At 57.0% G+C, this 55239-nt stretch carries 59 protein-coding genes, 3 tRNA genes and 2 riboswitches (2 of these 64 running past the window's edge); of the genes, 32 read left to right on the top strand and 30 right to left on the bottom strand.

Going from position 1 to position 55239, the window contains the following annotated elements:
- Both clpB and ABLN94_RS15730 read right to left on the bottom strand, forming a co-directional pair.
- Positions 1-1237: the beginning of an ATP-dependent chaperone ClpB gene (gene clpB / locus ABLN94_RS15735; protein ID WP_352993925.1), read on the bottom strand. The gene continues 1382 nt to the left of window position 1, outside the view; the window shows 1237 of its 2619 coding nt (coding positions 1-1237); it begins with the start codon at positions 1235-1237; its stop codon lies beyond the left edge, outside the window.
- A 126-nt stretch (positions 1238-1363) separates the two neighbouring features.
- Positions 1364-1684: a hypothetical protein gene (locus ABLN94_RS15730; RefSeq protein WP_352993922.1), complete on the bottom strand. Its 321-nt coding sequence runs from the start codon at positions 1682-1684 to the stop codon at positions 1364-1366.
- A gap of 151 nt (positions 1685-1835) precedes the next feature.
- On the opposite strand from ABLN94_RS15730, the gene pyrF reads away from it, so the two are divergent.
- Both pyrF and ABLN94_RS15720 read left to right on the top strand, forming a co-directional pair.
- Positions 1836-2540 (top strand): orotidine-5'-phosphate decarboxylase, encoded by a 705-nt coding sequence (gene pyrF, locus ABLN94_RS15725; protein WP_170490997.1) that lies wholly within the window; start codon positions 1836-1838, stop codon positions 2538-2540.
- A 347-nt stretch (positions 2541-2887) separates the two neighbouring features.
- Positions 2888-4141, top strand: coding sequence for a DNA polymerase IV (locus ABLN94_RS15720; protein ID WP_352993919.1), 1254 nt, complete (start codon positions 2888-2890; stop codon positions 4139-4141).
- Between the two features lie 2 nt (positions 4142-4143).
- Here the strand turns inward: ABLN94_RS15720 and ABLN94_RS15715 are convergent, their stop codons facing one another.
- A complete protein-coding gene (locus ABLN94_RS15715) occupies positions 4144-5004 on the bottom strand; it encodes an N-formylglutamate amidohydrolase (protein ID WP_352993916.1) in 861 nt (286 codons plus the stop codon).
- 149 nt (positions 5005-5153) lie between these two features.
- On the opposite strand from ABLN94_RS15715, the gene ABLN94_RS15710 reads away from it, so the two are divergent.
- Together ABLN94_RS15710 and ykgO are read left to right on the top strand one after the other, a co-directional pair.
- Positions 5154-5228, top strand: a tRNA-Val gene (locus ABLN94_RS15710).
- Positions 5229-5318: 90 nt separating this feature from the next.
- Positions 5319-5444 (top strand): type B 50S ribosomal protein L36, encoded by a 126-nt coding sequence (ykgO, locus tag ABLN94_RS15705; protein ID WP_008755722.1) that lies wholly within the window; start codon positions 5319-5321, stop codon positions 5442-5444.
- A gap of 132 nt (positions 5445-5576) precedes the next feature.
- On the opposite strand, the gene ABLN94_RS15700 is transcribed toward ykgO, so the two are convergent.
- Together ABLN94_RS15700 and ABLN94_RS15695 are read right to left on the bottom strand one after the other, a co-directional pair.
- Complete coding sequence (locus tag ABLN94_RS15700) at positions 5577-6350, bottom strand: PA2778 family cysteine peptidase (RefSeq protein WP_352993913.1); 774 nt, start codon at positions 6348-6350, stop codon at positions 5577-5579.
- 80 nt (positions 6351-6430) lie between these two features.
- Positions 6431-6838: a PA2779 family protein gene (locus ABLN94_RS15695; protein ID WP_352993910.1), complete on the bottom strand. Its 408-nt coding sequence runs from the start codon at positions 6836-6838 to the stop codon at positions 6431-6433.
- Between the two features lie 361 nt (positions 6839-7199).
- On the opposite strand from ABLN94_RS15695, the gene ABLN94_RS15690 reads away from it, so the two are divergent.
- The 3 genes from ABLN94_RS15690 to ABLN94_RS15680 all read left to right on the top strand — a co-directional run bounded on the left by ABLN94_RS15690 (position 7200) and on the right by ABLN94_RS15680 (position 9441).
- Positions 7200-8216, top strand: coding sequence for a Fe(3+) ABC transporter substrate-binding protein (locus ABLN94_RS15690; RefSeq protein ID WP_352993908.1), 1017 nt, complete (start codon positions 7200-7202; stop codon positions 8214-8216).
- 119 nt (positions 8217-8335) lie between these two features.
- Positions 8336-8890, top strand: a complete 555-nt coding sequence (locus ABLN94_RS15685) for a helix-turn-helix domain-containing protein (protein WP_352993905.1) — start codon at positions 8336-8338, stop codon at positions 8888-8890.
- A complete protein-coding gene (locus ABLN94_RS15680) occupies positions 8887-9441 on the top strand; it encodes a GNAT family N-acetyltransferase (protein WP_352993902.1) in 555 nt (184 codons plus the stop codon). Before ABLN94_RS15685 ends, ABLN94_RS15680 begins: the two co-directional genes overlap by 4 nt.
- Here the strand turns inward: ABLN94_RS15680 and ABLN94_RS15675 are convergent.
- The 15 genes from ABLN94_RS15675 to ABLN94_RS15605 form a co-directional block, all read right to left on the bottom strand.
- Positions 9402-10127: a response regulator gene (locus tag ABLN94_RS15675; RefSeq protein WP_352993899.1), complete on the bottom strand. Its 726-nt coding sequence runs from the start codon at positions 10125-10127 to the stop codon at positions 9402-9404. The two genes, ABLN94_RS15680 and ABLN94_RS15675, sit on opposite strands and share 40 nt — an antisense overlap.
- 95 nt (positions 10128-10222) lie before the next feature.
- Positions 10223-11467 (bottom strand): gephyrin-like molybdotransferase Glp, encoded by a 1245-nt coding sequence (gene glp, locus ABLN94_RS15670; protein ID WP_352993897.1) that lies wholly within the window; start codon positions 11465-11467, stop codon positions 10223-10225.
- On the bottom strand, positions 11460-11945 hold the full coding sequence (locus ABLN94_RS15665; protein WP_352993895.1) for a hypothetical protein: 486 nt from the start codon (positions 11943-11945) through the stop codon (positions 11460-11462). Before ABLN94_RS15665 ends, glp begins: the two co-directional genes overlap by 8 nt.
- Positions 11946-11959: 14 nt before the next feature.
- Positions 11960-14161, bottom strand: coding sequence for a HEAT repeat domain-containing protein (locus ABLN94_RS15660; protein ID WP_352993892.1), 2202 nt, complete (start codon positions 14159-14161; stop codon positions 11960-11962).
- Positions 14162-14306: 145 nt separating this feature from the next.
- Positions 14307-16988 carry an arsenate reductase (azurin) large subunit gene (locus ABLN94_RS15655; RefSeq protein ID WP_352993890.1) on the bottom strand — a complete coding sequence of 894 codons (2682 nt, stop codon included), beginning with the start codon at positions 16986-16988 and terminating at the stop codon, positions 14307-14309.
- A gap of 14 nt (positions 16989-17002) precedes the next feature.
- Positions 17003-17572 (bottom strand): arsenate reductase (azurin) small subunit, encoded by a 570-nt coding sequence (locus ABLN94_RS15650; protein WP_352993888.1) that lies wholly within the window; start codon positions 17570-17572, stop codon positions 17003-17005.
- Positions 17573-17577: 5 nt separating this feature from the next.
- Positions 17578-18765: a cytochrome-c peroxidase gene (locus ABLN94_RS15645; RefSeq protein ID WP_352993885.1), complete on the bottom strand. Its 1188-nt coding sequence runs from the start codon at positions 18763-18765 to the stop codon at positions 17578-17580.
- Positions 18766-18776: 11 nt separating this feature from the next.
- Positions 18777-19883, bottom strand: a complete 1107-nt coding sequence (locus ABLN94_RS15640) for a cytochrome-c peroxidase (protein WP_352993882.1) — start codon at positions 19881-19883, stop codon at positions 18777-18779.
- A gap of 128 nt (positions 19884-20011) precedes the next feature.
- Positions 20012-22234, bottom strand: a complete 2223-nt coding sequence (locus ABLN94_RS15635; protein ID WP_352993879.1) for a hybrid sensor histidine kinase/response regulator — start codon at positions 22232-22234, stop codon at positions 20012-20014.
- A gap of 85 nt (positions 22235-22319) precedes the next feature.
- A complete protein-coding gene (nadC, locus tag ABLN94_RS15630; protein WP_352993876.1) occupies positions 22320-23168 on the bottom strand; it encodes a carboxylating nicotinate-nucleotide diphosphorylase in 849 nt (282 codons plus the stop codon).
- Positions 23165-24730: an L-aspartate oxidase gene (locus tag ABLN94_RS15625; RefSeq protein ID WP_352993873.1), complete on the bottom strand. Its 1566-nt coding sequence runs from the start codon at positions 24728-24730 to the stop codon at positions 23165-23167. Before ABLN94_RS15625 ends, nadC begins: the two co-directional genes overlap by 4 nt.
- 8 nt (positions 24731-24738) lie before the next feature.
- A complete protein-coding gene (nadA, locus tag ABLN94_RS15620) occupies positions 24739-25791 on the bottom strand; it encodes a quinolinate synthase NadA (RefSeq protein ID WP_352993871.1) in 1053 nt (350 codons plus the stop codon).
- 126 nt (positions 25792-25917) lie between these two features.
- Positions 25918-26724: an SDR family NAD(P)-dependent oxidoreductase gene (locus ABLN94_RS15615; protein ID WP_352993868.1), complete on the bottom strand. Its 807-nt coding sequence runs from the start codon at positions 26722-26724 to the stop codon at positions 25918-25920.
- A 35-nt stretch (positions 26725-26759) separates the two neighbouring features.
- Positions 26760-27062, bottom strand: coding sequence for a DUF1330 domain-containing protein (locus ABLN94_RS15610; protein ID WP_352993865.1), 303 nt, complete (start codon positions 27060-27062; stop codon positions 26760-26762).
- A 23-nt stretch (positions 27063-27085) separates the two neighbouring features.
- Positions 27086-28090: a zinc-binding alcohol dehydrogenase family protein gene (locus tag ABLN94_RS15605; protein WP_352993862.1), complete on the bottom strand. Its 1005-nt coding sequence runs from the start codon at positions 28088-28090 to the stop codon at positions 27086-27088.
- Positions 28091-28198: 108 nt separating this feature from the next.
- On the opposite strand from ABLN94_RS15605, the gene ABLN94_RS15600 reads away from it, so the two are divergent.
- Positions 28199-29086, top strand: coding sequence for a LysR family transcriptional regulator (locus ABLN94_RS15600; protein ID WP_352993859.1), 888 nt, complete (start codon positions 28199-28201; stop codon positions 29084-29086).
- Between the two features lie 248 nt (positions 29087-29334).
- On the opposite strand, the gene ABLN94_RS15595 is transcribed toward ABLN94_RS15600, so the two are convergent.
- From ABLN94_RS15595 to ABLN94_RS15580, 4 genes are read right to left on the bottom strand one after another with little or no spacing between them, the layout of a single operon-like run.
- On the bottom strand, positions 29335-30234 hold the full coding sequence (locus ABLN94_RS15595; RefSeq protein WP_352993857.1) for a metal ABC transporter solute-binding protein, Zn/Mn family: 900 nt from the start codon (positions 30232-30234) through the stop codon (positions 29335-29337).
- Positions 30231-31133, bottom strand: a complete 903-nt coding sequence (locus ABLN94_RS15590; RefSeq protein WP_352993854.1) for a metal ABC transporter permease — start codon at positions 31131-31133, stop codon at positions 30231-30233. Before ABLN94_RS15590 ends, ABLN94_RS15595 begins: the two co-directional genes overlap by 4 nt.
- Positions 31126-31884: a metal ABC transporter ATP-binding protein gene (locus ABLN94_RS15585; protein WP_352993851.1), complete on the bottom strand. Its 759-nt coding sequence runs from the start codon at positions 31882-31884 to the stop codon at positions 31126-31128. The genes ABLN94_RS15590 and ABLN94_RS15585 overlap by 8 nt, the downstream gene beginning before the upstream one ends.
- Positions 31884-32021 carry a hypothetical protein gene (locus tag ABLN94_RS15580; protein WP_352993848.1) on the bottom strand — a complete coding sequence of 46 codons (138 nt, stop codon included), beginning with the start codon at positions 32019-32021 and terminating at the stop codon, positions 31884-31886. The genes ABLN94_RS15585 and ABLN94_RS15580 overlap by 1 nt, the downstream gene beginning before the upstream one ends.
- Before the next feature lie 212 nt (positions 32022-32233).
- Positions 32234-32445: riboswitch (cobalamin riboswitch) on the bottom strand.
- A 135-nt stretch (positions 32446-32580) separates the two neighbouring features.
- Positions 32581-32763: riboswitch (cobalamin riboswitch) on the top strand.
- An 81-nt stretch (positions 32764-32844) separates the two neighbouring features.
- Between ABLN94_RS15580 and ABLN94_RS15575 the strand changes: the two genes are divergently transcribed.
- From ABLN94_RS15575 to ABLN94_RS15560, 4 genes are all read left to right on the top strand, one after another.
- Complete coding sequence (locus ABLN94_RS15575; protein ID WP_352993845.1) at positions 32845-33066, top strand: glutaredoxin domain-containing protein; 222 nt, start codon at positions 32845-32847, stop codon at positions 33064-33066.
- Positions 33063-33539: a class Ib ribonucleoside-diphosphate reductase assembly flavoprotein NrdI gene (nrdI, locus tag ABLN94_RS15570; protein ID WP_352993950.1), complete on the top strand. Its 477-nt coding sequence runs from the start codon at positions 33063-33065 to the stop codon at positions 33537-33539. Before ABLN94_RS15575 ends, nrdI begins: the two co-directional genes overlap by 4 nt.
- On the top strand, positions 33475-33900 hold the full coding sequence (locus ABLN94_RS15565; RefSeq protein ID WP_352993842.1) for an AraC family transcriptional regulator ligand-binding domain-containing protein: 426 nt from the start codon (positions 33475-33477) through the stop codon (positions 33898-33900). The genes nrdI and ABLN94_RS15565 overlap by 65 nt, the downstream gene beginning before the upstream one ends.
- 285 nt (positions 33901-34185) lie before the next feature.
- A complete protein-coding gene (locus tag ABLN94_RS15560) occupies positions 34186-34446 on the top strand; it encodes a hypothetical protein (protein WP_352993839.1) in 261 nt (86 codons plus the stop codon).
- Between the two features lie 285 nt (positions 34447-34731).
- On the opposite strand, the gene ABLN94_RS15555 is transcribed toward ABLN94_RS15560, so the two are convergent.
- Positions 34732-35745, bottom strand: coding sequence for an AraC family transcriptional regulator (locus ABLN94_RS15555; protein WP_352993836.1), 1014 nt, complete (start codon positions 35743-35745; stop codon positions 34732-34734).
- A 112-nt stretch (positions 35746-35857) separates the two neighbouring features.
- Here ABLN94_RS15555 and ABLN94_RS15550 point away from each other — a divergent pair, with 112 nt between their 5' ends.
- The 5 genes from ABLN94_RS15550 (at position 35858) to ABLN94_RS15530 (ending at position 42240) form a co-directional block, all read left to right on the top strand.
- Positions 35858-37621, top strand: a complete 1764-nt coding sequence (locus tag ABLN94_RS15550) for an acyl-CoA dehydrogenase (protein WP_352993833.1) — start codon at positions 35858-35860, stop codon at positions 37619-37621.
- Positions 37622-37642: 21 nt separating this feature from the next.
- Positions 37643-38452 carry a methylthioacryloyl-CoA hydratase gene (gene dmdD / locus ABLN94_RS15545; protein WP_352993830.1) on the top strand — a complete coding sequence of 270 codons (810 nt, stop codon included), beginning with the start codon at positions 37643-37645 and terminating at the stop codon, positions 38450-38452.
- Positions 38453-38468: 16 nt separating this feature from the next.
- The gene (locus tag ABLN94_RS15540) at positions 38469-40082 is read left to right on the top strand and encodes an AMP-binding protein (RefSeq protein ID WP_352993828.1); all 1614 of its coding nucleotides are present in this window, start codon (positions 38469-38471) and stop codon (positions 40080-40082) included.
- Position 40083: 1 nt separating this feature from the next.
- A complete protein-coding gene (locus ABLN94_RS15535; protein ID WP_352993825.1) occupies positions 40084-41187 on the top strand; it encodes a dimethylsulfoniopropionate demethylase in 1104 nt (367 codons plus the stop codon).
- Positions 41188-42146: 959 nt separating this feature from the next.
- Positions 42147-42240 (top strand) — tRNA-Ile (locus tag ABLN94_RS15530).
- A gap of 504 nt (positions 42241-42744) precedes the next feature.
- Here the strand turns inward: ABLN94_RS15530 and ABLN94_RS15525 are convergent.
- Positions 42745-43032 carry a class II aldolase/adducin family protein gene (locus ABLN94_RS15525; protein WP_352993822.1) on the bottom strand — a complete coding sequence of 96 codons (288 nt, stop codon included), beginning with the start codon at positions 43030-43032 and terminating at the stop codon, positions 42745-42747.
- Between the two features lie 616 nt (positions 43033-43648).
- Here ABLN94_RS15525 and ABLN94_RS15520 point away from each other — a divergent pair.
- From ABLN94_RS15520 to ABLN94_RS15475, 10 genes are all read left to right on the top strand, one after another.
- Positions 43649-43906: a YjhX family toxin gene (locus ABLN94_RS15520; RefSeq protein WP_352993819.1), complete on the top strand. Its 258-nt coding sequence runs from the start codon at positions 43649-43651 to the stop codon at positions 43904-43906.
- Positions 43907-43915: 9 nt separating this feature from the next.
- Positions 43916-44437 (top strand): GNAT family N-acetyltransferase, encoded by a 522-nt coding sequence (locus tag ABLN94_RS15515; RefSeq protein WP_352993816.1) that lies wholly within the window; start codon positions 43916-43918, stop codon positions 44435-44437.
- A gap of 206 nt (positions 44438-44643) precedes the next feature.
- A complete protein-coding gene (locus ABLN94_RS15510) occupies positions 44644-44874 on the top strand; it encodes a hypothetical protein (protein WP_352993814.1) in 231 nt (76 codons plus the stop codon).
- Between the two features lie 211 nt (positions 44875-45085).
- Complete coding sequence (locus ABLN94_RS15505; RefSeq protein ID WP_352993811.1) at positions 45086-45601, top strand: hypothetical protein; 516 nt, start codon at positions 45086-45088, stop codon at positions 45599-45601.
- 390 nt (positions 45602-45991) lie between these two features.
- A tRNA-Ile gene (locus ABLN94_RS15500) sits at positions 45992-46085 on the top strand.
- A gap of 17 nt (positions 46086-46102) precedes the next feature.
- A complete protein-coding gene (locus ABLN94_RS15495) occupies positions 46103-46525 on the top strand; it encodes a hypothetical protein (protein ID WP_352993809.1) in 423 nt (140 codons plus the stop codon).
- Positions 46518-47015 (top strand): hypothetical protein, encoded by a 498-nt coding sequence (locus ABLN94_RS15490; protein ID WP_352993807.1) that lies wholly within the window; start codon positions 46518-46520, stop codon positions 47013-47015. Before ABLN94_RS15495 ends, ABLN94_RS15490 begins: the two co-directional genes overlap by 8 nt.
- A 4-nt stretch (positions 47016-47019) precedes the next feature.
- On the top strand, positions 47020-48309 hold the full coding sequence (locus ABLN94_RS15485; protein WP_352993804.1) for an AAA family ATPase: 1290 nt from the start codon (positions 47020-47022) through the stop codon (positions 48307-48309).
- A gap of 115 nt (positions 48310-48424) precedes the next feature.
- Positions 48425-48658: a hypothetical protein gene (locus ABLN94_RS15480; protein WP_352993802.1), complete on the top strand. Its 234-nt coding sequence runs from the start codon at positions 48425-48427 to the stop codon at positions 48656-48658.
- 194 nt (positions 48659-48852) lie between these two features.
- Positions 48853-49029 (top strand): hypothetical protein, encoded by a 177-nt coding sequence (locus ABLN94_RS15475; RefSeq protein WP_352993799.1) that lies wholly within the window; start codon positions 48853-48855, stop codon positions 49027-49029.
- A 131-nt stretch (positions 49030-49160) separates the two neighbouring features.
- On the opposite strand, the gene ABLN94_RS15470 is transcribed toward ABLN94_RS15475, so the two are convergent.
- The 3 genes from ABLN94_RS15470 to ABLN94_RS15460 form a co-directional block, all read right to left on the bottom strand.
- Positions 49161-49565 carry a lipocalin-like domain-containing protein gene (locus ABLN94_RS15470; RefSeq protein ID WP_352993796.1) on the bottom strand — a complete coding sequence of 135 codons (405 nt, stop codon included), beginning with the start codon at positions 49563-49565 and terminating at the stop codon, positions 49161-49163.
- Between the two features lie 165 nt (positions 49566-49730).
- On the bottom strand, positions 49731-50543 hold the full coding sequence (locus tag ABLN94_RS15465) for a hypothetical protein (protein ID WP_352993793.1): 813 nt from the start codon (positions 50541-50543) through the stop codon (positions 49731-49733).
- A 188-nt stretch (positions 50544-50731) separates the two neighbouring features.
- Entirely contained in the window at positions 50732-51430 is a 699-nt protein-coding gene (locus tag ABLN94_RS15460; RefSeq protein ID WP_352993790.1) for a hypothetical protein, read from the bottom strand.
- A 344-nt stretch (positions 51431-51774) separates the two neighbouring features.
- Between ABLN94_RS15460 and ABLN94_RS15455 the strand changes: the two genes are divergently transcribed.
- The 4 genes from ABLN94_RS15455 (at position 51775) to ABLN94_RS15440 (ending at position 53768) form a co-directional block, all read left to right on the top strand.
- Positions 51775-52197: a nuclear transport factor 2 family protein gene (locus ABLN94_RS15455; protein WP_352993787.1), complete on the top strand. Its 423-nt coding sequence runs from the start codon at positions 51775-51777 to the stop codon at positions 52195-52197.
- Positions 52198-52447: 250 nt separating this feature from the next.
- Positions 52448-52642 (top strand): hypothetical protein, encoded by a 195-nt coding sequence (locus tag ABLN94_RS15450; RefSeq protein ID WP_352993785.1) that lies wholly within the window; start codon positions 52448-52450, stop codon positions 52640-52642.
- A gap of 326 nt (positions 52643-52968) precedes the next feature.
- Positions 52969-53466, top strand: coding sequence for a DUF6714 family protein (locus ABLN94_RS15445; RefSeq protein ID WP_352993783.1), 498 nt, complete (start codon positions 52969-52971; stop codon positions 53464-53466).
- The gene (locus ABLN94_RS15440; protein ID WP_352993780.1) at positions 53463-53768 is read left to right on the top strand and encodes a hypothetical protein; all 306 of its coding nucleotides are present in this window, start codon (positions 53463-53465) and stop codon (positions 53766-53768) included. The genes ABLN94_RS15445 and ABLN94_RS15440 overlap by 4 nt, the downstream gene beginning before the upstream one ends.
- A 453-nt stretch (positions 53769-54221) precedes the next feature.
- Here ABLN94_RS15440 and ABLN94_RS15435 read toward each other — a convergent pair whose 3' ends face one another.
- Positions 54222-55103, bottom strand: a complete 882-nt coding sequence (locus tag ABLN94_RS15435) for a LysR family transcriptional regulator (RefSeq protein WP_352993778.1) — start codon at positions 55101-55103, stop codon at positions 54222-54224.
- A 109-nt stretch (positions 55104-55212) separates the two neighbouring features.
- On the opposite strand from ABLN94_RS15435, the gene ABLN94_RS15430 reads away from it, so the two are divergent.
- A protein-coding gene (locus tag ABLN94_RS15430; protein WP_352993775.1) for a TAXI family TRAP transporter solute-binding subunit crosses the window boundary here: on the top strand, positions 55213-55239 show its beginning. The gene runs 960 nt beyond the window's last position; the window shows 27 of its 987 coding nt (coding positions 1-27); its start codon is at positions 55213-55215; the stop codon falls past the right edge of the window.

Below are 55239 nucleotides of genomic sequence, written 5' to 3'. Positions count from 1 at the left end.
CGAGTTCCTCGGGCTTGGAGTCCACCTCCATCCGCAACCGCGAGGCAGCCTCATCAACAAGGTCGATGGCTTTGTCGGGCAGGAACCGGTCTGTGATATAGCGATGCGACAGGGTCGCAGCCGATACCAACGCCGAATCCGAGATGCGCACACCGTGGTGCAGCTCATACTTTTCCTTGATGCCTCGCAGGATGCTGATCGTGTCCTCAACCGTCGGCTCGGTGACCATCACAGGCTGGAACCGACGCGCAAGGGCCGCGTCTTTTTCGACGTATTTGCGGTACTCGTCCAGCGTGGTCGCGCCGATACAATGCAGCTCACCCCGGGCAAGCGCAGGCTTGATCAGGTTGGCGGCATCCATTGCGCCGTCAGATTTACCGGCTCCGACCAACGTGTGCATCTCATCGATGAACAGGATGATCTCACCGGCAGCCTCGGTTACTTCGGTCAGAACGGCCTTGAGGCGTTCTTCGAACTCACCACGGTATTTCGCACCGGCGATCAGCGCGCCCATGTCGAGCGCGAGCAATTTTTTGTCCTTCAGCGATTCCGGCACGTCACCATTGACGATGCGCAGGGCCATGCCCTCGGCAATTGCGGTTTTACCAACGCCGGGCTCCCCGATCAGAACCGGGTTATTCTTGGTGCGGCGCGACAGAACCTGCATCGAGCGACGGATTTCTTCATCACGTCCGATAATCGGGTCGATCTTGCCCTCAGCCGCGGCCTCGGTCAGGTCGCGCGCGTATTTCTTGAGCGCATCATAGCCTTCTTCCGCCGATGCGGTGTCAGCGGTGCGACCCTTGCGGATATCGTTGATCGCTTCGTTCAGTTTTTGCGCGGATACAGCACCGGCTTCCAACGCCTCTTTGGCTTTGGATTTCACCATGCACAGCGCCATCAACACGCGCTCGACCGGGACAAAACTGTCGCCAGCCTTGGTGGCGATCTTTTGCGCCTCGTCCAATACCTTGGCGGTCTGACCATCCATGTAAATCTGGCTTGCATCGCCGCTGACCTTCGGGATTTTCCCCATGGCCGCGTCCAACGCCTCAACCACGCGGTTCGGCGCGCCGCCCGCGCGTGTGATCAGATTGCTGGCCAACCCCTGATCGTCATCCATCAATGCTTTCAATATATGTGTGGGCTCCAGCCTTTGGTGCCCCTCGCGCAGCGCAATCGTCTGCGCCGCCTGCACGAACCCCCGTGCCCGCTCGGTGAACTTGTTCAAGTCCATATTATTCTCCTTTTCTAAGCGCCCTTAATGTGATGCGCCCGCTTGGCAGCACGCGTCGGTCTGGGCCTCACATTCCATTTGGGAAATATCTTTGTCCGTTCAAGAGGCTAAACCACAGATTCACTGTTATCGGCGCGGCACGGAATAGACAGTATAGCCACCAGTTTCCGCCACCTCTCGGGCTGCATACATCTCAACCAGTGATTGCGCCGCATCGCTGCCCGTCGGGCAAGAGACCAAATCCGCCGCATCGTCCAAAAAATTGACAGTAAACGAGGTTTCACCGGTCAGTTGGCAATCGTCATCAGTGGACCGATATCCACGCACAAGGCGTAGATCCTGATTGGTAGGGGATCTGATCACCGTATCCGCAGCTTCGGGCTGCAACGGCCTTTGCTGGCATCCCGCTACGACCACTAAAATCCCAATACACAGTGCTGATTTCATAATCCCCCCATCGAAAACGCGCGTGTGAATGTCGGCTACCATAGCACAATCATCACCTGATCGCTTGATTTGGATCAGCCACTCGTCGTGCATGGACAGACCGCGCGGAACCCGCTAGGACGCAGACGTTTGCCAAAAAGGAGCTTGCCCCATGTCCGATGACCGTCTGATCGTTGCCCTTGATGTTCCAAACGCCCTGCAGGGGCTGGCTATGGCCGAGCGGCTGGGCGACGCAGTGTCCTTCTACAAAATCGGGTTGGGTATGCTGACTGGCGGCGGGCTGGCCTTGGCCAATGAGCTGAAACAGGATCACGGCAAGCGCATCTTTCTGGACATGAAACTGTTCGACATCGGCAACACGGTGGAAAACGCCGTCCGTGGGCTGGCCCAGTTTGATCTGGACTTCCTGACCGTACATGGCGACCCGCATGTGGTGCGCGCCGCGAAAGAGGGCGCCTCGGGCAAAGACCTGAAGATTCTGGCTGTGACCATCCTGACTTCGCTGAACCGCGATGACCTGGACGCCAGCCTTCTGAAAGAAGGCGACGTGCAAGAGTTGGTGGTGGAGCGTGCGGCCCGCGCACTGGAGGCCGGGGCCGACGGCGTTATTGCCAGCCCGCAAGAGGCTGCCTTGATACGTGCGCTTCCTCAGGCCGAAGGACGCCTGATCGTCACCCCCGGCGTCCGACCAACAGGCGCGGCCCTAGGTGATCAGAAGCGCGTTGCCACCCCGGCGAGCGCCATCGGCGACGGGGCTGACCACATCGTTGTCGGGCGCCCGATCTATCAGGCAGAAGACCCGAAGGCAGCGGCAGAGGCGGTTCTTGCCGAGTTAAATTCCTTGACACAGCACTAAACGAACCACCAGATAAGCGGATTTTTGCGCAAGTTTGGCGCGCAAGCAGTTGACCTAACGTCACTTTCTGGCCTTGCCGCGCCAAATCGTCCCTGTGCCCCAAAACACACATGCAAAACACGAGTTTTGTTTGAGTGATCTAGGTCCTATCGAAATCCGCGTTTTTAAGAGATTCTGGTGCCGTGATACTCCCCGCGGACCGTCTCTTCCTGAGGTCCGTCACCTCCCCCCGCCACTTCGCGGGGGGTCTTCTTTCAAAGCATAACCTGCATGGAATCTCCGACCGGCCTTTGCGCGGAGGCTGGGGCTGATATAAGAAAACCCCTGAACAAATCGGGAAGATTTGCATGCCCGGTCTCTGCCGAGATTGCCTAACCACATTGACTGACGAACGGCGCTGCCCGGCCTGTGGCAGCCCGCGGGTCAAGGCGCATCCGGAACTGTTCGACCTGTCCATCGCGCATATGGATTGCGACGCTTTCTACGCCTCGGTCGAAAAGCGCGACAATCCGGAACTGGCGGACAAACCCGTGATCATCGGCGGCGGCAAACGCGGAGTGGTGTCGACCGCCTGCTATGTTGCGCGCATTCGCGGCGTACGATCAGCCATGCCGATGTTCAAAGCCCTGCAACTTTGCCCTGATGCGGTGGTAATCAAGCCGCGCATGTCCGCCTATGCCGAAGTATCGCGCGAGATCCGCAAGATGATGGACGAGCTGACCCCCGTGGTCGAGCCGCTCTCACTGGACGAAGCCTTCATGGACCTGTCCGGGACACAGCGTCTGCATGGCGCACCGCCCGCCGTGATGCTGGCCCGGCTGGTGAAACGTATGAAGGACGAACTGGGCGTGACCGGCTCAATCGGTCTGTCGCATAATAAGTTTCTGGCCAAGGTCGCCTCGGACCTGGACAAGCCACGCGGGTTCTCGGTGATCGGCAAGGCGGAAACGGCTGAGTTCCTGCATGACAAACCGGTTCGCATGATCTGGGGCATAGGCCCCGCCGCACAGGAAGCACTGGACCGCGCGGGCATACGCAGTTTTTCGGACCTACTGCGCTGGGATCAGGAGGCGCTGACCGCTCGCTTTGGCTCAATGGGCTATCGGCTCTGGCATCTGGCGCGAGGCCAGGACAAACGACGCGTCTCGGCGCATGAGCCGATGAAGTCCATCAGCAACGAGACCACGTTTTTCGAGGACACCGCCAGTCTGGACATTTTGGACGGTCATCTATGGCGTATGTCTGAAAAGGTGGCTGATCGCGCCAAAGCCAAAGGACTGGCCGGGCGGGTTGTCACGCTGAAGCTGAAGAAAGCCAATCACAAGATCATCACACGACGCGTTTCGTTGCGGGACGCGACACAGATCGCCGACCGCCTTTATCGTACGGCGCGGGGATTGTTCGATCAGGTTGGAGATCAGGGTCCCTATCGCCTGCTGGGCGTCGGCCTGTCTGACCTGTGCCCCGAGTCGCAAGCCGATATCTCGGGCGACCTGCTGGACCCCGGCGCCGCTCAGAGATCGCAGGCCGAACGCGCTACCGATGAGATACGCCGCCGCTTTGGCAGTGATGCAATCGTGAAAGGCCGTGCCCTGCGCTGAGGTTACTCGGCCGCCAAAGGCAGTCGCTCATCTCCGATACCAGCGATGTCTTGGATCACATCGCGCAGTATTGCCTGAAACGCGCTGAAATTCTCATTTGGCTCGATCCGGGCTTCGTCCATATACAGCGCCCGGTCGACTTCAACCTGAACCGCGTGCTGTTGGCGCGCGGGACGACCGTAGGTCTGGGTCACATAGGCTCCGGCAAAGGGGGCGTTGCGTGCCACGTTCAATCCTGCCGCGGAAAAGGCCGCTTCGATCTGATCCACGACCTCGCTCGAAGCAGATGCGCCGAACCTGTCACCCAACACAACATCCGGCCGTCTGGATTTCGAGTTTCTTGCCATTGCTACAGCTTCACGCGGCATTGAGTGGCAATCAATCAGGATCGCCTGCCCAAAGGCACTGTGTGATTCTTTCAGCAAGGACTTGATACGGGCATGATACGGTCGCCAGCAGGTGTCGATGCGCAGGCGCGCCTCATCCATCGTCAGTTTGCCGCGATAGATTGCGCGCCCATTGGCCACCACGCGGGGAATCACCCCCAACCCCGAAGCCACACGAGGGTTGTGTCCTGATCTTCGCGCACCCTGAATCAACGCGGGGTCTAGTTCCTCGGCACTGCGGTTCAGGTCCAGATAGGCGCGCGGCATCACCGCCGAAATTATCGGAGCGCCATAATCGACGGCCGCTGAAAACAACTGATCCACAAAGGCATCTTCCGAGGAGCGAATCACATTTTCGCTCAATACCGTGCGACTTAGCAGCGTTTCGGGGTAGTTCCGGCCACTATGAGGGGAAGAAAATACCACGCAAGACGTTCGACTGGCGGGCATATCCAATACATAGGGCGTATTCTTCATGGTGACTCCTTGTTCGCTTTGAACATAGACCGGAAAATAGTTCTACCAAACCCCTTGAACCCCTTTGCGACTCCTTTTATAGACCCCGCTACCGGCGCGGGGTTCCGCGCCCCATTTCGTTATGGGGCAAGACAACGCGAAGGTTAAGTGGGCGGTTAGCTCAGCGGTAGAGCACTTCGTTGACATCGAAGGGGTCACAAGTTCGATCCTTGTACCGCCCACCATCGTTTCACTGTTCCGGGTTTCCGGGGCACCCGCTAACCCAGGCGCTGGCCACGTCCTTGATAAAGGCGCCGCAGATTGGAGACAGACCAATGAAGGTCAAGAACTCGCTCCGCTCGCTCAAGAACCGGCACCGCGACTGCCGGATTGTGCGTCGCAAAGGCCGCGTCTACGTGATCAACAAGACGCAGCGCAAGTTCAAAGCTCGCCAGGGCTAAGAGCTGCACATACCGTTTATAAGAACCGCGCCTTTGGGCGCGGTTTTTTGATTCCTTGGATCTTCTACATGGAAAATCTTGTGGTCACTGACCAAACATATCGCCCGGACAGCAACCAGTTCTGATACTTTTTTAATTCGAGCCGCCATCTGCTTGGGACATTTCCTCGACGACCTGTTTCAGGTTGTGATGGATTTCCGGAGGCGTAGGATCAATTTTTTTGGCTCTTACAAACGCCTTCTTCGCACCTTCTAGATCACCTTTCTGGTATAGAGCGTTGCCTAGGCCGTATGCCCAAATCCAATTATCCGGCCAGCGGGTTCCACCGCTGACATAGATCTTTTCTGCAGCGTCGGTATGGCCCAGTTGTTCAAGTGCTGCCGCCGCACGAAGGGTAGCCCATTGGTCTTCGCTCATCGGCAACTGGCCTGGCGGCAAAACGGCCAGTGCCCAATACTCTCCCCGCCGCCATGTCCTTAGGAACAGCTGTAGATCCATCGTCATGCGCTCATGTTCGCCGGAATGAAGGATGATTTTATCGCTGTTCAAATCGTACCCGACCACGACCGCATAGTGCCATCGCGGTGCCCATTTGAATCCGAGATTCTGAAATATGATGACCGGGTGTCCCGCCGCAACTTCATCCAGCAATTCTTCCATTGACGAAAGACGGACGGCCAGCATCTCTTGCCGTCGGGCAGCACCGATCATATCGGCGAGAAATGTTCCCTTTGCACCGGGCGTAAAGGATTGGGTTGCGACCTCAACTTGGGTGACTTCCAACCCGGACCACTGAAAAACCATTGCGAGAGATGCAGGCCCGCAATGGAATTCGTTTTGCTTGATGACCGGAACCCCCTTAACCGCAGCGCGCGCTGGAACATCTAACCCGGACGTAATCGGCATCTGCTTTTGCGTGCACGCAACAAGCAAAACCTTCAGCAGGATAACAATCCAAGTCTGGAAACGAAGACGGGGAAAACTGATCAGCGGCCCGCACACCGGGTAAAGGGAAACACTTTCGTTAGACACAGCAGATCCGTTACCAACAGTATTATGAACACCGTAAGCAATGCGCCGACGACACCGTTGCCTCCGGCAGTTTCGTTTTCCATTTGCGTCAGAACAGAAGCTATTTCTTCGTTCGATAGTGCCTTCAAGCGCGTTTCGGCCTCTTTAGGATCCACGCCCATCGCAATAAGCTCGTCACGAACTTCTTGCTTGTCGAGTTCATTTAGCAAAAAAACGCGGTTGGCGTAGGTTTCATATCTTGAGATTACTTCGCCAGTACTGAGCATTTCGGCCTGCGCCATTGTGCTTAGTTGTGTCGCCAACAGCATTTGCAGGGCTACAAATGTCACCACACTGCCCCGCGCAATCTTTTGAAAGCCCATCTTTTGGCAACCTCCCGATATCTGCCTCGCTCGAGAACGCTTTGTAAGCATCATCATCGGCTATTGTTTAGCAGGCGACAGTTGAATGCAACCTTCCTGGAACCAAGCTCTGCTACCGGACAACGTATTGCATCTAGTTTTCGCTAAACCCGACCGCGACTCACCGAAGAGGTCTAAATTCTCTCTCGAAACCCAAGCAGCTAATTTTCGTTCAAATGATGCGGTGCAATTCTGGGGCCGAACAGCAGCGACCTTTTGCCCAAGTATTTCTGTCGGATTTTCTTGCATCCCCCCGAGAATCGTTTAATTGACCATTTCAGTCGGGTTTACCCCGCCAAGATTATCAATGTTGGGACACATGATGCTGAAATCCTCTACCTGCGTTGCCGCCGCCCTGACGGCTCTGATTGCAACCTCTGCTGCCGCCGAAGGTGAACTGAACCTCTATTCCTCACGCCACTACGACACCGACGAGCGCCTCTACACCGATTTCGAAGAGGCCACCGGCATCACCATCAACCGCATCGAAGGCAAGGCTGATGAACTGATCGCACGGATGGAAGCCGAGGGGGCGAACTCGCCTGCTGACGTTTTGCTGACCGTCGACACCTCGCGTCTGGCTCGCGCCAAGAACGCGGGTATTCTGCAACCGATCGACAGCGCCGTTCTGGAAGAGCGTATCCCGGCCAACCTGCAAGACAGCGATAACGAATGGTTCGGCTTCTCGCAGCGAGGCCGTATCATCTTTTTCGACAAGGAAAACGTGACCAACCCGCCGGCCACATATGCCGATCTGGCAAAGCCCGAATACAAGGGGCTGGTCTGCATCCGGTCGTCCAGCAACACCTATAACCAAACGCTGCTGGCCTCGATCATCACCCATGAAGGCCCTGAGGCCGCCAAGGCCTGGGCCGAAGGCGTCGTCGCTAACATGGCGCGCGACCCGCAGGGTGGTGACACCGACCAGCTGCGCGGTATCGTTTCGGGCGAGTGCGACATCGCCGTGTCGAACACCTACTACTTTGGCCGCGCCATCCGCAAAGACGTCCAAGGCGTGTCCGCCGATATCGACTCGATCGGGTGGGTCTTCCCCAATCAGGACAGCACCGGCGCGCATATGAACCTGTCCGGCGCTGGCGTTGCAGCGAGCGCGCCCAACAAGGACAACGCGATCCTGTTCCTGGAGTACCTCGCCAGCGACTCGGCCCAGCAATACTTCTCGGCCGGCAATGACGAATACCCGGCAGTCGAAGGCGTCGTGCTTGCGGATTCAGTCAAGGCCCTGGGCGACTTCAAAGCGGATGAGGTGAACCTGTCGGAAGTCGCCAAAAACCTCCCCGAGGCACAGAAAATCTTCAACGAGGTTGGCTGGAAGTAAGCCAGACCAAACCCTTGAGCAGTCTGAAGGGCGCGGATATTTCTGCGCCCTTTCCTGTTGTAATTGTATTAATTTTATCTGATTATTCCAGAAGTGGTCACAATTCTCATATTTGAAACATGCTGGATGATCTCTCAAACCGCCTCGCCACCCGTCTTAGCGAACTGCGTCGCAGCCAGGGCTGGTCGCTGGATCAACTGACTGAACTCAGCGGTATCAGTCGGGCCACCCTTTCGCGGATGGAGAAAGGCGATGTCAGCCCCACCGCAGAAACGCTGGGGCGTCTCTGCGCGGCCTACGGCCTGCCAATGTCGCGCTTGCTGATGATGGTCGAGGATAGTTTCGACCCTCGTGTACCATTTGAAAGGCAGCCGGAATGGCGTGACCCGGAAACCGGGTTTACTCGCCGCTCGGTGTCTCCTCCGGCCATCGGCCTCAGCGGTGAGGTGCTTGAAGGCCACCTGCCCCCCGACACGGTGATAACCTATGACACGCCGCCGAAACCCGGGCAGGAGCATCACCTGATCATGCTGGATGGCGCATTGACACTCACGGTGGATGGGGTCGCCCACGAACTGAATGGTGGTGATTGCCTGCGCTATCACCTTTCGGGGCAGACGCGGTTTGAAACATCGCCCGCGCGTGGCGCGCGCTACTTGTTGGTGCTGATATGATCTCATGCTTGGATGAAACCGGCTTTGACGCCGCCCTGGACGATCTGACCGACATCTTGCACGCCTGTGTACATGACGGTGCGAGTATTGGCTTCATCCTGCCCTTCGCGCCCGATCAGGCCCAAGCGTATTGGCAGAACCGCGTCCGCCCGGACCTGCTGACCGGCGCGCTGGACCTGTTCGTTGCCCGCGACAACGGCCGTATTCTGGGCACGGTACAGTTGATCCCGGCGATGATGCCGAACCAACCGCATCGCGCTGATGTCGCCAAACTGCTGGTTCACCCCGAAGCCCGACGTCGGGGGCTGGGGCGCGCCTTGATGGCCGCCCTTCAGGATCGCGCAATCGCTTTGGGCCGGTCTCTTCTCGTGCTGGACACGCGCAGTACAGATCCATCGGGCATCCTGTATCAAAGCCTTGGATTCCAGATCGCCGGCGAGATTCCGAACTATTGCCGCAACCCGTTTGAGAATCGGCTGGAACCTACAACCTATATGTTCAAGGATCTCAGTCAGGCCGACGTCTTGCGCACATTGGCGGCAAAGCAATAGCCGATACCATGCACGGTTTTGATGAAGGTCGGGACCGACGGATCAGGTTCGATCTTCTTGCGTAGCCGCGCCACATGCACATCGATGGTGCGATCTCCGACAATGGTTTCACGCCCGCGTGCCTTGTCCAGCAGTTGATCGCGCGAAAACACCATGTGCGGATTGGTGACAAAGGCCAGCAACACGTCGAATTCAGTGGTGGTCAGAGGCGTCGGCCCAGTCGCACCCGCGGCCGTCAGAGTGCGCTCATTGACGTTCAACACCCAGTCGCCGAATTTGATCAACGGAGTGTCCGACCCGTTCACCACCTTCTCCTCTGGCCGCGCGCGGCGCAGAACAGTACGGATGCGGGCCAGAACCTCGCGCGCCTCAAAAGGTTTCGTGATGTAGTCGTCAGCCCCGAATTCCAGCCCCACAACCCGGTCAAAAATCTCATCGCGACCAGATAGAACGATGATGGGTATGTTGGACTGGACCCGTAATTCACGCGTGATATCGAACCCGTTGCGCCCGGGCAGACCGATATCCAGCAGGATCAGGTCGATCTCGGAAGATTCCAGAATCGCATCCATCGCATTGCCGTCGGCAGCACAACTGACCCGGCAGCCCTGTTTCTCAAGATAGCGCTGCAGGAAAGATGTAATTTGCGGGTCGTCATCGACGACAAGGATATGTTCTTTCACCATAGTCGGGTCCGGGCGGGCGGGTTGAGCTGGCGCGGGACTTTTGTAGCCGTTGCCGCTTGGGTCTTGCAAGAACGCGGCGTGTTCAGACGTCGTATTCAAAACCGCAGAAATGGCAGGGCGTGGCCCTTGGGCAGATCCCCGGTATCAGCGGAAATAATAGCGAGGCCATCTGCCTGAGCCAACAGAGCAACGCGCCCGCTATAGGACTCCGCCATCAGGCGCAGCCTCGGCGTGCCATCGGGCGTGGTGCCTTCGATCATCACAGGGCGATATTCCTGACGTCCGGCCCTGCGGTCCAACGGTTCGGCCAGAATCGCCGGCTCCGGGATCTGCGGCGCGTGATGCAGACCTGCTCGGCGCGCCATCATATGCGAGCCGATAATTTGCCAGGTCACAAAAGCCGACACCGGATTACCCGGGAGGCCGACATAGAGCGCATCACCCCTGCGACCGAACATGATCGGCTTGCCCGGTTTCATCGCCACCTTCATCACGTCGGTCTTGCCACCGATTTTGGCAAACAGGCGGGGCATGTGATCTTCGTCGCCCACCGACACGCCACCTGTAGTGACAATCAGATCAGCACTGTCGCAGGCATCGCGCAGAACTTGTTCCAGCCGCGCGGGGTCGTCTTCGACCGGCCCTTTGTCGGTCAGGTCGATCCATGGTTTGTCCAGCAAAGCCCGCAGCATAAAACGGTTCGAGTTGTAGATTTGACCCGGTCCCAGTTCTTCACCGGGCTGCCGCAGCTCACTGCCGGTTGAGAAGATGGTGACCTTCAGTTTGCGATAAACTGTCACCTCGCCATACCCGGCCGAGGCCAGCGCGGCGACTTCACGTGCGGTGATCTCACATCCTCGCCGCAGGATTGGCGCGCCTGCTTTCAGGTCTTCACCCGCACGGCGGATGTGTTGCCCAGGCTTGGGGCGGCGCGTAAAACGGATGCCATCGTTGCTGACCTCGCAATCCTCCTGCATTAGCACGGCGTCGAAATCGGCGGGCACCGGAGCGCCAGTGAAAATCCTCAGTGCGCTGCCCGCAGGCGCATCATACGCGCCGCTGTCCCCGGCCGCGATGCGACCGCCGACCGACAGGTCGAACAAGGGGCCCTTACCAAGATCGGCCGTTCGAACCGCGTAGCCATCCATGGCCGAGTTGTCGAAAGCGGGCATATCGACCTTGCTGGTGCAATCCTCGGCCAACACCCGACCGATCGCGTCAATCAGCGGTACGGTCTCGGTCTCCCCGATCGGATCGGCGACGGACAGCCCCCGGGTCAGAGCCTCGGATACCGTCAGATACATATGAGCGTGCCGGTCGCAGGCGCATCCATCAGCCATTTGGGTCCTCCAGTTGTGCGAACAACTCTTCAAACCCCGCGCGTTCCGCCTCGCCCAGCTTGGGCAGGTAGGCGCGGGCTTCCTCCAGATTTGAACTAGGGTCTCCGACGACCAGCAGCATCACCATTCCGTGCCGCCCGTGAACGCGGCAGCGGATGCCGTAGACGCCCTCTTTCTCAAAACTCAGGTCCATCTCGGGCTTGCCACGAATCTCAAAGGCGCGCGCGCCCACAGGGATCATCCGAATGATCGACGTCACCGTGTGCCGCCCGGTCGAGCCCTTGAAACGGACGGTCGATCTGGCGGGAACGCGCAGCAGTTTCGGGTCGAACCGAAAGGCATGGGCTGGCGTGTCCGCGTTCAGGTCGATGATCTGATGCACCACCGCGACCTCGGGGATATCCTCAGCCTGTGCAACCGAGGCAAGGGCTATGACCCCCGCCAGAATCGCCGCAACTGTCCTCAGCCAAGTCGTCATCTGTCCCTCCGGGTTCAGGCCGCCTGTGATGGGGTTCCCAGCAAATCGGCCAGCGCGCTAATCATTACTGGCCATTGGGCTCGGCGGTCATGGTCGCGCAGCTCGGCCAGCAAACTGCGCCCAATCGACACCACCGCAGGCGAGCTGTCATTGACATAGGTCAGAATGCGTTGTTCCGGATTGGCCAGCAGGAAGGGCACAATTGCGGCGGCCGCCTGATCCGGAGCGGTCTCGGACAGCAGTCGCATTGCCGACTGCCGCACCGGGGCCGAGATATCGTCCAGCAGGCTGCGGGCCACATCCGGGGTGCCGTCCCATCGGGTCAGGATGTGCATGGCGTCGATGCGGAACGGGGTATCTCCGGTTTTCAACATCGCCCGCAGCTTGCCGCGCAGCGCGTCCTGATGCGGCAGATCAGCCTGTTGCAGCAGTTTCAGGGCCTGTAGCGAGAGGGCGGAATCCGTGTGCGACAGCCCCTTGGTAATCAGATCGACCAGCTGATCTTCAGCCAGCTCCGTACCATGTCGCGCCACCGAAGCGGCCAGCGCTGCGAACGCCTGTTGCGCAATTTCGGTCTCGAGATCTTGTGCAATCTGAGCCAGCATGATCTGCATACCCTTCACCTCGCCCAAAAGGCGGATGGCGGACATGCGGGTCTCGCGATCCAGCGCGTTGGCGTCATCGTCCAGCGCAACGCGGCGCCGTTTGGGGTGGCGGGTCGCCTTGGCCAGCAACGCCTGTTCGCGCGGGGTCAGGGGTTGGACTTCGTCTTCCTCAGCCTCCTGCGTCATCTCGGCCGCAATGGCGTCATGGCCCAAGATCGCGCCAAGGCTGGAGGTCGGACCGTTCTCGCCTGCCTCGGAAACATCTAAACCCGCCTCTTCCAGCGCGGCGATGTCGGTTTGCGGCGTTTCTTCGGGCACTTTCTCCGAAATGGGCATCGGCGTAAGCGCAAAGGACAACAGCATTTCGCGCCCCTGTTGCTGGTTCACATGCGGGCGGCTTTCGTCTGTGACGATCATTGCCAGAGATGCCACGGCCTTCAGCCGCACCGACCGGAACGGAGACCGGCAGGCGCGCTGCAACCACTCGGCCGCTTCGCGCAGGGGAGACGTCGCCAGCGCATCGACGATGGCCCATTGCAGCCGCTCGGCATTGAGGTCATCTGACTCCACCGAGAAGAGCTCGTTTAGTCTATCAGCCACTAGTTCCGGGGCCAAAGCAGCCAGCAGGCCCAACGCTTGTGCCGAGACCTCGGGCTGTTGACCGGTGGCAAGGAAATCCAGCACCTGCCAGCGCAGATCGTTCTGATCGGCAATCGGCGTGTTGCGGTCCAACCTTTCAATCAGAGCCAACTGCACCTTGGCCCCGGGGTCGCGCATCATGCGGTCCAGAAGTTCGGGCTCGGAAAAGCCCGAGAGGCTCAGCGCCGCGATGCGGATGTCTTCGACCGCGTCGGTCAGGGCCTGTTCGACAAGCGCGGCATCGTTCGGCATCAGCGCCTCATAGGCGATCAGGCGCACGGCCCCGTCTTTGTCGGTGACGGCCTTGCGCAGAATGGCTTCGGCCTCGGACCCGCCAATCGAGGCCAGTGTCCGCAGGGCGCGGTGGCGCAGGCGACGGTTCGAGGATTGGGTAAACACGCCCAAAGTCGGCACGGACGGCTCTCCGATCCGGCCCAGCGCCTCACAAGCGACGTCACCCAGTTCCTGCCCATCCTCGTCCATCAAGGCCATGACGATGGGCTCAATTGCCGACGCGTCGCCCATCCGACCCAAAGCCTTGATCGCGGCGATCTGGGTATCGAGCCAGTCGTCCCACTCATCTTGGTGCAACTCGTCTTCGTCCCACGTGATCTCTTCCCCGCGTCCGGTCACGAGGGCGCGCAGATACGGCGCCGCGTCTTCGGATTTCAGCTCGGCCAGAGCGGTCACGCAGGCCAGTTTGACTTCGCCGCAAGGATCGTGGATCAGGTTTTCCAGCAATTGCGGCGCGGCCTCTTGCACGCCCAGTGCGCCCAACGCTTGGGCAGCGTCCTGACGGACGTCTTCATCGTCATCCAACAGTGCCTCGACAAAAGCCGGGCTTTTGCTGGCACCAATGGCGGTCAGGGCCTGAATGGCGCGCAGGCGGATCACGTCATATTCAGATTTTGCGTGATCAGAGAGCAGGCTGGTGGCCTCATCACGCAGGGCGGTATCGGAATGCATGTTCATATCAGGTCTGCCATGTTTGCGGTTGGGAGAGGTTGGGGAAGTGGAAGACAGGTTTCCCAACCGATACCTGCCTTCCAGGTGGTCCCTTCTGCAGTGGGACCAGACCCGAGGGGCGGCATGGCGTCCGCCCCCCGGAAAGCGGTCATCAGGCGATGTCGCGCGGTGCAAAGGACATCGTACGGAACGAGGTCTTGTAGGGGCTCGGCCCCAATTTGCGTAGCTTGGCAACGCCCATCTTGTAGTTGTAGTTGCCGCTGATCCAGTCGACGATCCGGCCCTCAAGCGCGTTGGCGGGCTGCTGCATGTGCAGGAAGTCCATGTAGACCACGCTCTTCTTGATGGCGGGCGTGACCATGGCCACGGCGGTGATCGCCGCTTTGGTCAGTTCGATATGCCCGTTCTCCATCAGTTTCGAGAACTGGAAGTCATCGCCTTCCACACCCAGCAGCGTGGTCTTGTTGCCCGGAACCCGTTCAGAATAGACCATCACATAGTCGCCGCTTTCGATGCCACGCTCGGCCGCATCGTCGGGGTGAATCTCAACCCAGTTTTCCGGCCAGCGCTGCACGATATACGGGCGGCGGCGGTCGTCGAAACCGGATTGCCAGCGTTCGTTGATCCGGCCGGAGGTGGCCCAAAGCTCGCCTTCTTCCTTGTTGGGTTTCAGCCATTCCCAATAGTCCGAGAACAGACCCCAAGGCGATTTCTGGATGTTGCACTTGCCAGTCTGGCTGTTGAAATGCGTCAGCTTCTTGTTGAACACATCCTTACCTGCGGCGCCGGTATCGGGCAGCGTACGGGTCGTGTCGTGCAGACGCTTGGTTTCAATCAGTGTGATGCCATCGGCATCCAGCATGACCGGGCATTGCACACCGTCGGTGCCAAACTCACGGACCTTCTGATGCAGGCCTTTGCCTTCCATCTTGGCCAGACGATAGACCGCGTGGAAGTCCTTGCGCGACCCGCGGGTAAAGCGCACGGCCTCTTCGGCGACCTCGTTCGAGTTCTGCCAGTCGAACCCGTCAAAGCCCATCCGCTGTGCCAGTTGCGCGATGATCCACCAGTCGGGCTTTGCCGCGCCAGGGGCATCATAGAACTTCTGATAGAGCCGCAGACGGCGTTCGCCGTTGGCCCGCAGGAAATCCTCTTCACCCCAGGTTGCCGCCGGGAACACGATGTCGGCGTAGCGGTTGCCGATGGGGTCCTGCAGATAGATGTCCTGGTTGATCACCACCATGCCGCCGCTGTCGGCGCGGGCCTTCAGCGTGTCGATCATCTCTTGCTTGTCGAAAGAGGCGATCTGGTTCGGGTTTCGGACGGTGAGTTCCTCGAACTTGTCGGCCAGTTGCTGGCTACCGCACATGGACTGGATCCAGGTGGTGCCGATCACGTGGGCCATGCGGGTATGACCTGCGATCAGATACCGGTCGGTATCCATCGCGCGGCGGCGGCGACCCGGCAGTTTCTCGGGCGATTTGTTGCGCGGATATTTCCCGCCCTTAACGCCGCCCCGCTGGTGACCACCGGCCCGGCCAATGACCTGACCCGGACGGCCGCCACAGCCACAGATGATGCCCAGCGCGGAAATCGCCTGCGTGTTGCCAGTGTTGTTGGACCAGTAGAACCCTTTCTCGATCATGATCGAGGTTTTTGGGCGCGAACCGTCATCCTTGGGTTTGGCGAGCCATTCGGCAGCGGTGTAGATCTTCTGCACGTCGATTTCGGCCATGGCCGCAGCAGTCTCAGGCGCGAATTCGTCCTGCGACAGCAGCCATTCTTTCCAGTCTTCAAAGCCTTTGGTCTGGAACTTGCCCCAGGTGGTGCGCCACTGCCATGGCGTGTTGCGGGTGCCTTGGCCGAAACCGGACGAGCTTTCCCACTTGTTGTTGACCCATTTCTGAATCCAGTCGCTGTCTTCCCAGCCATTTTCCACGATGACGCGGGCGATGGCGTTGACGACCAGCAGGTCGGTGCCGGGCAAAACATCTATATGCAGGCCACCCATCTTTTCCGCATGGGCCACACCAGCGGAGCGGCGCGGGATCAGATAGATTTCCTTCTGACCGTTCTGCATCCCCTTCATCATCCACTGGGTATAGAGGATCGTCTTGGTCTCATACGGATCAGTACCGCAGACCAACAGAGTTTCCGCATCCCGCCAATCCTCATACGACGGGCCGAAATTGTCGAAACCTGCATCCCGGAAACCGGGGGTCGAGGTTACATCGGACGGCGTGTCGTGAAAGGTAAAGTTTGCAGTGTTGATATGGCGCAGCGCGTATTTCGAGATCGCATAAGTGTTCTCGATATACTGATAGCTGAAGGTCTTGACGCCATAAGCATTGGTGCCGTGTTTGGCGATGACATGGTTGCCCACCTCAGCCGCCACATCCAGCGCAAGATCCCACGGAACCGGCATCAAGGTGCCATAAATCCGCATCAGAGGCGTCTTAAGACGGTCCCGTGTCGGCGTCTGCGGATTATAGCACTTCTGTGCGATACACCCGCCCCGCAAAGAACTGTCGCCGTCGGTGTTGACGTATTGCGTGTCCTTGTCAGGGATGATCACCACGTGGTGCGGCTGGCCTTTGTGCAGCACGATATTGTGCTGGTTCGGCGCGACCCAGGCACCCAGCGGTGCTACGGGGAAGTCCTCGCCAAAGGCATTCTCGTCCGCGGTGGGGCCACCGGGCTTGGCCGTCACTGGCCAGCGGTAGACTTTGTAACCACAGGCCACGATGCAGTAATCGCAGGCAGTCGAGATGACCTCGGCGCCTTTGGGCGGCAGCGGGACGTTGGTTTCGGGTACGTAATACGGGGTTGCCATGATACCGTCTCCCCTTATGCAATCAGGTTGTCGTAGCGGCCGTAGATCAGGCCGAACATGCCAACGGCGTAGATGTCATCGCCATCCAGTTCCAAAAGAACCTGCGGCAGCGACTGGTAGGCCTGCCCCGAAACGAGGATACCGTGCCGTGTCACGTCATAGGTGGACAGGTGCAGCGGGCATGGGCCCAGCACCTTATGTTCCGGCTTGTAGCTGTCATACATCGACCCGCCCTGGTGGGTGCAGGTGAGGTTGAAGGCCACAACGTCTTTCTGCGGACCGATGCCGCCGCCGCTTTCCACGCCGGTCTTGACCAAGATCGAGTCCGAATAGTCGCCCTCGTCCGGGTAGTAGAATTCGACCGGCACGTCCTGTTCCAGTTCGGACAGTTTGCCGATCAGCTTGCGCGGATAGGTGGACACGAGCGCTGGAACCTGCTCAGCCTGACCGCGACGGGTGGGCATCGCCACCATCACGGCAAAGGTCGTGGCACCCGAGGCGAACAGGAACTGGCGGCGGTTCACGGTGCAGGCCTTTTTGGCCTCGCCCGAACAGCTGCATCCGGTTGCGTTATGATCTGTCATGACGCTTACTCCTCTGCTGCAACCGCAGGAAGCGGCTGGTAATCCGGCAGGTCGGGTTCCTCGATCAGGATTTCCTCGCCGGACAGGGATTTCAGGAAGGCCACCAGATCCGATTTCTCCTGGTCATTCAGACCAAGGGGTTGGATCAGCGGGGATTTGTTATCCGAGAACTCATTCTCGCCGCCGCCCTGGTTGTAGAATTCGACCACATCCTCGAGCGTCGCCAGCATGCCGTTATGCATGTAGGGTTCGGTATAGAGGGTATAGCGCAGGGACGGTGTGCGGAACTTGCCCTTGTCGGCCTTTTCCTTGGTGCGGAAATAAAAGCCGGGGTCGTCCTTGGTGTGGCGATACATCTCTTCGGTCGAGCCTTTGGCATATAGCTCATACCGGAAGGTCACTTGCGCCAGACCATCGTCCTGCCAACCGTCATAGGCGGGCACGCCGGTGTTGTAGTATTTCTCATCCGACAGCAGCGCGCCGTTGTGGCATTCGGAACATTGCGCCTTGCCGGTGAACAGCTCCAGCCCGCGTTTCTGTTCCTCGGTCAGGGCCGCATCATCGCCACGCAGATAGTTGTCGAAGGGCGTGTCGGTCTGCACAATCGTGCGTTCAAACGCAGCGATGGCCCGCCAAGCGTTACCGACGCGTGGCCACTGATCACCGAAGACATCGTTGAAGCGTTCGACATATTCCGGAACGAAGGCCAGACGGGCCTCCATCATGTCGGCCTCGCCGTTGCCGGCGACCGCGCCGCCTGCGGCGGATTTGGCCTGGCTCTCAAGGCTTTTCGATGAGCCCGCCCAGAACAGTTTGCCGTAATAGGCCGAGTTCACGATGGTCTGGCTGTTGCGCCAGTGGGTCGTGCCGGGATAGCCGAACGAGATCGGCGCCTCGACATCCCACCCGATATAGGGGTTGTGACAGGCCGAGCACGGGGTCGACGGATTGCCACCCAGACGCGGATCGAAGAACAGCATCTTGCCCAGTTCGATCTTGGCGTCGGTCTGCGGGTTGTCCAGCGGGATGGGCGGCTCGCCCAGCGCAACCAATGGCGCATCCGGGTCGGGGTCTGCCCCGCCGATACCGGCCTCAATCTCCATGCTGGTTTCCGCAATGGCCTGCGACCCAAGAACGGCAAACAGGGCAGCGGTGGCGATTGTGCCTTTGAAGTAAGACGAAAGGTCTTTCATGGGTCCACTCCTCAGTTTGTCGCGTCTTGCCAGTTTTCGATCGGCGCATAGTCCGTATCGATACCCTCGGCGACGAATTCCGGGCCGGTCAGCGGCTCGCCGGACAGCGCCTTGAGGAAGGCCACCAGCTGCGCTTGCTCGGTCTCGGACAGGTTCAGCGGCTTGATGCGCGGATCCTTGTTTTCATCGTCACCGCCACCGGCGTTGTAAAAGGCCACCACATCCTCGAGCGTCGCAATCGAGCCGTTGTGCATATACGGCGCGGTGTAAGTCAGCTCGCGCAGCGTCGGGGTCATGAAGGTACCGAACGTGTCCGCGGTGTGGGTGCGGATATACGCTCCGGGATCGGCGCGCAGGTTCATGTAATTCGCAACACCGAGGAACTTCATCATAGCCACGAAAGTGATGTGGCGTTCGGGCGTTGCCCAAACGTCCGGGTTGTCCGGAACACCAATGTTATGCGGCAGGTCATCTGTGAACCGCTCGCCCGAATGGCACGAAATGCAGCCGTTGGCGTTGAACAGTTCATAGCCTGCCTTGGCCTCTTCTGACATTTCACCAGTGTCGAAAGGGGCGCCACGCGAAATCAGCGTTTTCAGGTATTCCGGGATTGCGTTGCGCACACCACCGTTCGAGGGCTCGCCAAATCCGGCGGCTTCGAACATTTCGACATAAACTGGATCCTGCTTGATGCGTTCCTGCATCAGACGCATGTCCATGTTCATGGAATAGGTCTCGGTGATGCTTTCGCGGGTCACGTCGTTGAGATTGGTGCCGATGCGCCCATCATGGAACCACGCCGCGCGTTTGGCACTGTTAATCAACGTCGGAACATTGCGGAAGTGCAGGTTCCCTGCATAGGCGTCCGACAGAGCCTGCCCATCGGTAAAACCGTATTCCGGCTGGTGGCAGCTGGCACAGGACAATTCGGTGTCGCCAGACAGGCGCGGGTCAAAAAACAAACGTTTGCCAAGGGCCGCCTTGGCGGGATCGAACTCTATGGCTTCTACCGGGCCCGGCTCATCCGCCTGGGCCTGGTGAACCGGTAATGCAGCGCAGATCGTCAGCAGTGAAACTGTCGACAGCGCCGAGAACCATGTTCTGGCTTTGGTCATCATCTAAAAGCCCCTTTATCGCTAATCCGATCACACGGGTTGGCCGAGGACCGGCTAAGCGAAGGGTAAAGGCCAGTTGTTTCGTGGTGATTTGATCCAGATTAAAGAGCATGAAGAGATGTTAAAAAATGTTACGATCTCTGACTGATCGAGGCACGAATGAACCGCGCAAGCTGCTGTATTTCAATTGGTTTCTGAGCGATGATTAAATTGTCTGTATCCGACATCTTCTCCATGTCGTCGAAATAGCTGCTGATCAGGATCGCGGGTACGTCACGTCGGGCGGCCCGCGCAGACTCGATCAGATCGACCCCCATCAGGCCAGGCATCTTGAGGTCGGTCACAATAACATCATAGCTGTCCGGCGCCTCCAGAAACGCCGCCTGCGCCTTAAGCGGGTCGGAGTACGCCTCGACCCGATAGCCGTAGCGCGTCAGCAATTTGCGCGTGACAAAAAGCACATTCTCATCGTCATCGACCAGCATTACATGCTCGGACCCGGCCACGGCGCGCATTTCGGCCTGCTGTTCGGGGCTGAGGGCAGGCATCAGCGGGTAAAATAGGCTGAACCGCGTCCCCTTGCCGAGTTCCGAGTGTAGCTCGACCCGGCCGTGGGATTCCTCGACGCTGTTATGCACGATGGTCAGGCCCAGCCCGGTGCCCTTGCCAATCGGTTTGGTGGAAAAGAACGGCTCGAAGACTTTCTGTTGCACCTCTTCGGACATGCCCGGCCCGGTGTCCGAGACGTCCAGCCGGATCACGCCGATGGCCTCGTCGGGCAGGTCGTCCAGCGCGGTGTCCTCGGCCCGGCTGATCCGCAGCACTACTTCGCCTGGCTGATCGCCCATCGCCTCGAACGCGTTGTGGCAGAGGTTCAGCAGGGTCTGGAAAAACAGAGTGCCGTCGAAATCGGAAAAGGCGGCGTCGATCTCAGCGTCAAAACGGGTCTCCACACTGGGTGGGGCCGAGACCTTGATCAGGTCCAGCGCCTCTTGGGTCGCTTTCACCAGATCGCCGCGTTGCGGATTGCGCGGGCGCTGGCGGGCAAAAGTCAACATCTTGCGCACCAAGGCCTGCGCGCGGCGCGCCGCGATGCGGATATGGCTGACCGAGGTCTCAATGTCCGCGTTGCCGTCTGCATCCATCTCGATCAGGTCGGCGTTGCCGATCACACTCATCAGAACATTGTTGAAATCATGCGCGACCGAGCCTGCAAGGATGCTGACCGCCTCCATCTTCTGCACCTGGGCGAACCGCTCGCGGGTGCGGCGGGTCTCGGTAATGTCCTCGCCAATGCCGATGTAATGGGTGATGGCGCCGTTCTGATCCACCAGGGGGAAAATCGCGGTCGACACCCAGTAATGCGCACCGTCCTTACGCAGGTTGCGGAACACGCCATACCAGCTTTGGCCGTGTTTCAACTTGCCCATCAGATCGTCATATACCCCCTGCCCGGAATGCCCAGATTGCAGCAATTTCGGTGTATGGCCATAGACCTCGTCTGCCGTGTAACCGCTGAGATCAAAGAACTTGCGGTTGGCATATTCGATCTTCAGGTCGGTGTCGGTGATCAGGATTGAGGTCGGGCTTTGCTCGACCGCGCGGGCCAGTTTGCGTTCGGCCAGCTCGACCTGTTCGCGCAGGGCAAGTTCGGCCTTCAGGCGGCTGTTGGTGCGCAGGATGTTTGTGATCAGCAGGGTGGTGAGAATGGCAATCACCCCGACCAGAAGGATCAACCCCACCAGCAGAACCGAGAAGTTGCGCACCAACCGTTCCCCGTCCGAGAACGCGCCAACCATGTCCGACAGGCTGCGGTCCCGCTCTTGGATCCACAGCGTTTCCAACGTGGCCAGTGCAGCCAGGGCATCGCTGTCGTCGACCCGGACACGCGCGTCGATCTGTTCCGCAGTCTGGCCTGCAGCTATCCCGGCCTCGATCAAAGGAATGTTGCCGGTATATTCTAAAGCAACGTCTTCGATCTGCCGCAAAGCCTCCAATTCCGTCGGGTAGGGGTCAGAATTGCGGTAAGCATGGATAGTCGTCAAAAGCCGGTTCGATTGCTGACGCAGGATTGGGCCTAATGCAGGGTCCTGCCGCAGCACGTAATTCTTGAAGTTGTGAATGAATCCGCCATATCCGAAATCCTCTCGGATATCGGAAATCCAGTAGCCCCTCGGTGTGGTTTCGGCGGAATAGCTCTGCCAGGCTTGCCGCATGTCACCAATACGGGCCACGGTTTCGCGAGACATGTATAAAAAAACCGTCAAGATGATGACGAGTGCTATGCCAATTGCGAACGCGACGGCCAAAGGCCGCCTTGAATAACCATCGATACCTTCGGGGACGTCTTTCATGCCTGCACCCTGACCCGATCCATACCTAAGCCAAGGGTGTGTCACGTTTTTCAAACGCGCGCCACTTTTGTTCCGGCGGACTGGTTTAGAAGTCCAGCCCGATATCAATGGTACGGTAGGAATGTGTCAGCGCCCCGGACGAAATGTAGTCTACTCCGGTCGCCGCCACAGCAGCCACTGTATCGCGGCTGATATTGCCCGAGGCCTCGGTGACGATCCGGCCATCCACCAGCGCGACTGCCTCTATAAGCGTCGCGGGCGGCATATTGTCCAACAACACTACATCGGCGCCACCGACCTCAAGCACCTCGGCCAGTTGGTCCAGCGTGTCTACTTCGATCTCGACCTTCATCATGTGTGAGGCACGAGCCTTCGTTGCCTCAAGCACCTCTCGCACGCCCCCGGCGGCAGCGATATGGTTGTCCTTGATCAGGATCGCATCGGACAGAGAGAAGCGGTGGTTGAACCCGCCGCCATGTAAGACAGCTTGTTTTTCGACAATGCGCAGACCGGGCGTGGTCTTGCGGGTACAGGTTATGCGCGCTTCGGTGCCTTTGGTTTCGGCCACCAGCTCCGCCGTTGCGGTGGCTACACCAGTCATACGCCCGGCAAAGTTCAGCGCGACGCGCTCGCCTGACAGGATCGAGGCTGCACTGCCCTTGATCTCCATCAGCGTGTCCCCTTTGGAACAACTCTGACCATCCGCGAGATGAGTAATGACTTGCAACGACGGATCGACCAGACGAAATGCCAACGCAGCCACTTGCATACCCGAGACGACCGCATCCTCGCGCGCGTTCAGCCGGGCGGTGTAGGTCACATCCGCGGGGATCACGGTCAGGGTGGTGACATCGCCATTAGCGCCCAGATCTTCCATCAGCGCGGACCGCACCATGGGTTCAAGGATCATATCGGGCAAGGCCGGGTAGTTCATGCTACGTCCTTTGCAATGCGGTCCCTCAGGGCCATCGCTTCGGTCAGCGTCAGGGCCGAGCGTTGACCGGGGCCGGGGATCAGGTCAGGAAAATCGGATCGGTAATGTGCGCCGCGACTTTCCTCGCGCAGCAGCGCGGCAGCGGCGATAAGAGTGGCGGTTGCTGTCATATTGAGAAACAGGTCAGAGTCCGCGTGCCGTGCTTCAAGTGCCGCGATCTCGATCAGGGCGCGGCGCAGACCCAACTCGTCACGTACAACACCAACATGCTCGGCCATGGTCCGGCGCAGGGTTGCAACGTCTTGTTCATCTACATGATCAACCCCGGGGGCCAGAAAGACATTAACCTGCGGTGCATCTTGCACAGTCACTTCACCAGCGATGTCCCGGGCACACGAGCGCGCAAAGACCAGCGCCTCAAGCAACCCGTTCGAGGCCAGTCGGTTCGCCCCGTGCAATCCGGTCGAGGCGGCCTCGCCGCAGACCCAAAGCCCATTCAGAGAGCTGCGCCCCGCCAGATCGGTTTCGACACCGCCCATATGGTAATGTGCCGCGGCCGTCACCGGGATAGGCTCTCGCTTCGGGTCAACACCATTGCGCAGGCACGCCTCGGTTACAGCAGGAAAGTGGGTCGCAATTTCGGCACCGATCGCCTCGCGCGTATCCAACGCGGGGCGCTTGCCCGCTTGTGCCTGAAGATAAACGGCACGGGCAACTGTATCCCGCGAGGCCAGTTCAGCATCTGGGTGGATATCAGGCATGAAGCGGCGGCCGTCGCTGTCGATCAGGATAGCCCCTTCACCGCGCAGCGCTTCGGTCGCCAGTGGGGTCGGGTCTTCACCCACGTCGATTGCCGTAGGGTGGAACTGCACAAACTCCGCATCCGCAATGCGCGCGCCGGCGCGGGCGGCCATGCCGATCCCCTGCCCCCGAATACGTGCGGGGTTGGTGGTTTGGGCGTAGAGCCCCGATGATCCGCCGGTCGCCAGAACATGCGCGGCACCACGCAGCAGGACAGGTTTGCCGTTTGGGGCGTCGGAACTGGTTAGGTAAACACCAGAAATCTGCGCGCCATCACTTTCCAGCCCAACCGCCAGCGCGCCTTCGATGACCTGTATCGACGGAGTTTCGCGCAAGGCCACAATCAGCGCCCGCATGATCTCAGACCCGGCCTGATCGCCCTTGACCCGCACGACGCGCGCCGCCGAGTGCGCAGCCTCGCGCGATTGCACGAACCCACCATCCGCGGTGCGGTCAAACCCGGTGCCCAGTTCAGACAGATCGAGAATATGTTCCGGCGCGGCTTTGGTGACAAATTCCGCCACTTCGCGCAGAACCGACCCTGCGCCTGCGCGCATGGTGTCATCCGCATGCGCCTCGGGGCTGTCGGTCCGCGCCATCGCCGCTGCAACACCTCCCTGCGCCCAGGCCGAACTTGCACCCGATCCCAGTGGTTCAGGCGAGATCATCACTACCGGCAGCGGTGCCAGCTTCAGGGCCGTATAGACCGCAGCCAGCCCCGCCCCAATGATGACCACACGCGGCGTATCAATGGTCTGCATGTTGCCGATCAAATACCCAGTTGGCGCGACAAGTCGATCATGCGCTGTACCGACAGGCGGGCCTTGTCCGCCACTTCTGGGTCAACCTCGACCTGACCGGTCATGGTATCCAGCGCATAGAGTACTTTCTCAAGCGTGATCTTTTTCATGTAAGGGCACATGTTACACGGACCGACAAAGTCGACCTCGGGCAGCTCGTCAGCGATGTTGGACGCCATCGAGCATTCGGTGATCAACAGCGCCTTTTCCGGCTTCTCATCAGTGACGTATTTGATGATGCCGCTGGTCGAGCCTGAGAAATCCGCCTCGGCCACAACATCCGGCGGGCATTCCGGGTGCGCAATCAAACGCGTGCCCGGGTTCCATTCGCGGAAGTCGCGCAGATCCTGAGGGCTGTACTGTTCGTGGACGATGCACGAGCCTTCCCACCAGACCACATTCTTATGTGGCACATCGCGCGCGACATTCTGCGCCAGATACTGGTCGGGCGTCATGATGATCGTGTGGCTGTCCTGCGCTGCCACGATTTGTGCCGCGTTGGACGAGGTGCAGCAGATGTCCGAAGCCGCTTTGACCTCGGCCGTGGTGTTCACGTAGGATACAACCGGCGCACCGGGATAGCGGCGACGCATTTCTTCGATGCCCTCGGCGGTGATCGATTCCGCCAGAGAACACCCGGCTTCCATATCCGGCATCAGCACGGTTTTCTGCGGACTGAGAATTTTGGACGTCTCGGCCATGAAGTGCACACCGCACTGCACGATGACATCAGCCTCGACCTCGGTCGCCTTGATCGCCAGTTGCAGGCTGTCGCCACCGAAATCCGAAATGCCGTGGTAGATTTCGGGTGTCATGTAGTTATGGCCCAGAATGACCGCGTTACGCTCGGCCTTCAGGTCGTTGATCGCCTTCACATAAGGTGCGTAGATCGCCCAATCGACGGGCGAAACCACGCGGGACATACGATCATAGATATCGCTCATGCTGGCCGCCAGCTCTGGTGAAGGGGCCAGATCATACTTTTCGGAAAGATGCGCGCGCTGCGCCGGTAGGTCGAACACGGGACTGTTTTTCTGCCTGATGAACTCGTGACGCACTTAATATGGGGTTTGTTGTGGATTTACCACCGCTCAAACCAGAAGAATATTCCAATATTCACATAACAAGCGGAACTATCTTATCGAACGTCAGGCCTCAATTTCATACTCCGCGATGCTGGCCCTGATCGAATCGACCACTTTTTCGACACGCGACGGAATCGCTGCATCACGGTGCGGCGCTGCAAATTGCCCGCTGTCATTGTCGAAATACCGACCGGTCGCCTTGGCAAAGTCCGGGGACAGAGCGGCTTGGATCAGGATATCCGCGCCGATGCCGATGTCATTGCCCGCCACACCAAAGCCCTGCTGCACCATGTTGGTGGCCAATAGCGATCCAGGATTGACGGCAATCGAGGTAGGCCCATCGGGATATTGCTCCGCGAAGGCCTGGCTCCACATCGTTACGGCCAGTTTGCTTTGAGCGTAAGCCTCCATCGCCTCAAGCTGTCGCTGGCCGGTCATCGCAGCCAGATCAATCGGTGCCTGCGCGGCGGATGACAGATGGATGATGCGCCCGTTCTCGGGCAGAAGTGGCAGCAGCAGTTGGCTCAGCAAAGCCGGGGCGAAGGTATTGACGACAAAGCGCACGTCTAACCCATCTGCCGTGATTGGCGTGTCTGTCCGGAGTACACCCGCGTTGTTAATCAACACGTCAAGCCGGCGGTGCGCCGCACGAACCTCAACCGCAAGCTGCCGAACCTCGGACAGATCGGAGAGATCGGCGCGGAAGGTTTCGACTTGCGCACCTCGTGCCTTCAACTCATCACTGACAGCCACCAACTTGTCCAGATTGCGGCCATGGATCAGCAGGTGATGGCCCTGATCGGCCAGCGACACGGCGGTTGCGCGACCAATACCGTCGGTCGCGCCAGTGATGAAAATGTTTTTTGGCATGATGCCTCCTTGGCTGAAGGTCGACCTAAACCTGCTCAGGCCAGGTCGTCCTTGCCTTCTATCAGATAGTGGTGGCTGACCGACCCGGCTGTTCTGGACGTCAGGTGTGGAACGTAGGCCTCATCCGTCATAAAGGCCTGCACGGCCTCTTTCGACGGCCACTCGATGATGATCCGCAAAGCTGCGTGCTGCGCGTCGCCCTCCAGCTGTTCGTGGTTGGTGGTACGGGCAATGTACCGGCCCCCGTGAGCCGCAACGCGCTCATTTGCTGCGGGCAAATAGTCAGGAATCCAGTCTTCACTGGTTGGGGTAACATCCAGAACGGAATAATACGCCATGATTGGGTCCTATGTTTGCGGGTTTAAAATCCAGGCAGAACCTGCTTGCCGATCACCCGGCCGCTTTCCTGCCGCAGATGGGCAGTGGTAAGGGTTTCCACCGTCAGCTCTTGGGCACGCTCGGTCACGGTCGAGACCAATTGGCCAGAGTCCAACAGTGCCGAGACCCGGTTCAGCAAGTCGCGCTGCACCTCAATATCCGCGGTGTCGAACATCGAACGGGTGAACATGAACTCCCACGATATGGTCAGAGCCTTGGGCTTGGCGGGCGCGATGTCTAACCCTTCGGGGTCGTCAATCAGGGCCACATGGCCGCGCGGAGCAATCATCTCGATGATCGCGGGCCAGTGCTGATCGGTTGCGGTTAGAGCGGCCACGTAATTCGGAGCCAGCCCGAGCTCTCCTATCTGAGCCACGAGATCTCCTCGGTGGTCGATTACATGATCGGCCCCCATGCGACGCACCCAGTCCTGCGTTTCCGGGCGCGAAGCCGTCGCGATGACCGTCAGATTGGTCAGCTTCTTCGCCAGTTGGATCAGGATCGAGCCGACCCCACCCGCACCACCAATGACCAATAGGCTGTGACCCGCGCCGCCGCCTTCGGACAGACGGAAGCAATCAAACAGCATTTCCCAAGCAGTGATCGAGGTCAGCGGTAGTCCCGCGGCCTCGACAAAGTCCATCGATTTGGGTTTGCGCCCGACAATGCGTTCGTCCACGGCTTGCAATTCGGCATTCGTTCCGGGGCGGGTGACGTCCCCCGCGTAGAACACCTCGTCTCCGACCTTGTAATCGGTGACCTCGGTCCCGGTTTTCACAACCTCGCCGGCCGCATCGAACCCCAAAATGTCAGGGCCGTTTTCAGGTGCCCGAACCGCGCGCAGCTTCACGTCCACAGGGTTGAGGGAAATCCCTTTGACACGTACCAACAAATCCCGCGGACCGATTTTCGGCGTGTCTGTTTCAAACATGCGCAACGCGCCCGTCCCGTCCACGGCCCCGGGATTGTCGTATCCGATCGCTTTCATCTTGAATCTCGCTCCTTCGCGTTTGCTTGAGGCGCAAGATATCCATTGTAATTTTGATAAAAACTGTCGATTTTAGAGTTCAGAATTCTGATTTTCAGGATAATCAAGATGGATACGAATTCTCTTCGCCTGTTCGTACGCGCGGCGGAACAGCTCAATATTTCTGCCGCCGGGCGCAGCCTCGGATTGGCGCCTGCAATTGCCAGCGCCCGCCTCGCCAAACTTGAACATGAGTTGGGCGTCGAACTTCTGCACCGCACAACCCGCAAAGTGTCGATCAGCCAAGAAGGTGAAGCGTTCCTGCCCTACGCTCGTGAAATCCTGGCCCAGGTTGAGGCCGGGCGCGCGACGCTGGGGCTTGATGCGTCGACGCCCACTGGAACGCTGCGTTTCGCTGCGCCCAGCAGTTATGCACAATTACACATCATGCCCCTGCTACCGGAATTTCAAGCTCTTTATCCAGAGATCACGTTGGACCTGCGCCTCTCAGACACCCGGTTCGATCTCATCGAGGGCAGTTTTGACCTCGCCCTGCGCAGCGCCCCGTTGCAAGACAGCAGCCTGAAAGGGCGTAGGCTGGCGGATGACATTCGCGTCCTGTGCGCCTCACCTGCCTACCTTGAAAAGCATGGTACGCCACATTCCCCTCAAGACTTGGCCACTCATGACTTTCTGGCCTGGGCCGATTTGGGACCGCGAGAGCTGATCGACCATGACGGCACTGTATTCTCGCTGAATCCAAAACAAATGCGCTGTCGCGCGATTGTGGATGACGGTGCCTCTCAGCGAGTTGCAACGGTAGCCGGGGCGGGCATATCGGTTAATTCCCTGTGGAGCGTCGCGCATGAGTTTTCCTCAGGGCGGTTGGTTCAGGTATTGCCGGAGTGGAGTTTGAACGATCAGTCCGTCCTTTGGTTGATCTACCCTCGCTCGAACGTCCTGACACCAAAAGTGCGATGCTTCATGGATTTTCTGATCGCGCGGCTGGCGTCCTGAGACAATTGGTTCAGACGATTCCACTAACTAGAAATACAACACCGTCGTTTGGCGAGGCATCAAAACCATGCCGCTTCACGTTCCGGTAAACGGCACAGATTTTACAAATTTCAGGGCCGCAAAGCACTTTGTGAGCCTACCTAGACTTGGTCTACCAGCGTACAAGAAACCTTTGCGGAAGGCAGCCAGATCCAGTGCGCTGGACAACGTGAAGCGGTCCCAAAGGCACCGCTTCACTAGTTCTTACCTTAGCTTGATGTTTCCTGCGACAACGCCTCCAACAGCGTGCCCAAATTATGCTGGAACATCGCCAGATAGCTGGTCGCCGGGCCGCCGCGCTCGGACAGGGCGTCCGAGAACAGACGACCACCGATCTCGATGCCGGTTTCGTCCGAGATTTGCTGAACCAGAGCAGGGCTGGTGATGTTCTCGACGAACAGGGCCGCTGCGCCTTCCGCTTTCAGTTGGTCGATCAGGACGGCAAGCTCTTGAGCCGAAGGCTCCGCTTCGGTGTCGATTCCGACAGGCGCTAGGAAGTTCATGTCGTAAGCATCAGCCAGGTAACCGAACGCGTCATGCGCGGTTACAACCGTGCGACGGTCGGCAGGCAGTTCGGCCAGTTTGGCCTTGGTTTCCGCATCCAGCGCCTCGAGCTGCGCAATATAGGCGTCGGCATTTGCGGCGATCTGATCAGCGTGCTCGGGCATCGCCTCTTTCATTGTGTCCGCCACGTTGTTCACATAAATCACGCCGTTCAACAGAGAGTTCCAGGCATGGGGGTCGATTTCACCGTCGACTTCGACCGGAGTGACGCCCTCGGTTGCGACATGCACGGTTGCCTCGGTACCGGACTCTGAGATCAGAGTGTCGGACCAGGTCTCAAAGCCCAGACCGTTGACAAAGATAATGTCCGCTTCGGCCACGGCTTTCGCGTCGGCAACCGACGGCTGGTAGACATGCGCGTCAGCGTCGGGGCCGACAATGGTCGTCACAGTGGCCAGTTCGCCGACAACCTCTTCGACCATGTCGCCGAGGATCGAGAAGCTGGCGACGATTTTCACATCGTCCTCACCAGCCACAGCCGGAAACGCGACCAGAGCCAGAGATGCCGAGGCGATACCGGCATAGAGGGATTTCGTAAGAGTCATTGTGCTCTCTCTTCTTGTGGAACTTGCGCAACGGGGAGGTCTTTTGAAACGGACGGTTTGCGCAGCCGTCTGCCAAAGCCAAGCGGACCGAAGATGGCCGAGATCAGGAAAAACGCGCCTGCCACCAGCACAATTGCCGGGCCCGAGGGCGTGTCGGGGAACAGGTAGGATAGGGTTAAGCCGATCCAACAGCTGGACAGGGCGAAGACAAAGCCCAAAATCAGCTGCGACGTAATCGTACTGGCCCAATAGCGTGCCGCGGTCGCAGGCAGGATCATCAGGCCAACAGCCATCAGTGTACCCAGCGTCTTGAACGCAGCCAGCAGGTTCAGGACCAGCAGCAGCATGAACCCTTGATCGACCAGCCAAGGGCGGCGCGTCTGGGTTTCAAAAAACACCGGATCGCAAGTGCTGACGATCAAGGGCCGCAGGAGGAAGGCAAAGGCTACCAACGTTACCGTGGCAACTCCGGCCACAAGCAACAACGAGGCATCATCGATCCCGAGGATCGAGCCAAAAAGGAAGCTCTTCAGCGGAACGGCAGAGCCCGCAGCCGACAGAATGAAGATCCCCACCGCCAGTGCGATCAGGTAAAGCGAGGCGAGACTTGCATCGCTGCGCAGGATGGTTCGGCGCGCCAAAAATGCCGTCAAAATGGCGACGCCGACGCCAGCGATCAGCCCGCCAACCAGCAGCGACATAACCGACAGACCTGCGGTGACAAAGCCGATGACGATACCGGGCGTGATCGCATGAGCCATCGCCTCACCCGCCAGCGACAGGCGGCGCAGCACAAGGAATGCACCTACTGGTGCGACCGAGGCCGACAGAACCGTAGTCACCACGAAGGCGCGGCGCATGAAGGCAAAGCTCCACATTTCAGTGAGGAGGTCATACATGCGCGTTCTCCGCTGGGGATGGGTTGCTCCGGAACATCCAAGAGGCTTGGCTCTCGGACAGATATCCCTGCGCGACCAGCCGGTCCGGGGTCAGGACGTCATTCACCTGACCATGGGCTGCTTCCTGTCCACCCAACAGCAGGGCGTGGCTACAATGATCCAGAACCGACGACAGATCATGCACCACCAGCACCACGGCGCGGCCTTCGTCTCGCCACCGACGGATGATTGACAGCAGATGCGCCTCGGTACTTTGGTCCACAGCGGCAAAGGGCTCGTCCAGCAGGATCAGAGGGGCGTCCTGCATGATCACGCGCGCGAACAAAGCGCGCTGAAGTTGACCGCCCGACAGCATGTGCAACGGACGATCGGCAATATCCAGCACCCCGGCCTCGTCCAGTGCTGCCGTCATCCGCTCGCGCGCGGCGCTGTCCAGCCCGGAGCGGTAGCCAAAGCCGCGCCACGCACCCATTGCGGCAAGGTCGCGTACGCGGATCGGAAAGCGTCTGTCGAACTCAGTCATCTGCGCCAAGTAGCCAACTTCAGCGGGGCGGCCCTTGGGCCAGTTCAAACTGCCAGATAGTGGGTCCATCAGCCCCAGCAGCATTTTGACAAAGGTGCTTTTGCCCGACCCATTGGCCCCCAGAACGGCCAGAGTCGTGCCAGCATCGATATCCATGGACAGACGACGGAACAACGTCAGGTCGGTGTATCCAAGGCTCAGATCGCGGATTTGCAGAACAGCCGACATCAAATCACCGCGTAGATCATAAGCCACAACAGCGCAGACAGGGCCAGAGCGCCCGCAACCAGCACCGGTATGCTGAATTCCGTCAAACAGCGACCCCGCTGCGACCCGGCGTCCAGATCGGTTGCGCGCCGGTTCATCGGGTTTCCCCTGCGACTAATACGGACAGGTGATCGATTGGCTTTAATAAGGCGACAATGACCCCACGAGTTATACAGGGCCGGGCTTCAAGTTTCTGCAATGGCACAAGCATCGCCTCCTCCATTCGGACGAGGGGAAAGCGAGTGCAAGGCTTTGGACGGCGGAGGCCGTTTTAAACATTGTCATCTCCCTCTGGGACACCCCGCCCAGGTTCATTCATAGTCGGATGGCAGGTCTCCTGACTTGCGGGTCGACGCTGTCCCGATCCTTCCCAGGCGTTTGCCCAGTGGACGATCTCGGGTCGCTCACCGCCTACAGTTGCGGGGGCAGTCACGGATTTGGCCTTTGCAACAGGGCCGCACCGTATTCCCTTTTATCCCGTCCCGCAGGTTGCGGTTGGGAACCATCGCGGGCGACAAAACACAAACCGGGTTGATTCGACAAGAGCGTGCCTTAAGTTTTGGCCCTTTACTGCGCTAGACGTGTATCCTGGAAAAAAGAAAACAGCGCCATACTTACACAGCATATCAACAATTCAATTTCTCAAACCACAATATGATGTTGCTTCTGTTTTTCGGTTCCTGTCGAAAGCTAAGAGGGAAACCGGTGAAACGCCGGCGCTGCCTCCGCAACTGCAAGCGGAGAGTTCGGCTGAATACGCCACTGAAAGCGTGCTTTTGGGAAGGCCAGTTTGAACGATTATCCGCAAGCCAGGAGACCTGCCGCAGGCAAGAATGATAACCGCGAACGGAGGGTTCGGGGTGTACTTAGGGCTCATTTCGCCCGTGGCGTCCTCGGCTTTGATTAAAAGGATAGAGGGCAATGAGCATTACCGTATATTCCAAACCCGCTTGCGTACAATGCACCGGGACTACCCGCGCGCTGGATGCAAAAGGCATCATCTATGACGTCGTAGAACTGACCGAGGATCACAGCGCCATGATCCACCTGACCGAGCTCAGTTATCGTCAGGCACCTGTGTTTGTTGCCGACAGTGATCATTGGTCGGGCTTCCTTTCCGACATGATTGCCCAACTGGCCTGACCTATGACAGCGCCGATCTCGGCGCTGGTCTGTTCTCATTGAAATCGGGACACACCCACCGCCTTGTGACGCGGCTGGGCCTGCCGTTCTTACGCATTCCGATGAAAACTGACCGGCTGCCACACACCGCAGACCGATTTGAACTGATCTGCCCGACCTATGCCGATGGCGAAGGCCGTGGCGCAGTGCCCAAACAAGTCATCCGGTTTCTGAACGACCCGACCAAGCGCGCGGAATCGAGGGGGGTGATCGGCACGGGTAATCGCAATTTCGGTGTGACCCATGCTTTGGCCGGTCGCATCACCGCCCAGAAATGCAACGTGCCGCTGCTCTATTCCTTCGAATTGGCCGGCGCCAACACCGACATCGCCCGCGTTCGCGCAGGGCTTGAAAAACTAGGAGACATCTATGCTCGACAGCAGCGTAAACGAGCAGGACTATCACGCGCTGAACGCGATGCTGAACCTCTATGATGGTGAGGGGAAGATCTGCTTTGATGCCGACCGCATGGCCGCGGTGTCCGAGATGTCGACTATTGATTCGGTGCCGTCTGTGCGCCGTGGCAACGATGAAAGCCACTCGATTGGTCGGGGGCAGATGATCAAACCCAAACTGATCGAGCTTCGGCGTAGACCAAGCGAAAGACTTGAGGCCTGGTTCGATTGCCCAATCACTTGGAATGCGCCACGTGCTAGCCTTGTCTTTGACAAAGCCGATTTGAAGGCACCGTTATCCAGCCACAACTGCGAATTTCAGGCAATGCTGGACGTTGCGCCTGAGGCCGATTTGAACAAGGCCGAGAAGACTACATCGTTGGCCGACCAAGTGCGCTGACACCTGCGCCGCGCGCTGACCGCCGGCCGTCCAAGGATGCACAGTATCGCGCGTGAGATGGCCGTCAGTGAACGCTCCTTGCAGCGGCACCTCAAGGGCGAAGGTTACAGCTTCAAATCTCTTCTTTCCGACACCTGGCATCAGTTGGCACGGGAGTATCCGGCTGCGCCGGACTTCGTCATCAGTTAGGTTGCATTTTTGCTTGGGCGGGCCACGGCGTGATCAGCTTCGCGGTTGACCCTGGGGGGCATTCAAACAGAGCCTGGTCGCGGTCTTGAACCAGAATTGCAGCAACAATTCGGGCAGTTGATCAAAGACTACCCGGGCATCTGGAAGACCATCTCGCAAGGCGCAGCAACTTATTGCTGGGCCTCGACAACGCCCGATCTTCGCGGCAAGACCGGCCTGTATTTGGAAGGCCGCCATGTCGCCGAACCAACAACCGGCGATCCGTTGCAAGGGGGACATTCGGACTACGCGTATGACAAAATGAGTGCCAAAAAGCTTTGGGACATATCCATCGAGGTGTTGGGCACACAGTTCTGATCGCTAACTGATATCGGTTGTCGGCTGGCTATATGGGCCTCCAGCCACTCCACCAGTTCTTTTCTACACGGTTGGCAGGCGATCTTGCGAGTAGAGGTCTGAAAGTCGACCTTGGAGTAACCGAACCGTATTTTCGTTCGAGCACGTTTTTCTGGAACTGCCTGTAATCCGCGGTGATTGGCTGATTTGCGGGAGAAACTTGTATGGACTCTAGTGCATTCAGTGCAAAGATTGGGCTACGGGTTTGTATCTCCGTAAAGAGAGTTTTTCTACCGAGTCTCGACCTCACATCCGATATGACCCCGGTGTTCGGTTTGTCCATTTTCGGAAAGCCCTATGAAAGTTCGCCGGGGCCGAGAAGCCAGTGTCAAACGCAATTTGATCTATACTGTCCGTGCTTTGCTGAAGTGAACGGATCGCGATGTCGCGGCGTAGGGCATCTTTAATCTCCTGAAAGGATGTGCCCTCGTCTTTCAGGCGTCTGTTCAGGGTTCGAGGCGTCATTTTCAGGGCGCGGGCGGCATCCGGAAGCTGGCAAGCCTGCCATGTCGCTCCGTAAAGAAAAGCTCGGACGCGAAGGCTGTTTGTATGGGCACGCGAACCGGTAAATATCCAATCGAGCGGTGCGCGTTCAAGGAACACAGACGCCTCGGCGGGGCTGCGGGTGATCGGGCGGGTGAATTGGCGTGGGTCAAAGCGAATGCTGGTTTGTGGGGCGTCAAACTCGACGGGGCACGGGAAGACGACCGAATAGTCCGCAGCAAATTCCGGACGGGCAAAGGCAAAGTAAACCGTTTGCACCGGCGTTTCCGACCCGCCGAGCCAGGATAATAACCCATGTGCCAGTTTCAGAATCAACATGTGGCCGAAACGCTGCGGCTGGGTGTCAACTGAGTAAGGCACCAAAGCCAACTCCACTTCGTCGGGCTTGTTCCGCAAGTCAAAATAGTAGTCATCCAGAAGTAGGTTCCAGAACGTCGAGAACCGGTAGAGAGCCGAAGTCAGGTTGCTCGCTCCGCACTGCACCGTCACAAGATGCTGCAAAGCGCGGGGCCGGATCGGGCGACTCCAGAGCCCCATCATTTCGTCCCCGGTCTCAGGCGCAGCAAGTTGATAAAGCCGGGCGATTTCATTGAGCGTGACGCGTTGATATGGTGCCATCGGACGGGTTTGAAGGCCCGAGCGCTCCAACAGAGAAGCCATCTTTTCCGGAGAGCAACGAGAACTAAGCGCATCCAGCCAATCCTGAATAAAAGCCGCTGATACGGTCGTCAGAGAGATAGGGTCATGGCTGGTCATAGGAATCTCTGGTTGGCGTAATCAGATAGTATTTTGGCAAAAGATGAGCTTATCGACAATCCAATCGGCAGATAGATGACGCGAAACCATAGTCACCGGCAGGGAGCCTGGCATGTCCTATCAGCCGCCCGTTCAGGATTTGATGTTTTGCGTCGAACACTTGTCTCATTGGGAACAGGTGTCATCGTTGGCGATGTACTCAGATTATGACCTGGCGGATATTGGTGCCGTGTTGGAAGGCTATGCCAGGTTCTGCGGTGAGCAGATCGCGCCTTTGTCCCAAGTAGGGGACACGCTGGGTGCCCGGTTTGACAACGGGCGCGTGACAATGCCAGAGGGTGACGCGCAGGCCTATGCACAGTTCGTCGAAATGGGCTGGCAGGCGCTGACTCACCCGGTGGAATATGGTGGCATGGGGTTGCCGCGAACTGTCGGCGCTGCGGCAGTAGAGATACTGAATGCCGCCGATATGAGCTTTGGCCTTTGCCCGTTGCTGACCGATGGGGCCATTGAGGCGCTGCTGCTGACCGGCTCGGACGAACAAAAAGCCACATATCTTGAGCCCCTGATCGCGGGGCGATGGTCCGGCACGATGAACCTGACGGAGCCGCAAGCGGGCAGCGATCTTGGCCGCGTGGCAACCAAGGCGGTGCAACGTGAAGATGGCAGCTATGGCATCTCAGGAACGAAGATATTCATCACATATGGCGCTCATGATCTGACCGAGAACATCATCCATTTGGTGTTGGCCCGTACACCCGAGGCACCTGCCGGGCCCAAGGGGCTGAGCCTGTTCATCGTACCGCAGAAGCTTGTGGAAACGGACGGGACGTTAGGATCAGAAAATACGGTCAACTGCGTGAGCATCGAACATAAGCTGGGTGTTCGCGCCAGCCCGACGGCGGTGCTTGAATACACAGACGCTACTGGTTTCCTGATTGGCGAGGAAAATCGCGGTCTCGAGTACATGTTTTTCATGATGAACGCCGCACGATTTTCCGTTGGTGTGCAGGGCATTGCGACCGCTGATCGCGCCTACCAACGTGCTCTGAGCTATGCGCGCGAACGGGTGCAAAGCCGTCCGGTGAATGGTCAGACCAAAGATGCAGTCGCCATCATCGAGCACCCGGATGTGCGCCGTATGCTCCTACGGATGCGCAGCCTGACCGAAGGCGGGCGAGCCATGGCGGCTGCTACAGCAGGGTTGCTGGACATCGCACATCATCAAGACAATCCGGAGATGGCTGCACTGGCCGAATTCATGGTTCCGCTGGTCAAAGGTTTCTGCTCTGAACGCGCAGTTGAGGTCGCCTCGCTTGGCGTACAAATCCACGGCGGCATGGGCTTTATCGAAGAAACCGGGGCCGCTCAGCATTACCGCGACGCCCGCATTCTGCCGATTTACGAAGGCACCACTGCCATTCAGGCAAACGACCTTCTGGGGCGCAAGGTGATGCGTGATGGGGGTAAGACTGCCCGTAAGTTTGCGGCCCGAATAGCAGCAACCGAAGCCAAACTGGCTAAAGGTGACTCTACTGCACAAGCCATTGGCACGAGCCTTTCGCAGGCGCGCGGCGCGTATGAAACCGCATTGGATTGGTTGTTGGAAAGTAGCCGAAAGGATATCGACGCAGCCTTTGCGGGTTCTGTCCCGTTCCTGATGCTCGCGGGTACGCTGGCGGCGGGGTGGAAACTGGCAAAGGGAGCATTGGCTGCGCAAACCGCATTGGACAATGGGCAGGATGCGCGATTCATGACCCAAAAAATCGCCACTGCACTTTTCTTTGCTCAGCACATTTTGCCCGAGTGCACAACTGAGCACACCCGCATCTTGCACGGCTCGCGCAGCCTGCTTGACGCTGTTTTCCCCGAATAGCTCCTCGAAAGGGCCTGACCTATGAATGACGTCGTGAACCCCGACACCTATGAAAATCTTGCGATTTCCGAGCGAGAGAACGGCCTGTATGTCGTGACTTTGAACCGCCCTTCAAAGCGCAACGCGCTGGATGTGGCCACCATCGAGGAACTGATCCGTTTCTTTAGCGGTGCGCGTATGGCCGGTGTCAAGGCCGTGGTTCTTACGGGTGACGGCGACCACTTCTGCGCAGGTCTTGATCTCGTCGAGCATTGGAAAGCCGACCGCAGCCCGGATGACTTCATGCATGTCTGCCTGCGCTGGCACGAGGCGTTCAACAAAATGGAATATGGCGGCGTGCCGATTATCGCTGCTTTGAAAGGTGCCGTTGTCGGCGGCGGCTTGGAACTCGCCAGCGCGGCGCACATTCGAGTGATTGATCCCGGCACTTATTTCGCCTTACCTGAAGGGCAACGCGGGATTTTCACCGGCGGCGGAGCAACAATCCGCGTGTCAGACATGATCGGCAAATACCGCATGATCGACATGATCCTGACAGGCCGTGTCTACCAGGGGCAAGAGGCTGTTAATCTGGGGCTGGCGCAATACATCACCGAAGAAGGTGGCAGCATGGCCAAGGCGATGGAACTGGCAGAACAAATTGCGCAGAACCTGCCACTGACCAATTTCGCGATCTGTTCGGCGATCAGCCACTTGAACAACATGTCCGGCATGGACGCAGCCTATGCAGAGGCTGTGGTGGGCGGAGTGGTCAATACCCAACCTGCGGCCCGTGCGCGCCTGGAAGCCTTTGCAAACAAAACCGCCGCCCGCGTGCGGCCAAACAGCTAAGTCAGGCGGAACCGGGATGCGTCACCAATTCGAAGCTCTTCAGAAGACGCGAGCAAACTATGTGCCTTTGTCACCGTTGTCCTTCCTGCGCCGCGCCGAAAGTTTGCACGGCGCGCGAACAGCGGTGATATATGGTGACATTCAGAGAACATGGGCCGAAACTGCAAATCGCATTCGCGCCGTGGCCGGTGGACTGGTCGAGCTTGGCGTGCAAAAGGGCGATACCGTTTCAGTGCTCAGCCCAAACATCCCCGAACTCTTCGAGTTGCACTTTGCACTGCCGCTGACGGGTGGAGTCCTCAACACGCTGAATACGCGGTTGGAACCGGAAACCATCGCCTACATTCTGGATCACGCGGACACCAAACTGGTGATCGTGGACCAAGAGCTGGTACCGCTTTTGTCCAAAGCCTTCGATCTACTCGGTCGGACCTTGCCAGTGGTCGAGATCCTCGATCCTGCGGTTACGGGTGAGAGTCTCGGCGGTCAGACCTTTGAGGCGCTGACCAAAGCCGCGCCCCTGCCCTCAGAATTGCCTGACGATGAATGGGAAGCCATTGCGTTGAACTACACGTCCGGCACGTCCGGGCGCCCCAAAGGCGTTGTCTATCACCATCGCGGAGCCTATCTGATGGCGCTCGGCACTGGGACTGCGTGGCAGATGCCGCCCTATCCGGTCTATCTGTCCGTTGTGCCGATGTTCCATTGTAATGGTTGGGGGCACCCGTGGTTGATGGCCATGCTCGGTGCGACGGTTGTGTTCACCCGTGTTCCGGCAGCAGACCGTATTCTGGACGCGATCCGCACGCACGGCGTAACCCATTTCGGTGCGGCACCTATCGTGTTGCAGATGCTGGCCGAAGCCGAAAGCGGTGCGGCTCCCTTCGATCCCGCGATCCGCGTGTTGACCGCAGGTGCACCACCGCCGCCCTCGGTGCTGGAAAAGACCAAATCAATGGGATTTGACGTCATGCAGGTCTACGGCCTGACGGAAACCTATGGCCACATCTCTCAATGCCTCTGGCAAAACGACTGGGATGATCTCTCCCCCGCCGAGCAAGCCGAATTGCAGGCCCAACAGGGCATTGCCTTTCCGATGGTCGAAGAGGTCACCGTAATCGATCGCGGCAATGGCGCATCTGTGGCGCGTGACGGCTCAACGCAAGGGGAGATCGCCCTTCGGGGTAACACGGTGATGGCGGGGTACTACAAGGACGCCGATGCTACCGCGGCAGCCTTCGAAAACGGTTGGTTCTGGTCCGGCGACGGTGCGGTCATGCACGAAAACGGCTACATCCAGATCCGAGACCGCCTGAAGGACGTGATCATCTCGGGCGGCGAGAACATCTCGTCCGTTGAGGTCGAAGCCGTACTGTATCGACACGAAGCGGTCCAGGCCGCTGCTGTTGTTGCGATGCCCCACGAGAAATGGGGAGAAGTCCCCTGCGCTTTCGTCGAGTTGCGCGACGGGGCTGAGACAACGGCTGACGACATCATTGCCTTCTGCCGCGACCATCTGGCCGGGTTTAAGGCCCCCAAATCTGTCGTCTTTGAAACCCTCCCAAAAACCTCCACCGGCAAGATCCAGAAGTTCCAGCTTCGGGACCGCGCCAAGTCAATGGACCTTTGATATGCGTTTGTTGTCTCAATCTCGCCGCCTGCGCCAGACACCCTTTTCCAAAGGGGTCGAGGACAAGGGCGTTACCGCCTATACCGTCTACAACCGGATGCTGCTGCCTACGGTTTTTGAAAGCGTCGAGGCCGACTACCGGCACCTCAAATCTCATGTGCAGATCTGGGATGTGTCCTGTGAACGTCAGATTGAGTTGAATGGCCTCGATGCGGGCCACCTAATGCGACGGTTAACCCCTCGTAATCTGGAGAAAATGCAAGAAGACCAGTGCTACTACGTTCCAATTGTGGATGAGAACGGCGGCATGCTGAATGATCCGGTGGCAATCAAACACAGCGAGGATCGCTGGTGGATCTCCATCGCCGACAGCGACCTGTTGTTGTGGGTCAAGGGGTTGGCAGTAGGTGCGGGTATGGATGTGCAGGTGTTTGAGCCTGACGTTTCACCGTTGGCCGTTCAAGGGCCGAAGTCGGATGACTTGATGGCGCGGGTCTTTGGCGACGAGGTGCGGGACATTCGCTTTTTCCGTTACAAACGGTTGGCGTTTCAGGACACGTCCTTTGTGGTCGCGCGCTCTGGTTACTCCAAACAGGGCGGTTATGAGATCTATGTCGAAAACGGTGCCTACGGAATGCCATTGTGGAACGCCCTTTTCGAAGCCGGCGCTGATCTGAATGTTCGCCCGGGATGTCCAAACCTGATCGAACGGATCGAAGGCGGGTTATTGAGCTATGGCAACGACATGACTATGGAAAACTCGCCACTGGAATGTGGTTTGGGCAAATTCTGCAAACCGGGCGAGGACAGCGACCACATAGGCATGCAAGCACTTGCGCGCGAGGCCGAAGCGGGCCCGGCCCGACAAGTCCGCGCGATTTCCATAACCGGTGATCCCGTGCCCCCTGCTCGTTCAGGTTGGCCTCTGTTCAAAGACGGAAAGCGGGTTGGTCAGATCCCGTCCGCTGCCTGGTCACCGGATTTTGAAACAAACGTCGCTATTGGCATGGTCGATACCGGTCACTGGGACGCTGGTTCTATTCTGACGGTCGCAACCCCCAACGGCAATCGAAGGGCCATAGTTCAGGAAACGTTCTGGGCATAGCCGAGGCCATGGCGACACCAGAGTCTTTGGTCTGCAATCCTTGGATGACAAGAGTGGATTCGATGGCAAAAACAGAGATTGAACGATATGAGCATATCCAGTTTCGGATCCCAAAAGCGATACTGGGTGAGTTTAACGCGATGCTTTACGAGCGCTATCGCATGACAGCACGGCAGTAAGACCAAATGTTTCTCGATTTGATTGCGGAACATCAGACGCCGCAGAGGATCGCGCTGTTGAAAGCCGAGATCGAACGATCTGGAACAGCACCAGCATGGATAGCAAGCGCTGAAGGCGAATATCCTCTGGTCGAGCCAATAGTCCGTGCGGTCAGGGATCGTGATCGAGTATCCAATAGTTTTCCAAATCAAGGAAAAACTCGGCAAGCTCAGGATCTACTTCGGCAAAGCATCCGGGGACGCACGCATCAGCAGCTACGTCGCAGCTGCTATCAATAGGGCAAACCAATATTGCGAGCGATTAGGGAACGCAGGGCACCCTCAGAATTTAGAGGGTTGGATCATTACATTAATGGAGCGCTCATGAAGCAGCGGCCAGACGTTTGAATGAGCACAGACGCAGCTTCTTCCCCCGAACGGACACACCCGAGCACCTTGTCTGTTCAGTCTGCGGTTACTTTGGACAGATTGACCGATCCGACGACAGGCAGAGGTGCCCCTGCTGCGTGAAAAAAGTCTGGTAAGTTCGCGACAAGCTTCACTCCAATCAACTATCTCATCTTCCTTCTCGTGGAGAACCTGCGTGCCACTACGGTCGAACGGTAGCAAATTCCACAATCCAAGATTGAAAACTCCCCGAACTACGCGGCGGATCACGACATTCGGCACACTTCTTCTTGACACGGCAATCCGTACTGGTTCAGTTTCGACCCATGACAAGCACACGCATCAACTGCCAACGAATATCGGCTTAGCGTCGATAGCCCACGCGAAACACGTGGGAGGCAGCATTGGTATGCGGGCGGGGCTTATACCCCTGTGATAGCTCCAGATTAGAGTGCACGAGTCGGTTCGATTCCGACGCCTCCTACCATCGTCTGGAGGCACGCCATGTCAAAAGAACTCAATACGAAAGAAGAACTGAAAAGGCGCCTAAAGATGTACGCCAACGACGATCTCCTCTCGGAAGTCGAAATGCACATCGAGATTGGTGTGTTGTAAGAAACACTTCTGTTACATGGTGATTCAGGCCGCATTTACTCAGACCTCGGAAAGAAAGACAGACACTATCTTCATCCAGAAGTCATTCTGCGGTTGGTTTTCCCTTTTCACAAATTCGCTCCTGACAGCTTTAGGCATCTAAGGCAGAAAACCACTTGTTTGGTCTGTCTTTGGGTTGGAGTTCTGCGCATGTGCAGGTGTGCGCATAACACTTCGCACACCTTCACCAACTGTAGGTGCGCTTATAACGCTGCATTACCGGCATTGATTTCATTAAAGAAAATCTTTGAAGTTCGCACATAATTCTGCGCGATATTTGCGCATAGCTTTGCACGATTTGCCCAAAAGTTTGCACACTCCCCTTTTCGGTGCCGGATTAAATCCTTCCGAAAGTTCCCTTGAGGTCTGCGACTTGTTCTGCATCCAACATTCGGGTTGGCATACCACGCACTGCCACGAGCAACTTTGCCGTTTCTTCCAGCTCTTCTGCTGCACAGACCGCTGAGAAGAGGTCTTTTCTAGACACGACAAGACCGTGATTGGCCAATAGAACCGCACTATATTTGCCGCCCAGTTCGCGGATCAAATCACCGGATTTTGGGTCGCCCGGCTTAACGTAGGGAACCAGTTTGACCGTACCGACAATAACTGTAGGTGCGCGCATAACACTGCGTCCCTGACATTGATTACATTCGGAAAATTACGGAGCCTTCGCCCATAGTTTTGCGCTCTATTTGCGCATAGTTTTGCACGATTTGCCCATACCTTTGCGTGGCTTAAAGAATTCGCTCAATTGTTGGTAGTCGTCGTTCAAATCAGTCAACTACAAGCATCAAATCTCAATCAAAGGTGCATTTTGATGAGCGAAATTCAACCCTTATCAGAGGGTTTCAGTTTACGGGCAACTGCGAGGGATTAGTTCACCCATCTTCTTGCCAAACATTTATCTTCTCCGCGTCAACTTGAGAAAACAATCCGCTAACAACCGACGACTTCTTACGAGGCATCGATTGGATGCTGGCGCGCACGGCAAGTGATGCGTACCACCACTCAAAATGAGACATCCGGGCCTTAAGAGATATTGACCCGTCTTGCCTGAAGGACTATCTGCGCCAAACGTATGAGGCGTACGCCTCACACAACGGAGATTTTATGAAAGAGACCCGGGCCTAACGCCCGTTCCTGGCGAACAAATTCAGGAACACCAACACTGATGGGCACACTCACGCGCGATGCTGAGTGTCCTTTTTGTTGTGCTTTCGTAAAATCGAGACATCCCAATGAATATCTCAAAGCACGAGCAACGTGTTTTGCACGAACTCGCCCTTGGCGGGGCGATCCACTTCGAACGCCTGGAAAACGGAAAAGTCCATGACGTCACTTGTTATACGCGTGACGGCTATGTGCTGTCCGACTGCACTCTGAGTGTTTTCCAACGCTTGCTGAAAAAGCGCTTTATCCACTCGAAAAACGGCAATCCCTATCGCGCCTCCGCGTTGGGGATCAAATCCGTGCGCGCCCAAATGAGCCAAAGATAGGAAAGAACCATGAACCACGCAGACATTGACGCTATTATTGAAGTCCACCGGCTGGCCTTTGGTAAAGAAGAAGGAGAGGACATCGCTCAGCTTGCCAGAGACTTCCTCGGCCTCCCGGACACGATTTCTATCAGTTCCGAACGCGACAGGAAGATCGTAGGCAACGTGCTGTTTACTCCGTTTAACTTCGTAGATCACCCAGACGCGAACTGTTACCTGCTGGCACCTTGCGGGGTACTACCAGCGTATCAGGGCCACGGCGTTGGGAAAGAGATCATGGAGGCGAGCATTGAACATCTCAGTTCCGTTAGGACGGATGCGGTATTCGTGCTGGGCGTCCCGACATTTTATCCTCGGTACGGATTTGCCCCGACAGATAAGCAGACACCATACCCGGACCTGATGTCGGCACCAGAGGCGTGGATGGCGCTTGAGTTGACGGAAGGATCTGTAAAGAAGCTGAGTGGCAAAACCGTGGCGATCCCGCAGTTCATGCGGCCGCATTGGTGGAACACTTCACAACACGGGTGAAGTCCATCCAGAACCGTCACCGAAAAACCGGAACCCGCCATTCAAGGTCGCCAATTGAATGGCGGGTTCGTTCTGCGTGGTGCGGGCACCTGAATCTTTCAATGAACGGCACACATTTAGCTTGTCTGAGCACCAACGTCTTGCCTGAAGCTTAGGGAAAGCCGCAGACTTCCTTCTAATGCGTTCGCGAGACAAGGGAGAATTCGATGGCAAAAACAGAGATTGAACAATACGAGCATGTCCAGTTCCGGATCCCGAAGGCGAAACTGGATGAGTTCAATGCGTTGGTCTACGAGCGCTATGGCATGAAACATGGCGGTAAGACCAAGATGTTTCTCGATCTGATTGCGGAACATCAGACATCTCAGAGGATCGTGCTGTTGAAAGCCGAGATAGAACGGTTGGAACAGCAAAGGCATGAGAAGCACGCGCTTTAGGAAAAACCTCACCGCCCGGCCGATAGTTCCTGTGGTCATGGGTGGCGAGAAGCAGTTGCAAATCCAGCACAAAGAAACGCGACTTTCCTGTAGTAATAGATACTACAACTTGCAGTTGACGTGCCAAGCAAAGACCATTTTGTCCACCGAAGTGCTGCCGGAACCCAATCGGAACTGACCCCCTACCGGCGGAATTCCAGGAGAGCGCGCAATGTCTGAAGCTGAAGCCACCATCAACGTGGTCGACTACGACAACATTCAGAAAAGCGTTGAGCTCGAATTAAGTGAGACCCCACTGGGCTGGTCAGGGATCGTGACTGAACTTTTTGAGCACATCAAAGCACGAAGTGACGAGATTGAGATCGAGTATCCAAAGGTTCTCCAAATCAAGGAAAAGTTTGGCGAACTTCGGATCTACTTCAGCAAGGCATCCAAGGATGAACGCATCCACAGCTGGGTCACAGCTACTATCAATAAGGCAAACCAAAGCTGCGAGCGATGCGGGAACGCGGCGCGCCCGCAGAATTTAGGAAGCTGGATCATAACGTTATGCTGTTGGTGCGCGCATGAGGAAGCGGCCAGGCGGTTCAATGAGCACAAACGCCGCTATTTCCGCCGGACGGACGCACCCGAGCACCTCGTCTGTGCGGTCTGTGGTTACGTTGGACATATCGACCGCTCAGATGACAGGCGGAGGTGCCCCAGTTGCGTGAAAAAAGGCTGGTGAGATCCAGGCAGGTTCCACTTTGACCACGATACTGATCGCCTTGTGTGGAGTGACGTACGAGCTGATAATCTGCGGCTTCGGAAAAGACAGGGAAACTGAAAACCAGTTCGCGCCGACTAAGACATCGGACTTTCGGGCGCTCTTCATAAGATCAGAATCACCTGCCGATTCTCACTTTAAGCAGGAAATCTGTATTCCTGAGACGGTCGGAAGGCGGCAATTTACACAACCCATGATAGAAAGCTCCCGGAACTACGCGGTGAATCACGACGTTTTGCACGCTTCATGTTGACACGATGCCCCGCGCTGGTTCAGCTTCGCCCCATGACACACACACGCATCCACTGCCAACGAATATCGACCTGAGTCGATACCCCACGCGAAACACGCGGGAGGCAGCATTGGTATGCGGGCGGGGCTTATACCCCTGTGATAGCTCCGGATTAGAGTGCACGAGTCGGTTCGATTCCGACGCCTCCTACCATCCTTTGGAGGCATTCCATGTCAAAAGACCCCAAAACAAATGAAGACCTGAAAAGACGCCTGAAGCTCTACGCCAACGACGAGCTTCTATCGGAAGTTAAAAAGCGCATTGAGACTGGTGAGCTGAAAGAAACGCTTCTGTTTCATGGTGCTACAGGTCGCATGTACTCAGACGATGGGAAAGAAGACAGGCGCCGTCTTCCTCCAGACGCCATTCTGCGATTGGTATTCCCTTTTCACGAATTCGATCCTGACAGTATCAATCATCGAAACGTCGCTGAATGCCTGTTCGACTTACCAGACGAACACTTCTCCGCTCTCAAAATGACGGTGGCGGCAGAGACAGAAAAAGGCCTGCATCGTCTCATTGCTACGCTGGAGGAAATCGCTTCAGTGCAAGAATCCGAGCGCCCTAGAACCGGGGATACGGCGGATGAGTGACATCTTCGATTACGATGACATCCGCGGCTCCGTTGAGCGATATCTGGGGAAAGACAATCTGGGCTGGGTTCGGATTGTCACCGAGTGCTTTGAAGCGATCAAGAAGCACTGCGACCGGCGTGAGGAGGGCTATCCTTCGGTCGGCCAGATCAAGCAGAAATTCGGCTCGCTTCGGATCTACCTGGATGGCGCGCAGGAAGACACGTTCATTCAACTGCGGTTGCAGCAAGCTATGCAGGAAGCTGAGATGTCCTGTGAGCGGTGCGGTAACGCCTCTACGGTTCAGGTCATCGCGGCGTGGCATGTCAACCTGTGCTGCTGGCACGCGCATGAGGCAGCCACTGAGCGGATGGAGACTTTTCCCACAGTGCGCTTGAATACTCGCGCCAAGCGAGATGCGCATCAGTGCCGAAGCTGCGGCTATATCGGCCAAATTGCCTGGGGCGCTTCGGGTCACCGATGCCCCGCCTGTGTGGCGAAAGGTTGGTAGCTCGATGAGTGGAACAACCTGGGAAGAAGATGAAATCTTTGCGCTGGCTGGCTTCTGCCATGACGAGGCAGACATCCTCCGCCCTGTTTTGAGCGCAGCTAACTCCCGCGCGTCCTGGGAAATCGTAAAGAAAATGATTTTGGAAAGAGCCAGTGCTGAAGATCTTCTCAAGGTGATCAATCAACGATCTGAAGAAATCGCAAGGTTTAGCGATGAGCCTGACAACTGGCGGCAGACTGAAATCAACCGTTTGAGGGAAATCGATCCTGCTCTCGCCGTCTTCGCCCAAGACACGGTGGAACAGATGACGAGCCAGAAGCGCTGGAAAGAGGTCATGGGCCTCATCTCCGAACGTCATACTGCCGATATGCGCATGGAAGCTTCTCGCGCAGAGGGTGAGAAGACTACCGCTGCACAGTATCTTCTGGACAGGGTAGACTTTGAATACCTGCCGCGCACGCTCCGAAACGAGATGCCGGAACATATCAAGCAACTCACAACCTGGAGCAATCAATTTGCCCGACTGGCCTCACTTGATGCGTTGAACGAGCTTCGTACAGTTTCCCAAAGGTTCCCTCATTGCAACTTCGTCATCGAGGGGATGGCCCATGACATCGAGTGTCGATGGAGCATCGGATCTGACATCCTTCATATCCAACCGACTCTACTGGTTGGCGAGCCCGGCGTCGGCAAAACGGCTTTTGCAAAGACAGCCTGTAAAGCTCTCGGCCTTTATGTGCAGAGCGCAAATGTCGGCGGCAAATCGGAGAACCATTTGTTTGGCCTCTCTATCGGATGGAGTTCCGCGCATGCAGGGATCGTAACGGAGGCCGTGGCAACGGCACGGGTCCTTAACCCAGTGGTCATCCTCGACGAAATCGACAAGACGCACGCGAGCCGAAACGGAGATATCACCGGCGAACTTCTGGCGTTGCTCGAGCCCTCTGAGGCTAGGCGATATCGAGAGAAGTACCTGGCTGCCGACGTGGATGCCTCGCATGTGAGTTGGATTCTGACAGCAAATGATCTGACTGGCGTACCCGCCCCTCTTCTCAGCCGTTGCACAATCTATGAAATCCCGGCCCCGACACCAGAGCAATTACCTGCGATCATTCAAAGCCTGGTGAGCGAATTCGCCAATGAGTTTGGGTTGAGGCCCGAGTTCTTTCGGCTGGATCTCGGCGACATCGAAGCTCTGGTAGGCACCTATGAGCAGCACAGATCAGTGCGAGTTCTGAGACGGCTGGTACGGGGCCTCCTGCATCAAAAGACCAAAAACCACTCGTGGAACTAAGGCGGGCCCACGAGGGTCCAAGCATGGAAACGCCACAAAATAAGAAAGACAAAAAATGCTAAGAGTTGTTGTTTATGTAAATCGTACCCCAATCGCGGAAGCCCGTGCAGGGAACATGTCCGGACTTTCTGATATCTCCGACTACAAAGTCAGAGTATTCGAAGACGAAGCCCCACATCTCGACATCCCGGCTCAGGATGTGACCGGCTGGATCAAGGGGCACACACGCCGTAGCAGCGTTTGGTATCTGGTTCGAAAAATTGCAGAGTTGGCTGTACGGGAGATTGAAGCAACGTCTGACAATGAGCAGGATGTGTCGCCAGATGACACCCAGCAAAACGAGCAATGAAGAGTACCGGAACCGGTCTCCCGTCCTTCTGCACCATCGCAAACTACTCGCGCTGGAAGACGAGCTTGTTTGCAGAATTAGAGCCTCTCCTGAAGAAGCGCTCGCACGCCCGAGAACTGGCTTTCTGAGGGCGATGAAGTATTATGCAAAGTTAGCCAATTGCCCGAAAGCGTCAGATACAGAGGGGAATGGGAATGTCGGAAGAAGGCCCCAATGAGAATACCGAAGAATTCGAGAAACGCTGCGAGGTAGACGCCATCACGGTGGCCGTTCTCCTACTCAAAGCAGCTCAATTCGCCTCAGAGGATGGGTTAACGCGGAAAAGCATGAGCGCGGATGAGTGGGGAGAACTCGCTCCAAAGCAGGTCTAAAAAGCGTAAGTGTCGCCGGTTTTTGAAATGTGCGCGGTAGGCCGCTACCAGCCCAAAGCCGGCACTCGTAACTAGACTTTTCAGCTCCCTAGTTGCGAACGAAGTGATCGTTGGCCGATTGCCGCTGTCGGCTAATTCTTAAGGCGTTCCCAAACCAAAATACCCCTTCCTTCCTTTCCCCCGAAGACGACCTCTTCCGCCGTCAATTCCAAGAGCTCGCCAATTGACGCCATGGTTCGCAATTTGTCCTGCCCAGCCCAAGATGCTTCGGTCGAAGCATGAACTCGGTGCCGAACGACTTCGCCTTCAATTGACCAATCACCGCAGTACGAGAAGTAACTGGGGTAGTCACGTGAGTTGGTTCCCTCAACATGGGTGTCGGGGTTCCATAAGTGAGCCGACATGAACCCATCGCCCGCGTAGACGATGCGGCCTTGCGGGTTGTCGCCATAGGGTTGGAGAGTGGAGCCGTCGTCAAACTCCGCGACGAAACTCTTCAATACCCATGTCCCGATGATCGAAACGTTCGCCCTCATACTGACAAGGCTAACCCAGCAAATGGCTGCTCGGCAACGGCTGGTTGAACTTAGAACTGCCGCTACCTGCGGTCAGTATCATTGGCCGCTCGCAGCCCAATTTGGACCTTCGCAACCAACCTTAGCGGTTTCGGGTATACCAATGGAGCTGACTTTTGCCCGGGACTACACTTGATACCAGTTTTCGACGTCTCGGGCGGCTTCCTCGACGGTGAAAGCGGCCTCTACCTCTGCGACAGCACATTGTACTTCGTCCGGGCTTGCACTGAGTTCTAAGACGTTCACATCCAGGTCATAGGCTGACCCGGCCTCCGAATAAATCGTATCGACCCCAATTCCGATGGCGTTTCGGTGTTGCAGCAGGTGCTCAAAAAAACGCACATAGATCATCTCCTCGTACGGAGAATGGATGTCCACCTCAGAGACTAAGCCCAACTCCGCAGCCTTGGCGCATGTCTGGCGCCAAGCCAGTTCCATTGTGGATGGTGGCGCGTCCCTAGCCTCATCAGGATGTCTGGGGTTCGCAAACGTAGATCTTCGAATAGCTTCGAGATTGGCACGCAAGCCCTTTGTAGGAACCGGATAGATGAATGTGGTTTCCTCGGAAGCTAAGGCAGGCTCAATCTGATCGGGCTGCGCCTGGATGAACTCTGAAAACCTGTTTCCGATGATAGGGACTTCACCGACAATCATGCCTGTGGGGTCGGTATTCTCCGCCAGCCATCGCGCCAGGGCTCTCCGCCCCCACAGCCCGGCTGCCTTTCGGATCAACGGATGAGTTCCATCCGAAACATCCGGATACCTCGCGAGTATATCTTCGGTTTGAAACGCCGCGAGCCCCGTATCCCAACGCATGATATGCACACAACGTCCCAAGGAGATCGAGACGGATATCTGCTGGCGCAACAGGAATGACTTTCCAGATGCTGGTAGTCCGGTGAAGAAAACCATGCGGCAACGACGTGCAGCGTCGGCCAAGTGTCTTCCAATCTCAGTGTCCGCAAAACTGTCGATAGAAATTGCGAATCTCCTAATTCGGTGTCGGCCACAGGCCGAAATGGCAATTGGGCTTTGCTGCCCAAAAACCGTTTCCAGAACGCGACCTTTAAAGCCAACCAGACAATATCAGGTGCAATGCGGGTGACACGCGCACCAATGCTGCCTGATCAGTCGGTTGCGAAGCAATAAAATAAGCCCGCCCCGCCAGAACGTGGCAGATGTTCCTCCCCGCAACCGCGCGAGCCGTGCGATGAGTTCCAAGACAACATGTTTCGAGCATCGTTGAGACCTACACGGTCATGGTGTCCGACAATCGCGGATCCGTCCTCACTATTCGAAGTCCAGTTGCTGCATGTCGTGTCACCACCTGCCGTCGAGAAATATCCAGCGGAATCTGAGCCGGTCAGAATGTCATGTTTGTTCGGCTGACTACCACGCCCATTGACAGGGTTGCCGTTTTCGTCGAGCGCGGTCTGTAGATTGATATTCACACCGTCACTGTGCAGGTCTTCAACATTGTTGGCGATAAGCTCTCCATTGGCATTATACCAAGGACCCGACCCGATCCGGTCGCGTGCAGAAATACCATTGGTGATTGTCATCGGGTCAGTGCTGCGATCAATGGACATAGAAGTACTCAGATAGGCCGCAAAAGTTTTCGAAGAACCGGCCGCCGAAGCAAGCTCGTTGCAATGAGCATCGGCGCCTTCAAGGCCGCCTAGATTCGCACCGTCCCCCTTACCTACACTGGTGATGAAAAACGACATTTCCTCGCCTGCCGATTGCGCCTGTGTGGCCGTTGCGAAACAGCAGATTACGATTGCAGCAACCCCATGGGCAGTTGTTCTATTGGTGAACTTCGACATGTTTGTCTCCCTTCGTGCTGAGTAATCACTGATGCTAGTCGTATGCTCTGATTGGGTCCACGGAATAGCGCTCACGAATTTGGGAACGTGGCAGTGAAGCGCGCGAGACATGTGCTGATGGAATATCGGTTGGCTCAGACGTAGCCGACTTTCGTCACCCCCGCAGAAAACAGAAAACTGGGTGCGTCCGGCGCTGTCGCTGCGAGTTTTGCGAACGCCCGGTTCGGATGAGCGCTCTTTCGCTGCGCCGCAACCGAACGCCTAAAACGAGGTTACCTCTGACTTATTGCACGTACGCGTCTAAGATACATCCATGGGCTCACCTTCAAAGCCAAAGAGCGGCCATGTTCGAGAAAGGGGCAACCGAAATGTTGTTTGCTGATGCGCTGGAGAAAGCTTCTTCGTATGCTGCTGCGTGGAGTTCCAACGATCCGGCACAGGTAGCAGCACATTTCGCTGAAGATGGGGCGGCGCGGCTCAATTCTGGCAAGGCGATTCAAGGTCGGGGCGCGATTGCTTCGGATTACGCGGCACCGTTCTTCCGTGATTTTCCTGGTTCTTCTGTGTTGCTGCATGATTTTCGTTTATCAGGGAACCACGCTCTCTTTACCGGTATGCTCGTCGGCCCTGGAAAGCGCGAAGGTTCTCCTGTCCGCCTGTTGGGCTGGGAGGAGTGGACCCTCGACGACAATGGCTTGATACAATTGTCGTTGGTTTGGTTTGACCGCGACGACCATGCCAGACAGGGCGGCGGCACTTTCTCATAGTGATATCGCCACGCAAAGCGGGCATTGTAGCATCTGAGAGGCGCGGCAAAGCTGATCCTCAGCAAACGAAAACCCGTTTCCGTATTCGGTCTGACTATGCTGAATACACTCGCAGTCAATTGTGACAGGTGCAGTACCTCCTACCAAATGCGTACCCAATTACGATTGAAGTGAGATGGCAGGTGGGCTCCAATGGCATTCGTTGCCGAGGCGGTCACACAGTCTTCTGCATCTACTGCGGTAGGCGCCAATGTTTGGGTATACATTGTTCCTCGCAGGTGACGGGTTTTCCGACCCTTTCAAAGCGATACCCGGTGGCGTGGAAGCATATGCGACCGCCGCGGCGGTCATTCAGTTCGATGGTCCAGGCAAATTCGGAATAATCCATTCCGTGGATCCGAACTGGTTCTCTGGACCGGGTAATCCGGTCGATTGGCAGCGGTGATATGGTCGACTTTGGAAACGAAAAGGAGACGGAAAGATCGGAAACGCCCTCGAAACACAGATTGACCTGACAAAGGGAAAAACTGAAATGCCCGTTGTCTCGCCTGATCCACTCCTCAATATGATCGATATCGAGTTTTAGTTCACTCACCCAGTCATCGGTGTCTGGGTCAGGTGAAATCAAATTTAAGGCATAGATGGAATTGTCGTGGAATTCATGACTGACGTCCTGAAAGAGCCTCTGTCCTGTATCCATCGCAATCACTCGACTTCGACTTGTTGCTGATACACTCGATTTCGGGGTTTCAGCCAGTTTAATATGGCACCATGCCAAACGTAACGACAACCACGGAAGATCTTGCAACCCAGATCATTGCTGCATTTGACGGCCTTGATTCACCTGCTGATGATGAACTTCTTCACCCCGAATGTATGGATGACGTGGATATTCTTGAATTCTACGGCGGGGTCAAATGGCATGAGATGACCGATCAAATGATCGTACACGGTTACGCTGCCCCCACGGCTTTCAGCGCCAATGCCTTTCAGTATTATTTGCCTGCGTATCTGCTTTGGGCTCTGCGAAATTCAGACAGTCCGGAATATGCCAGTGAAAGCATCCTACTTGCACTCGACCCTGGCACATCGAAAGAAATGCTGCATGAGTTCAAGAAGTCCAAGTTCAATCAATTGACGCCTGCACAGAACGAGGCCGTATTGAGGTTTTTGTACTATTTCAGCGACCATCCTGAGCTTGGTGAATATGCACAAGCCGCTTTGGTTAATTACTGGATAGAACAAGGCGTGTGGTCACCGGGTCGATGATTTTTACGTATTTGATGTGGCTCTTCGCAGCGCTTTTTGTCGTAACCGGTTTGCCGTTGGCATTGACTGAGGATGAGCAATGGCAACGGCTATGGGGGGGATTCAGTGCGCTGTCACTTGGCCTTTTTGCTTTATCGATGGCAGCAGATGGTTTGCTTAGAGGTCAGATAAGAATTCACTTTTCGATTATCCGCCGCTCCAGCCAGCCGCGTTTGTTTATTTGCGCTATCGCATTGGTGTTCGCAGCCGGCGCCGGAGTCATCATTGCAGCTATCTGGGCGATTTTCTTTAAGGATTGGTAAGATTTGCCCAGCACGGTGTGTCTTCAGACACCAATGGGCCAAATTAGGTTGAACGAATACTATCTTCTTGAATTCGTTGGTTCGTCAGTTTTCCATGCCTTCGAACCAGTCGAACACCATAGTACCCCACTCCATTGAGAAGGAAGTATTGTAGCCTACAGCATTGCACATTCAGCGGGTGCAGATGGAAAAGCCCTAAACCGATCACCCGAGTGGAGCACATGGATGACGGAAGGGTCGGCATAACCTCCGGATGTTTACAACAATCAGAACGGGCAAATTGGGCTCAGTGTTGCCGTTCTCCGCAGCAAGCATGATTGGCTGGTCCCAGCCCAAACCGGACATTTCAAACTAGAATTTGCAAATCCCGAGATGCGGACAAACTGAGCTTTCGCTGCGATTGCACCAATGTCTGCTGTCGTTGCTTTCAGGCGATTAAGACGGCTGAGGGGCTTATTGTCGATTGAGCAATTCCACCCGCATCAAGTCCAGAAAGTCGGAAGCGACCTTTGAGACGGCTTTATCCTGTGGTGTCAGAACGCCAATTTGATACTGAATTGCAGGTTCAAACGGTATGCGAACCAGGTCATCATCGAATCCTTGGCTGTTAATCGGATCGACAAGAGCGACCGCATTCCCAGACCTGACAAATTCAATAAGCGACACAAAATACTGCGCTTCGAGGACGACGTTCCATCGTGCCCCTGCATCTGAAAATGTTCTCGCAATCTGGTAGGTTGTCATATGATCACGGAACAAAGCGGCAAATGGAACACCATCTAAATCCCTCGGTGTCAGCACATCGAGCTTCGCGAGTGGATGGTCTTTTGCGACAATGCAGTGGCAATGGAATGTGAACTGTTCAGCATCCACACCGACAAATTGCGAGGGTTTTTCTGCAATCGCAATGTCGAACATTTGGCTGGGAAGTTGCTCAATCACAATATGTGAGCTGCGCGAAAGCAGGCGAATCTTCACATGCTCACGGTCTTCCAAAAACTTACTGATGAGGTTTGGTAAAAACTTTATCGAGATGCCGGGGAAGGCAGATATTGTTATGTGACCAGATTTCCTTTGTCGCAGTCGGGTTGCCGCTTCATTTGTCCTCTCCACTGCTTCCAACAATCTTTGGGCATCATCGTAAAAGATTAGTGCCTCTGCGGTTGGCTGGAGTCGCCCAGACTTACGCAGAAACAGTTTGAATCCCAGCCTGTGCTCCAACGTGGCTATCGTATTGCTAACCGCGGGTTGTGAAATCCCCAATAGTTGCGAAGCCCGCGTCATTGTACCGGCCGTCATAATTGCTTGAAAACACTCCACTTCTCGAATTTGCATGCCCAAGACTATAATTATTGATTATAAACAATGCAATTAAAATTATTAGATTGGATAGCTCCGCTGCGGTTAATTTTCAGCATTTCTGGAAAACCCGCGGGAGGAAAAGATGAAGAAACTGCTGACAACATCTGCA

This window comes from Ruegeria sp. SCP11 (assembly GCF_040329455.1).
Classification (GTDB): domain Bacteria; phylum Pseudomonadota; class Alphaproteobacteria; order Rhodobacterales; family Rhodobacteraceae; genus Ruegeria; species Ruegeria atlantica_E.
This window is presented reverse-complemented; position numbering and strand designations above follow the sequence as displayed.

Coding starts and splice junctions, on each gene's coding strand:
- ABLN94_RS15730 (WP_352993922.1), bottom strand. CDS start 1,684: ATGAAATCAGCACTGTGTATTGGGATTTTAGTGGTCGTAGCGGGATGC.
- pyrF (WP_170490997.1), top strand. CDS start 1,836: ATGTCCGATGACCGTCTGATCGTTGCCCTTGATGTTCCAAACGCCCTG.
- ABLN94_RS15720 (WP_352993919.1), top strand. CDS start 2,888: ATGCCCGGTCTCTGCCGAGATTGCCTAACCACATTGACTGACGAACGG.
- ABLN94_RS15715 (WP_352993916.1), bottom strand. CDS start 5,004: ATGAAGAATACGCCCTATGTATTGGATATGCCCGCCAGTCGAACGTCT.
- ykgO (WP_008755722.1), top strand. CDS start 5,319: ATGAAGGTCAAGAACTCGCTCCGCTCGCTCAAGAACCGGCACCGCGAC.
- ABLN94_RS15700 (WP_352993913.1), bottom strand. CDS start 6,350: ATGCCGATTACGTCCGGGTTAGATGTTCCAGCGCGCGCTGCGGTTAAG.
- ABLN94_RS15695 (WP_352993910.1), bottom strand. CDS start 6,838: ATGGGCTTTCAAAAGATTGCGCGGGGCAGTGTGGTGACATTTGTAGCC.
- ABLN94_RS15690 (WP_352993908.1), top strand. CDS start 7,200: ATGCTGAAATCCTCTACCTGCGTTGCCGCCGCCCTGACGGCTCTGATT.
- ABLN94_RS15685 (WP_352993905.1), top strand. CDS start 8,336: ATGCTGGATGATCTCTCAAACCGCCTCGCCACCCGTCTTAGCGAACTG.
- ABLN94_RS15680 (WP_352993902.1), top strand. CDS start 8,887: ATGATCTCATGCTTGGATGAAACCGGCTTTGACGCCGCCCTGGACGAT.
- ABLN94_RS15675 (WP_352993899.1), bottom strand. CDS start 10,127: ATGGTGAAAGAACATATCCTTGTCGTCGATGACGACCCGCAAATTACA.
- glp (WP_352993897.1), bottom strand. CDS start 11,467: ATGGCTGATGGATGCGCCTGCGACCGGCACGCTCATATGTATCTGACG.
- ABLN94_RS15665 (WP_352993895.1), bottom strand. CDS start 11,945: ATGACGACTTGGCTGAGGACAGTTGCGGCGATTCTGGCGGGGGTCATA.
- ABLN94_RS15660 (WP_352993892.1), bottom strand. CDS start 14,161: ATGAACATGCATTCCGATACCGCCCTGCGTGATGAGGCCACCAGCCTG.
- ABLN94_RS15655 (WP_352993890.1), bottom strand. CDS start 16,988: ATGGCAACCCCGTATTACGTACCCGAAACCAACGTCCCGCTGCCGCCC.
- ABLN94_RS15650 (WP_352993888.1), bottom strand. CDS start 17,572: ATGACAGATCATAACGCAACCGGATGCAGCTGTTCGGGCGAGGCCAAA.
- ABLN94_RS15645 (WP_352993885.1), bottom strand. CDS start 18,765: ATGAAAGACCTTTCGTCTTACTTCAAAGGCACAATCGCCACCGCTGCC.
- ABLN94_RS15640 (WP_352993882.1), bottom strand. CDS start 19,883: ATGATGACCAAAGCCAGAACATGGTTCTCGGCGCTGTCGACAGTTTCA.
- ABLN94_RS15635 (WP_352993879.1), bottom strand. CDS start 22,234: ATGAAAGACGTCCCCGAAGGTATCGATGGTTATTCAAGGCGGCCTTTG.
- nadC (WP_352993876.1), bottom strand. CDS start 23,168: ATGAACTACCCGGCCTTGCCCGATATGATCCTTGAACCCATGGTGCGG.
- ABLN94_RS15625 (WP_352993873.1), bottom strand. CDS start 24,730: ATGCAGACCATTGATACGCCGCGTGTGGTCATCATTGGGGCGGGGCTG.
- ABLN94_RS15615 (WP_352993868.1), bottom strand. CDS start 26,724: ATGCCAAAAAACATTTTCATCACTGGCGCGACCGACGGTATTGGTCGC.
- ABLN94_RS15610 (WP_352993865.1), bottom strand. CDS start 27,062: ATGGCGTATTATTCCGTTCTGGATGTTACCCCAACCAGTGAAGACTGG.
- ABLN94_RS15605 (WP_352993862.1), bottom strand. CDS start 28,090: ATGAAAGCGATCGGATACGACAATCCCGGGGCCGTGGACGGGACGGGC.
- ABLN94_RS15600 (WP_352993859.1), top strand. CDS start 28,199: ATGGATACGAATTCTCTTCGCCTGTTCGTACGCGCGGCGGAACAGCTC.
- ABLN94_RS15595 (WP_352993857.1), bottom strand. CDS start 30,234: ATGACTCTTACGAAATCCCTCTATGCCGGTATCGCCTCGGCATCTCTG.
- ABLN94_RS15590 (WP_352993854.1), bottom strand. CDS start 31,133: ATGTATGACCTCCTCACTGAAATGTGGAGCTTTGCCTTCATGCGCCGC.
- ABLN94_RS15585 (WP_352993851.1), bottom strand. CDS start 31,884: ATGTCGGCTGTTCTGCAAATCCGCGATCTGAGCCTTGGATACACCGAC.
- ABLN94_RS15580 (WP_352993848.1), bottom strand. CDS start 32,021: ATGAACCGGCGCGCAACCGATCTGGACGCCGGGTCGCAGCGGGGTCGC.
- ABLN94_RS15575 (WP_352993845.1), top strand. CDS start 32,845: ATGAGCATTACCGTATATTCCAAACCCGCTTGCGTACAATGCACCGGG.
- ABLN94_RS15565 (WP_352993842.1), top strand. CDS start 33,475: ATGCTCGACAGCAGCGTAAACGAGCAGGACTATCACGCGCTGAACGCG.
- ABLN94_RS15555 (WP_352993836.1), bottom strand. CDS start 35,745: ATGACCAGCCATGACCCTATCTCTCTGACGACCGTATCAGCGGCTTTT.
- ABLN94_RS15550 (WP_352993833.1), top strand. CDS start 35,858: ATGTCCTATCAGCCGCCCGTTCAGGATTTGATGTTTTGCGTCGAACAC.
- dmdD (WP_352993830.1), top strand. CDS start 37,643: ATGAATGACGTCGTGAACCCCGACACCTATGAAAATCTTGCGATTTCC.
- ABLN94_RS15540 (WP_352993828.1), top strand. CDS start 38,469: ATGCGTCACCAATTCGAAGCTCTTCAGAAGACGCGAGCAAACTATGTG.
- ABLN94_RS15535 (WP_352993825.1), top strand. CDS start 40,084: ATGCGTTTGTTGTCTCAATCTCGCCGCCTGCGCCAGACACCCTTTTCC.
- ABLN94_RS15525 (WP_352993822.1), bottom strand. CDS start 43,032: ATGCGCGCACCTACAGTTATTGTCGGTACGGTCAAACTGGTTCCCTAC.
- ABLN94_RS15520 (WP_352993819.1), top strand. CDS start 43,649: ATGAATATCTCAAAGCACGAGCAACGTGTTTTGCACGAACTCGCCCTT.
- ABLN94_RS15515 (WP_352993816.1), top strand. CDS start 43,916: ATGAACCACGCAGACATTGACGCTATTATTGAAGTCCACCGGCTGGCC.
- ABLN94_RS15510 (WP_352993814.1), top strand. CDS start 44,644: ATGGCAAAAACAGAGATTGAACAATACGAGCATGTCCAGTTCCGGATC.
- ABLN94_RS15505 (WP_352993811.1), top strand. CDS start 45,086: ATGTCTGAAGCTGAAGCCACCATCAACGTGGTCGACTACGACAACATT.
- ABLN94_RS15495 (WP_352993809.1), top strand. CDS start 46,103: ATGTCAAAAGACCCCAAAACAAATGAAGACCTGAAAAGACGCCTGAAG.
- ABLN94_RS15490 (WP_352993807.1), top strand. CDS start 46,518: ATGAGTGACATCTTCGATTACGATGACATCCGCGGCTCCGTTGAGCGA.
- ABLN94_RS15485 (WP_352993804.1), top strand. CDS start 47,020: ATGAGTGGAACAACCTGGGAAGAAGATGAAATCTTTGCGCTGGCTGGC.
- ABLN94_RS15480 (WP_352993802.1), top strand. CDS start 48,425: ATGTCCGGACTTTCTGATATCTCCGACTACAAAGTCAGAGTATTCGAA.
- ABLN94_RS15475 (WP_352993799.1), top strand. CDS start 48,853: ATGTCGGAAGAAGGCCCCAATGAGAATACCGAAGAATTCGAGAAACGC.
- ABLN94_RS15470 (WP_352993796.1), bottom strand. CDS start 49,565: ATGAGGGCGAACGTTTCGATCATCGGGACATGGGTATTGAAGAGTTTC.
- ABLN94_RS15460 (WP_352993790.1), bottom strand. CDS start 51,430: ATGTCGAAGTTCACCAATAGAACAACTGCCCATGGGGTTGCTGCAATC.
- ABLN94_RS15455 (WP_352993787.1), top strand. CDS start 51,775: ATGTTCGAGAAAGGGGCAACCGAAATGTTGTTTGCTGATGCGCTGGAG.
- ABLN94_RS15450 (WP_352993785.1), top strand. CDS start 52,448: ATGTTTGGGTATACATTGTTCCTCGCAGGTGACGGGTTTTCCGACCCT.
- ABLN94_RS15445 (WP_352993783.1), top strand. CDS start 52,969: ATGCCAAACGTAACGACAACCACGGAAGATCTTGCAACCCAGATCATT.
- ABLN94_RS15440 (WP_352993780.1), top strand. CDS start 53,463: ATGATTTTTACGTATTTGATGTGGCTCTTCGCAGCGCTTTTTGTCGTA.
- ABLN94_RS15435 (WP_352993778.1), bottom strand. CDS start 55,103: ATGCAAATTCGAGAAGTGGAGTGTTTTCAAGCAATTATGACGGCCGGT.